Source organism: Pelomonas lactea, from assembly GCF_043555885.1.
In the GTDB taxonomy this organism is placed as follows: domain Bacteria; phylum Pseudomonadota; class Gammaproteobacteria; order Burkholderiales; family Burkholderiaceae_C; genus Pelomonas; species Pelomonas lactea.
In genome coordinates this window covers 562,981-619,612 of record NZ_JBIGHX010000003.1, presented here as the reverse complement: position 1 = coordinate 619,612, position 56,632 = coordinate 562,981, and the positions used below count along the sequence as shown (strand labels likewise).

The 56,632-nt window shown below is 69.9% G+C and carries 49 protein-coding genes and 1 tRNA gene (2 of these 50 running past the window's edge); 29 read left to right on the top strand and 21 right to left on the bottom strand.

Features of this window, described 5'->3' with window-relative positions:
• Positions 1-2,542 carry the 5' portion of a TonB-dependent receptor gene (locus ACG04Q_RS11305; RefSeq protein WP_394511024.1) on the bottom strand. It extends 434 nt beyond the left edge of the window, so only the first 2,542 of its 2,976 coding nucleotides appear in the window; the start codon lies at positions 2,540-2,542; its stop codon lies beyond the left edge, outside the window.
• Between the two features lie 498 nt (positions 2,543-3,040).
• Between ACG04Q_RS11305 and kduD the strand changes: the two genes are divergently transcribed.
• From kduD to ACG04Q_RS11255, 10 genes are all read left to right on the top strand, one after another.
• Positions 3,041-3,802: a 2-dehydro-3-deoxy-D-gluconate 5-dehydrogenase KduD gene (gene kduD, locus ACG04Q_RS11300; protein ID WP_394511023.1), complete on the top strand. Its 762-nt coding sequence runs from the start codon at positions 3,041-3,043 to the stop codon at positions 3,800-3,802.
• A gap of 169 nt (positions 3,803-3,971) precedes the next feature.
• Entirely contained in the window at positions 3,972-5,141 is a 1,170-nt protein-coding gene (locus ACG04Q_RS11295) for an oligogalacturonate lyase family protein (protein WP_394511022.1), read from the top strand.
• Positions 5,138-6,253 (top strand): pectinesterase family protein, encoded by a 1,116-nt coding sequence (locus ACG04Q_RS11290; protein ID WP_394511021.1) that lies wholly within the window; start codon positions 5,138-5,140, stop codon positions 6,251-6,253. Before ACG04Q_RS11295 ends, ACG04Q_RS11290 begins: the two co-directional genes overlap by 4 nt.
• A complete protein-coding gene (locus ACG04Q_RS11285) occupies positions 6,250-7,512 on the top strand; it encodes a pectate lyase family protein (protein ID WP_394511020.1) in 1,263 nt (420 codons plus the stop codon). Before ACG04Q_RS11290 ends, ACG04Q_RS11285 begins: the two co-directional genes overlap by 4 nt.
• Positions 7,513-7,563: 51 nt before the next feature.
• On the top strand, positions 7,564-8,373 hold the full coding sequence (gene kdgR, locus ACG04Q_RS11280; RefSeq protein WP_394511019.1) for a DNA-binding transcriptional regulator KdgR: 810 nt from the start codon (positions 7,564-7,566) through the stop codon (positions 8,371-8,373).
• 105 nt (positions 8,374-8,478) lie between these two features.
• On the top strand, positions 8,479-9,498 hold the full coding sequence (locus ACG04Q_RS11275; protein WP_394511018.1) for an NADP-dependent oxidoreductase: 1,020 nt from the start codon (positions 8,479-8,481) through the stop codon (positions 9,496-9,498).
• Positions 9,498-9,947 carry a GNAT family N-acetyltransferase gene (locus ACG04Q_RS11270; RefSeq protein WP_394511017.1) on the top strand — a complete coding sequence of 150 codons (450 nt, stop codon included), beginning with the start codon at positions 9,498-9,500 and terminating at the stop codon, positions 9,945-9,947. Before ACG04Q_RS11275 ends, ACG04Q_RS11270 begins: the two co-directional genes overlap by 1 nt.
• Positions 9,944-10,831 carry an SDR family oxidoreductase gene (locus ACG04Q_RS11265; protein ID WP_394511016.1) on the top strand — a complete coding sequence of 296 codons (888 nt, stop codon included), beginning with the start codon at positions 9,944-9,946 and terminating at the stop codon, positions 10,829-10,831. The genes ACG04Q_RS11270 and ACG04Q_RS11265 overlap by 4 nt, the downstream gene beginning before the upstream one ends.
• 19 nt (positions 10,832-10,850) lie before the next feature.
• Positions 10,851-12,104 carry a TIGR03862 family flavoprotein gene (locus ACG04Q_RS11260; RefSeq protein WP_394511015.1) on the top strand — a complete coding sequence of 418 codons (1,254 nt, stop codon included), beginning with the start codon at positions 10,851-10,853 and terminating at the stop codon, positions 12,102-12,104.
• A 123-nt stretch (positions 12,105-12,227) separates the two neighbouring features.
• Positions 12,228-13,241 (top strand): PEP-CTERM sorting domain-containing protein, encoded by a 1,014-nt coding sequence (locus ACG04Q_RS11255; RefSeq protein WP_394511014.1) that lies wholly within the window; start codon positions 12,228-12,230, stop codon positions 13,239-13,241.
• Between the two features lie 6 nt (positions 13,242-13,247).
• Here ACG04Q_RS11255 and ACG04Q_RS11250 read toward each other — a convergent pair whose 3' ends face one another.
• The gene (locus ACG04Q_RS11250) at positions 13,248-14,429 is read right to left on the bottom strand and encodes a hypothetical protein (RefSeq protein ID WP_394511013.1); all 1,182 of its coding nucleotides are present in this window, start codon (positions 14,427-14,429) and stop codon (positions 13,248-13,250) included.
• Positions 14,426-15,313, bottom strand: a complete 888-nt coding sequence (locus ACG04Q_RS11245) for a hypothetical protein (RefSeq protein WP_394511012.1) — start codon at positions 15,311-15,313, stop codon at positions 14,426-14,428. Before ACG04Q_RS11245 ends, ACG04Q_RS11250 begins: the two co-directional genes overlap by 4 nt.
• Positions 15,314-15,497: 184 nt before the next feature.
• On the opposite strand from ACG04Q_RS11245, the gene ACG04Q_RS11240 reads away from it, so the two are divergent.
• From ACG04Q_RS11240 to ACG04Q_RS11170, 15 genes are all read left to right on the top strand, one after another.
• Positions 15,498-16,262: a substrate-binding periplasmic protein gene (locus ACG04Q_RS11240; RefSeq protein WP_394511011.1), complete on the top strand. Its 765-nt coding sequence runs from the start codon at positions 15,498-15,500 to the stop codon at positions 16,260-16,262.
• A 33-nt stretch (positions 16,263-16,295) separates the two neighbouring features.
• Positions 16,296-18,674: a Tex family protein gene (locus tag ACG04Q_RS11235; RefSeq protein WP_394511010.1), complete on the top strand. Its 2,379-nt coding sequence runs from the start codon at positions 16,296-16,298 to the stop codon at positions 18,672-18,674.
• A 151-nt stretch (positions 18,675-18,825) separates the two neighbouring features.
• On the top strand, positions 18,826-21,072 hold the full coding sequence (locus tag ACG04Q_RS11230; protein WP_394511009.1) for a TonB-dependent receptor plug domain-containing protein: 2,247 nt from the start codon (positions 18,826-18,828) through the stop codon (positions 21,070-21,072).
• Positions 21,073-21,133: 61 nt separating this feature from the next.
• Complete coding sequence (locus tag ACG04Q_RS11225) at positions 21,134-22,231, top strand: patatin-like phospholipase family protein (RefSeq protein ID WP_394511008.1); 1,098 nt, start codon at positions 21,134-21,136, stop codon at positions 22,229-22,231.
• A gap of 188 nt (positions 22,232-22,419) precedes the next feature.
• Complete coding sequence (gene thrS / locus ACG04Q_RS11220; protein ID WP_394511007.1) at positions 22,420-24,327, top strand: threonine--tRNA ligase; 1,908 nt, start codon at positions 22,420-22,422, stop codon at positions 24,325-24,327.
• A 69-nt stretch (positions 24,328-24,396) separates the two neighbouring features.
• Complete coding sequence (gene infC, locus ACG04Q_RS11215; protein WP_394511346.1) at positions 24,397-24,942, top strand: translation initiation factor IF-3; 546 nt, start codon at positions 24,397-24,399, stop codon at positions 24,940-24,942.
• A gap of 231 nt (positions 24,943-25,173) precedes the next feature.
• Positions 25,174-25,377: a 50S ribosomal protein L35 gene (rpmI, locus tag ACG04Q_RS11210; RefSeq protein ID WP_028601240.1), complete on the top strand. Its 204-nt coding sequence runs from the start codon at positions 25,174-25,176 to the stop codon at positions 25,375-25,377.
• Positions 25,378-25,403: 26 nt separating this feature from the next.
• Positions 25,404-25,760, top strand: coding sequence for a 50S ribosomal protein L20 (gene rplT, locus ACG04Q_RS11205; RefSeq protein WP_025564000.1), 357 nt, complete (start codon positions 25,404-25,406; stop codon positions 25,758-25,760).
• Between the two features lie 84 nt (positions 25,761-25,844).
• Positions 25,845-26,888, top strand: a complete 1,044-nt coding sequence (gene pheS / locus ACG04Q_RS11200; protein ID WP_394511006.1) for a phenylalanine--tRNA ligase subunit alpha — start codon at positions 25,845-25,847, stop codon at positions 26,886-26,888.
• 30 nt (positions 26,889-26,918) lie between these two features.
• A complete protein-coding gene (gene pheT / locus ACG04Q_RS11195) occupies positions 26,919-29,360 on the top strand; it encodes a phenylalanine--tRNA ligase subunit beta (RefSeq protein WP_394511005.1) in 2,442 nt (813 codons plus the stop codon).
• Positions 29,361-29,384: 24 nt separating this feature from the next.
• Positions 29,385-29,753, top strand: coding sequence for an integration host factor subunit alpha (locus ACG04Q_RS11190; RefSeq protein WP_394511004.1), 369 nt, complete (start codon positions 29,385-29,387; stop codon positions 29,751-29,753).
• A gap of 35 nt (positions 29,754-29,788) precedes the next feature.
• Positions 29,789-30,307: a MerR family transcriptional regulator gene (locus ACG04Q_RS11185; protein WP_394511003.1), complete on the top strand. Its 519-nt coding sequence runs from the start codon at positions 29,789-29,791 to the stop codon at positions 30,305-30,307.
• A 68-nt stretch (positions 30,308-30,375) separates the two neighbouring features.
• Positions 30,376-30,452, top strand: a tRNA-Pro gene (locus ACG04Q_RS11180).
• A 234-nt stretch (positions 30,453-30,686) separates the two neighbouring features.
• A complete protein-coding gene (locus tag ACG04Q_RS11175) occupies positions 30,687-33,302 on the top strand; it encodes a glycoside hydrolase family 3 C-terminal domain-containing protein (protein ID WP_394511345.1) in 2,616 nt (871 codons plus the stop codon).
• A 31-nt stretch (positions 33,303-33,333) separates the two neighbouring features.
• A complete protein-coding gene (locus ACG04Q_RS11170) occupies positions 33,334-34,242 on the top strand; it encodes an alpha/beta hydrolase (RefSeq protein ID WP_394511002.1) in 909 nt (302 codons plus the stop codon).
• Between the two features lie 4 nt (positions 34,243-34,246).
• On the opposite strand, the gene ACG04Q_RS11165 is transcribed toward ACG04Q_RS11170, so the two are convergent.
• The 8 genes from ACG04Q_RS11165 to ACG04Q_RS11130 are packed head-to-tail and all read right to left on the bottom strand — an operon-like array spanning position 34,247 to position 41,198.
• Positions 34,247-34,693 (bottom strand): nuclear transport factor 2 family protein, encoded by a 447-nt coding sequence (locus tag ACG04Q_RS11165; protein WP_394511001.1) that lies wholly within the window; start codon positions 34,691-34,693, stop codon positions 34,247-34,249.
• A 4-nt stretch (positions 34,694-34,697) separates the two neighbouring features.
• Entirely contained in the window at positions 34,698-35,474 is a 777-nt protein-coding gene (locus ACG04Q_RS11160) for an SDR family NAD(P)-dependent oxidoreductase (protein ID WP_394511000.1), read from the bottom strand.
• A 2-nt stretch (positions 35,475-35,476) separates the two neighbouring features.
• Positions 35,477-36,016: a DUF3833 domain-containing protein gene (locus ACG04Q_RS11155; RefSeq protein ID WP_394510999.1), complete on the bottom strand. Its 540-nt coding sequence runs from the start codon at positions 36,014-36,016 to the stop codon at positions 35,477-35,479.
• Complete coding sequence (locus ACG04Q_RS11150; protein WP_394510998.1) at positions 36,013-37,290, bottom strand: MFS transporter; 1,278 nt, start codon at positions 37,288-37,290, stop codon at positions 36,013-36,015. The genes ACG04Q_RS11155 and ACG04Q_RS11150 overlap by 4 nt, the downstream gene beginning before the upstream one ends.
• A 27-nt stretch (positions 37,291-37,317) precedes the next feature.
• Positions 37,318-37,881, bottom strand: coding sequence for a chalcone isomerase family protein (locus ACG04Q_RS11145; RefSeq protein WP_394510997.1), 564 nt, complete (start codon positions 37,879-37,881; stop codon positions 37,318-37,320).
• A 5-nt stretch (positions 37,882-37,886) separates the two neighbouring features.
• Positions 37,887-39,134 (bottom strand): class I SAM-dependent methyltransferase, encoded by a 1,248-nt coding sequence (locus ACG04Q_RS11140; protein WP_394510996.1) that lies wholly within the window; start codon positions 39,132-39,134, stop codon positions 37,887-37,889.
• A gap of 1 nt (position 39,135) precedes the next feature.
• Positions 39,136-39,888: a DUF1365 domain-containing protein gene (locus ACG04Q_RS11135; protein ID WP_394510995.1), complete on the bottom strand. Its 753-nt coding sequence runs from the start codon at positions 39,886-39,888 to the stop codon at positions 39,136-39,138.
• Positions 39,885-41,198 (bottom strand): NAD(P)/FAD-dependent oxidoreductase, encoded by a 1,314-nt coding sequence (locus ACG04Q_RS11130; protein ID WP_394510994.1) that lies wholly within the window; start codon positions 41,196-41,198, stop codon positions 39,885-39,887. The genes ACG04Q_RS11135 and ACG04Q_RS11130 overlap by 4 nt, the downstream gene beginning before the upstream one ends.
• A 120-nt stretch (positions 41,199-41,318) precedes the next feature.
• Between ACG04Q_RS11130 and ACG04Q_RS11125 the strand changes: the two genes are divergently transcribed.
• Positions 41,319-41,936, top strand: coding sequence for a TetR/AcrR family transcriptional regulator (locus ACG04Q_RS11125; protein WP_394510993.1), 618 nt, complete (start codon positions 41,319-41,321; stop codon positions 41,934-41,936).
• Between the two features lie 6 nt (positions 41,937-41,942).
• Here ACG04Q_RS11125 and ACG04Q_RS11120 read toward each other — a convergent pair whose 3' ends face one another.
• The 10 genes from ACG04Q_RS11120 to ACG04Q_RS11075 form a co-directional block, all read right to left on the bottom strand.
• Entirely contained in the window at positions 41,943-44,210 is a 2,268-nt protein-coding gene (locus ACG04Q_RS11120; RefSeq protein ID WP_394510992.1) for a DEAD/DEAH box helicase, read from the bottom strand.
• Between the two features lie 45 nt (positions 44,211-44,255).
• Positions 44,256-44,894, bottom strand: a complete 639-nt coding sequence (locus ACG04Q_RS11115; RefSeq protein ID WP_394510991.1) for an RpiB/LacA/LacB family sugar-phosphate isomerase — start codon at positions 44,892-44,894, stop codon at positions 44,256-44,258.
• Positions 44,895-45,129: 235 nt separating this feature from the next.
• Entirely contained in the window at positions 45,130-45,615 is a 486-nt protein-coding gene (locus ACG04Q_RS11110) for a PaaI family thioesterase (RefSeq protein WP_394510990.1), read from the bottom strand.
• 3 nt (positions 45,616-45,618) lie between these two features.
• Entirely contained in the window at positions 45,619-46,410 is a 792-nt protein-coding gene (locus tag ACG04Q_RS11105) for an SDR family oxidoreductase (RefSeq protein ID WP_394510989.1), read from the bottom strand.
• 12 nt (positions 46,411-46,422) lie between these two features.
• Positions 46,423-48,219, bottom strand: a complete 1,797-nt coding sequence (locus ACG04Q_RS11100) for an acyl-CoA dehydrogenase (protein WP_394510988.1) — start codon at positions 48,217-48,219, stop codon at positions 46,423-46,425.
• Positions 48,220-48,222: 3 nt separating this feature from the next.
• On the bottom strand, positions 48,223-49,059 hold the full coding sequence (locus ACG04Q_RS11095) for a hypothetical protein (RefSeq protein ID WP_394510987.1): 837 nt from the start codon (positions 49,057-49,059) through the stop codon (positions 48,223-48,225).
• 112 nt (positions 49,060-49,171) lie between these two features.
• Positions 49,172-49,597, bottom strand: a complete 426-nt coding sequence (locus tag ACG04Q_RS11090) for a PaaI family thioesterase (protein WP_394510986.1) — start codon at positions 49,595-49,597, stop codon at positions 49,172-49,174.
• Positions 49,598-49,601: 4 nt separating this feature from the next.
• Complete coding sequence (locus tag ACG04Q_RS11085; RefSeq protein ID WP_394510985.1) at positions 49,602-50,777, bottom strand: acetyl-CoA C-acyltransferase; 1,176 nt, start codon at positions 50,775-50,777, stop codon at positions 49,602-49,604.
• Between the two features lie 31 nt (positions 50,778-50,808).
• Positions 50,809-52,902 (bottom strand): 3-hydroxyacyl-CoA dehydrogenase NAD-binding domain-containing protein, encoded by a 2,094-nt coding sequence (locus ACG04Q_RS11080; RefSeq protein WP_394510984.1) that lies wholly within the window; start codon positions 52,900-52,902, stop codon positions 50,809-50,811.
• Between the two features lie 125 nt (positions 52,903-53,027).
• Complete coding sequence (locus ACG04Q_RS11075) at positions 53,028-53,402, bottom strand: hypothetical protein (protein ID WP_394510983.1); 375 nt, start codon at positions 53,400-53,402, stop codon at positions 53,028-53,030.
• A 137-nt stretch (positions 53,403-53,539) separates the two neighbouring features.
• Here ACG04Q_RS11075 and ACG04Q_RS11070 point away from each other — a divergent pair, with 137 nt between their 5' ends.
• The 3 genes from ACG04Q_RS11070 to egtB all read left to right on the top strand — a co-directional run.
• A complete protein-coding gene (locus ACG04Q_RS11070) occupies positions 53,540-55,870 on the top strand; it encodes a hypothetical protein (RefSeq protein WP_394510982.1) in 2,331 nt (776 codons plus the stop codon).
• Between the two features lie 43 nt (positions 55,871-55,913).
• Positions 55,914-56,300, top strand: coding sequence for a VanZ family protein (locus ACG04Q_RS11065; RefSeq protein WP_394510981.1), 387 nt, complete (start codon positions 55,914-55,916; stop codon positions 56,298-56,300).
• Between the two features lie 74 nt (positions 56,301-56,374).
• A protein-coding gene (egtB, locus tag ACG04Q_RS11060) for an ergothioneine biosynthesis protein EgtB (RefSeq protein ID WP_394510980.1) crosses the window boundary here: on the top strand, positions 56,375-56,632 show its beginning. It continues 906 nt past the right edge of the window; only the first 258 of its 1,164 coding nucleotides appear in the window; it begins with the start codon at positions 56,375-56,377; its stop codon lies off the right edge, out of view.

The window sequence follows — 56,632 nt, the reverse complement described above, 5'->3', positions numbered from 1 at the left end:
CCGGCAGGAAGGTGAAGGGCTGCTGCACGTTGATCTCGAAGCCCGTCAGCTTGCCGCCCTGCGTGTTGACCGGCGCACTGAAGCGGAAGACCTCGTCACCCGTGAAGTTGCTGGGCAGCAGCGACAGCGGCAGGCCGCTGCTGCGGAACGGCGCGTCGAAGCCGCGGGTGAGCACATAGCTCTTGATGTCCTTCTGGAACACCCCCAGGCCGATGAACGCGTTCTTCGAGTGATACCACTCGGCGCTGGCGTCCAGCGTGGTGGCGCGGAACGGGTCCAGCTGCGGGTTGCCGCCGGTGTAGGTCAGGGTGCCGGTGGTGCTCAGCGTGCCACCGGGGTTCAGGCTCTGCAGCGGCGGGCGGGACATGACCTTGGCCGCCGCGGCGCGCACGATCAGGTCCTTGGCCAGGTTGACGGCCACGTTGGCGGACGGCAGCCAGTCGTTGTACTGGCGCGAGGCCGTGACGAGGCTGCCGCCGCCCGTGGCGAGGTAGCCGCTGGCGACGATGGACGTCTTCACGTGGCGCACGCCGGCGTTGCCGCGCACGGGCAGGCCGCCCAGCTTGGTCTCGTACTCGGCCATCAGCCAGGCACCGGTGTCGGTCTCGGTGATGGCGCGGTTGCCGCCGCGGGCGTTGCCGTTGGTGATGGAGGTCAGGCGGTAGTCGCCCGGGCCGCCGGCCGCGCCGCTCTTCAGGCAGTTGCAGTAGATGTCATAGGCCGCGGCGATGGCGTCCAAATTGGGGATGACCCAGGACGTGACGGAGCCGGCCGGCAGGTTCTGGCCCTTGCCGAAGCCGCTCAGCGTCGTCGTCAGGCCGTTCGGCAGCACGCCGGCGGGCAGCGTGTTCATCGTCTCCACCGTGCGGCGGAAGTCATAGCTGGTGAAGCTGAAGCGCTTGTAGCTGACGCCGCCGCGGACGGTCAGGCCGTCCATCGGGTCCCAGGACAGGTCGAAGGTGGCGACGTCCTGCTTGTTGGTCACACCGTTCGGGCGGATGCGCACCTCGCTGGGCGTGAAGTTGGCGATGCTGGTGGAGCCCACCGGCACGCCACGGATCTGCAGCGCGCCGTTCGGGTCGGCCGGGTTCAGCGTGCCATAGCCCAGCAGCGGTGCGCGGTCGTCGCCGCGGGCGTCGAACACGTAGCCGTCGACGTTGGGCGCGTCCAGCGTCGTGGTGGTCTGGATGGGGTTGTTGAAGCGCGACTTGGCCGTGCCGATGCGCACGGTGGCCTTCAGCGTCTCGCCGATGTCCTGCTCGATGGTCAGCGTGGGCTGCGTGAACTCGGTGGTCAGCTTGTCGAAGCGCGACTCGGAGCGGATGTCCACGCCGTTGAACTTGCCGTAGACCATCTGGCCGGCGGCGTTGTACTCGGCGGCCAGCACGCTGGTCTGCTGCTTGCCGCCCTGCGACAGGTTGCGGCTGAAGGAGATGGCTTCCAGGAAGTCTTCCTGGCGCGTCGCATCCAGCTTGCTGTACAGCATGTCGGCCGTGATCAGCGTGGTGTCGCTGGGGCGGACCTGGATGGAGCCCGTCAGGCCCAGGCGCGACTGGTCATGCGTCAGGCGGCCGTAGCGCGGCAGGCGCGGGTGGAAGTTGGTGGCCAGCGAGGCGGTGTTGAACGCGGCCAGGTTCTCCGGCGTGTTCGGCAGGCGCGCCACGCCCTGGGCGGCCGGGCCGCAGGTGGTGGCGGTGGAGCCCACCGGCAGCGCGGTGTTGGCCGGCAGCACATAGCCTTGCGGCGGGCACCAGCCGGTGGTCACCGTGGTGACGCCACCCGCCGTGGTGGAGGTGCTGGACGACGGGCCGTTGTCCCAGCGCACGGTGCTGAAGCCCTCTTCGTACACCTTGCGCTGCGAGTAGGCGCCCGACAGCAGCACGCCGATCTTCTTGTCGGCGAAGGTGTTGGAGATCAGGAAGGCCGCCTTGGGCGTGGCCTTGCCGGAGAGGTCGTTGTAGGTGCTCTTCACCGACACGGCGGCAGCGAAGGTCTTCAGGTCGAAGGGACGGGCCGTCTGCAGGTCGATGGTGGCGCCCAGCGAGCCTTCGTCCACGTCGGCCGAGCTGCTCTTGCGCACGGTCAGCGAGTTGAACAGGTCGGCCGCGAAGACGTTGAAGTCGAACGCGCGCGTGCGGTTGGCGCCGCCGGAGCTGTCGGTGCCGCCGGTGGTGGCCAGCGCCTCGATGCCGTTGATGCGGGTGCGCGTGAAGTCGCCGCCCAGGCCGCGCACGGTGATGTTGCGGCCTTCGCCGGCGTCGCGGTCGATGACGACGCCCGGGATGCGCTGCAGCGACTCGGCCAGGTTGGTGTCCGGGAACTTGCCCATGTCCTCGGCCTTGATGACATCGACGATGCCCTTGTCCTGGCGCTTGGCAGTCAGCGCGCTCTCCAGCGAGGCGCGGATGCCGGTGACGGTCACGGTCTCCAGCTGGTTGGCCGGTGCGGCGGCCTCCTGGGCCCAGGCGGGCGCGGCAACGAGGGTGGCGGCCAGGGCCACCGGGCGGAGGGCCAGGCGGCGATAGGAACGGAATGCGGGCATGAAGGTCTCCTGGTGCGAGGCCGCCTGGGCGCTCAGGCGCTGGCAGCTCTGGGGTTCTGGGTAGGGCGGTTACCCGGGCGCACGCAGGGCACCCGACGTTTTTCTGTAAGCCGACTCCGCTGCAGTGCGGGCGCCGGTCATTCGCAACGGCTGTCTTCAGCCGCCGCGGCGCGGAAAGAACGGGTCCGGCCGGTTCGCACCTTGCGGGAGGCTGTTGCTCACGCGGATGCTTTTTTGGCTGGCTTGTGGACGATGATAGGGGGAAGCGTGCAAAATCGGAACAGTGGTTCACTAAATAGAAACCATGATTCCGCAACACCTCGCGCACCACCTAAGCTTCGGGCAGCCGAAATTTGGAACCGCGTTTCAACTCTAACGATCTCTCGCGGCAAATCCGACGGACCGTCGGCAAATCCGCCACAAGTTCACGGCGGCGCTCCGTCGATCCCGCCAGCTTCATTCGACGCAACTGGTGCCCCCGCACCTCGGACAAAGACCATGGTTCTTCACAACTTCAATCTGGCCGGCAAGACGGCCATCGTCACCGGCTGCAACACGGGCCTGGGCCAGGGCATGGCCGTCGCGCTCGCGCAGGCGGGTGCCGATGTCGTGGGCGTCAACGTGTCCGAGCCTGACGAGACCAAGGCGGCCGTCGAGGCGCTGGGCCGCAAGTTCCTGGATCTGCGCGCCAATCTGGGCGACGTCAGCTGCATCCCCGACCTGGTGGCGCAAGCCAAGGCGCTCAACGGCGAGGTGCACATCCTCGTCAACAACGCCGGCATCATCCGCCGCGAGGACGCCATCAAGTTCTCCGAGGCCGACTGGGACGACGTGATGGACCTGAACCTGAAGTCGGTGTTCTTCCTGTCGCAGGCGGTTGCCAAGGTGTTCATCGCCCAGGGCAAGGGCGGCAAGATCGTCAACATCGCGTCGATGCTGAGCTTCCAGGGCGGCATCCGCGTGCCCTCCTACACCGCCAGCAAGAGCGGCGTCATGGGCATCACGCGGCTGATGGCCAACGAATGGGCGTCGCACGGCATCAATGTGAACGCCATCGCCCCGGGCTACATGGCCACCAACAACACCGCGCAGCTGCGCGCCGACGAGCAGCGCAACAGCGCCATCCTGGAGCGCATCCCCGCCGGCCGCTGGGGCAAGCCGGACGACCTGGCCGGCCCGGTCGTGTTCCTGGCCTCGCCCGCGTCGGACTATGTGAACGGCTACACCATCGCTGTCGACGGCGGTTGGCTCGCACGATAAAACGCCCCTCGTCCAGGCTCGCCGCGCTGAACGCGGGCGAGCCTGGCCGGTCCCCCGAAGGGACGGCGATGCTCGCGGCATTGAGCCGCGAGCACATCGCCACGGTGGGCCGGCTTGGGAGCGGCCCGGCGCTCGGCCCGCAAGTCAATGCACCCACGAGGATGCCGCCATGAAATCCACAGAACGCCAGTTCCAGTTCCTCACCCGCGAGGACCCCGACACCGGCAAGCGCGTCACGCGGCTGACGCCGCCGGACGTCACCTGCCATCGCAACTACTTCTATCAGAAGTGCTTCACGAACGATGGCCGCAAGCTGATCTTCGGCGGTGAGTTCGGCCCGCACCCCAGCCCCAACTGGAACTACCACCTGCTGGACCTGGACACGCAGCGCGCCGTCCAGCTCACCGACGGCGCCGGCGAGAACACCTTCGGCGGCTTCCTGAGCCCCGACGACAACTACCTGTTCTTCGTGCGTGACAAGCGCCAGTTCATCCGGCTGGAACTCGCCACGCTGCGCGAGGAGGTGCTGTACGTCGTGCCCGACGACTGGGTGGGCTACGGCACCTGGGTGCCCAACAGCGCCTGCACCAAGATCGTCGGCATCGAGATCGCAGCAAGCGACTGGTTCCCGCTGAACACCTGGCAGAAGTTCAACGAGATGTTCCACAAGCAGCCGCTGTGCCGGCTCTTCAGCGTGGACCTGGCCACCGGCCAGCGCAGCGTCATCCTGGAGCAGCGCGGCTGGCTGGGCCACCCGCAGTACCGCCCGTTCGACGACAACACCGTCGCGTACTGCCACGAAGGCCCGCACGACCTCATCGACGCGCGCATGTGGTTCATCGACGAGGACGGCACGAATCGCCGCTGCGGCAAGGAGCACGCCGACGACGAGAGCTGCACGCACGAGTTCTGGGTGCCCGACGGCAGCGCGATGATCTACGTCAGCTACAACGCGAACTCGCCCGAGCGCTGGATCTGCAGCCTCGACCCGGTCACGCTGCAGAACAAGGTGCTGACCACCATGCCACAGTGCTCGCACCTGATGAGCAACTTTGATGGCACGCTGATCGTCGGCGACGGCGTGGGCAAGGTCAGCCACGACAGCACGGCCAGCAATGCGATGCTGGTGGGCGACCCCTACCTGCACCTGTTCGACCTGAAGGCCGGCACGACACGCCGCATCGCTCGCCACGACAGTGGCTGGGACGTCTACAAGGATGACCGCCAGGTCACGCACCCCCACCCCAGCTTCACGCCGGACAACAAGCAGGTGCTGTTCAGCTGCGACAAGGAACGCGCCAGCGGCGTCGAGCCGGCGCTCTACCTGGCCGACCTGTGAAGCTCGCGCTGGCCGCCCTGCTGCTGGTCACCGGCGTCAGCCCGGCCGGAGCCCAGGCGCAGACCCGCCCCCAGCTCACACCCGAGCAGGCCGCCGCCCACACGACGGCCGCCTACCTCGGTGACTGGCAGCCGGCGCCGCTGGCCGACCTGTCGGCCGCCGCGCCGGACTTCATCGTCAAGGCCGGCGAGTCCGTGCAGGCCGCCATCGACAAGGTGCCCGCCGAGGGCCAGTCCGGTGCCAAGCGCTGGGTCATCCACGTCCAGCCGGGCACCTACCGCGGCCCCGTCTGCATCAAGGACAAGGCGCCCCTCGCCATCGTCGGCACGGCGCTGGATCCGGCGACCGTGGTGCTCGTCGACAACCGCTTCTCCGGCAAGCCCAAGGGCGAGCAGGAAGCCGCCCACCCCTGCTGGCCGGAGCTCGGCAAGACCACCATCGGCACCAGCGGCAGCACCAGCGTGCTGGTGCAAAGCCATGACGTGCAGCTCATCTCGCTGACCATCGCCAACGACGCGATGGACGGCGTTCGCCGCGGCGAGGCCTACCCGACCGGCGTCGGCGAAAGCGGCGGCGCGCAGGCCGTGGCGCTGACGCTGAACGGCGACCGCCTGCAGCTGGAGAACGTGCGCCTGCTGGGCCACCAGGACACGCTGTACGTGAAGCGGCCGAATCCGAGCCGGCCCGACGTCCCGTCCCGCCAGTTGATCCGCCACAGCCTCATCGCCGGCGACGTGGACTTCATCTTCGGCAACGCGACGCTGGTCATCGAGCACTCGACGATCCTCACCCGCGCCAACCGCCGCACGCCCGGCCACGGCGGCATCATCCTGGCGCCCAGCACGGCACCCGACGTTCAGCAGGGGTTTCTCGTCACGCACAGCCGCCTCATCGCCGAGCCCGGCATCGCGCCCGGCGCCACGGCGCTGGGCCGCGCCTGGGATGCCGGCGTGAAGGCCGGCACCTGGGCGGCCGGCAGCAGCCCCAACGGCCTGGCCGTCGTGCGCGACAGCGAGATCGGCGCACATGTGGGCCCCTGGCAGGCCAGCACCTCGCGCCGCCCGTTCGACGCCGCCACGAACCGCCTCAGCGAATTCAACAACCGACCATGACCGTCCCTCGCCGCCACGTCCTCGCCCTTGCCGGACTCTCCGCCCTGGGCGGCTGCGTTTCCACGCCACGCGCGGCGGCCGAATCACCGCTGGGCTGGGCCGGCGTCGGCAAGACCACCGGCGGCGCCGCGGCCATGCCGGAGCATGTCTTCGACGTGCATGACCGCGCGGGCCTGGATGCCGCGCTGCGGCTGGGCGACAAGCCCAAGATCATCCGGCTGCACACCTTCATCGACCTCTGCCCCGGCGGCGCCGAGGCTTTCCGCGACCCGGCGTTCAGCTTCGACGCCTTCGACCGCGCCTTCGACCCCGCCACCTGGGGCCGCGACGACCCCAAGGGCCCGCTGGAAGACGCGCGCAAGCGCTCCGAGCAGCGCCAGGCCGCCGTGTCCATCGTGCGGCTGCCGTCCAACACCACGCTGCTGGGCGCGGCCCCCGGCGCCGGCTTCCAGCACGGCATGGTGCTGCTGGACAAGGTCAGCAACATCGTCATCCGCGACCTGCGCTTCTCCGACGCCTACGACCACTTCCCCGCCTGGGAACCACGCGACAACGGCCATGGCGAGTGGAACTCCGAGTACGACGGCCTGTCGCTGCGCGGTGCCGAGCGGGTGTGGGTGGACCACTGCGAGTTCGACGACGGCGATCACCCCGACAAGGCCGAGCCCATCCGCCTGGGCCGGCGCGTGCAGCACCACGACGGTCTGCTGGACATCACGGGGGGCAGCGACCTCGTCACCGTGTCCTGGTGCCGCTTCCAGGCCCACGACAAGACCATGCTGATCGGCAGCAGCGACAGCCGGGCCGCGCTGGACACCGGCCGGTTGCGCGTGACGCTGCACCACAGCCACTTCCACGCCTGCAAGGAACGCACGCCGCGCGTGCGCTTCGGCCGCGTGCACGTCGTCAGCAACCTGTTCAGCGCCGACCAGGCCGAGGACGTCGGCTACACGCTGGGCGCGGGCATGCAGTCGCGCCTGTACGCCGAGCACAACCGCTGGGAGCTGCCGGCCGGCGTGGCGCCGGGGCAGCTGATCCGCCGGCTCAAGGGCAGCGCCATCGTCGTGCGCGACAGCCGCCTCAACGGCCAGCCGGTGGACCTGCTGCAGGCCTGGCAGGCCGCCCACCCGGCGGAGACGCTGGCCGCCGACGTCGGCTGGCGGCCCGACGAGGTCTACGACGCCGCCGCGCTGCGGCCCGCCAGCCCCGATCAACTGGCTGACCAAATCCGCGCCGGTGCCGGCCCGCGCCGGGCCTGAGTCAGAATCCGGACTTCCGCTCCTGGAACAAGCGCCCGAAAGAATCAAAACATGGACGAGGACATTGGCGATTCGAAGCAACCGGAATCGGTGGCCGCGGTACTCAAGGTGTTCGCGATCCTGAACGCCCTGGGCGAGCGCAGCGACATCGGCATCACCGACCTGTCCGTGCGCCTGGCCATGCCCAAGGCCACGGTCTACCGCTTCCTGCAGACGATGAAGAGCCTGGGCTATGTGCGCCAGGAGGCCGACAGCGAGCGCTATGGCCTGGCCATGCGCATGTTCGAGATCGGCGCCAAGGCCCTGCCCGCGCCCGAGCTCGTCGACCTCGCCAAGCACCACATGCAGATGCTGGCCGACGCCACCGGCGAGACGGTCCACCTGGGCAGCCTCATCGACAGCGAGATCATCTACATCCACAAGGTCGACTCGCGCCACATGCTGGGCATGTACTCGCGCATCGGCCGCCGCGCGCCGCTGCACTGCACGGCCATCGGCAAGGTGCTGATGGCCTGGGAGCACCCGGCCCGCCGCGACCGCATCCTGGACGGCGCGACGTTCACGCGCTTTCGCGACAAGACCATCACCGAGCGCCCGGCCTTCCTGGCCGAGCTCGAGCAGGTCAAGAAGCAGGGCTTCGGCGAGGACCGCGAGGAGTTCGACGACCACATCCGCTGCCTGGGCGTGCCCATCTTCGACCGGCTGGGCCAGCCCATCGCCGGCATGAGCGTGTCCTTCCCCACCTTCCGCTTCGACGTCGAGAAGGCGCCCGAGGTCGTCAAGATGCTGCAGGACGCCAGCCGCGACATCTCCGAAAAGCTCGGCTGCACGAACTTCCCGATCCAGCCGACGCAGACCTGAAAAGCACGACCGTGCTTTTCTGTCGCCCGCGGGACGTGACCCGCGGCGGCCCCCATGCTTCAATGCCCTCCGCTGGCCGGGACGCCCCCGGCCCTGGAGACCCGCATGAGCAACACCAACCGCCAGATCGTCCTCGCCTCCCGCCCCAAGGGTGAGGTCACGCCCGACAACTTCCGCCTCGTCGAGGCCGCCCTCGCCCCGCTGGCCGACGGCCAGGTGCGCGTGCGCAACCACTTCCTGAGCCTGGACCCGTACATGCGCGGCCGCATGAACGACAGCAAGAGCTACGCGGCGTCGCAGGCGATCGACGAGGTCATGATCGGCGGCACCGTCGGCGAAGTCGTCGAATCGAAGAACGCCCACTTCGCCGTGGGCGACAAGGTCGTCGGCATGGGCGGCTGGCAGGAGTTCCAGACCGTCGACGCCAGCCAGCGCGGCGTGCTGCAGAAGGTGGACACGACGCACATCCCGCTGTCCGCCTACCTCGGCGCCGTCGGCATGCCCGGCGTGACCGCCTGGTACGGCCTCGTGAAGATCATCAACCCCAAGGCCGGCGAGACCGTCGTGGTGAGCGCCGCCAGCGGTGCCGTCGGCTCGGCCGTCGGCCAGCTCGCCAAGGCGCGCGGCGCGCGTGCGGTGGGCATCGCCGGTGGCGCCGACAAGTGCCGCTATGTCGTCGAGGAACTGGGCTTCGACGCCTGCATCGACTACAAGCAGCATCGCGACGTGAAGTCTCTCTCCGCCGCGCTGAAGGCCGAGTGCCCGAACGGCATCGACGGCTACTTCGAGAACGTCGGCGGCTACATCCTGGACGCCGTGCTGCTGCGCGCCAACGCGTTCAGCCGCGTGGCCATGTGCGGCATGATTTCCGGCTACGACGGCCAGCCCATCCCGATGGCCGCGCCGCAGCTCATCCTCGTCAACCGCATGAAGGTCGAGGGCTTCATCGTGTCCGAGCACATGGAAGTCTGGCCGGAGGCGCTGAAGGAGCTGGGCGGCCTCGTCGCCACGGGCAAGCTCAAGTACCGCGAGTCCGTCGCGCAAGGCCTGGAGAACGCGCCCGAGGCCTTCATGGGCCTGCTCAAGGGCAAGAACTTCGGCAAGCAGCTCGTCAAGCTGGTCTGATGCACTGGACCTGCGTCCGGTTCGATGAGCTGACCGTCGAGCAGCTCTACGACCTGCTGCAGCTGCGCTCCCAGGTCTTCGTCGTCGAGCAGAACTGCGTGTTCCTCGACATCGACGGCCTGGACCGCCAGACGCTGCACCTGCTGGGCACCGGCGAGGACGGCGCGCTGCGGGCCTACACGCGGCTGATCCCGCCGGGCGTGAAGTCGCCCGACGCGCTCATCGGCCGCGTCGTCACGGCCCCCGCCGCGCGCGGTGGCGGCACCGGCCGCGCGCTGATGGCCGAGTCCGTCGCCCGCTGCGAGCAGCTGTGGCCCGGCCACGCGATCACGCTGCACGCGCAGGCCCACCTGGAACGCTTCTATGCCGGCTTCGGCTTCGCGCCCGTGGGCGAGCCCTACATGGAAGACGGCATTCCCCACATCGAAATGAGAAAGCCCCTGCAATGAGCAAGCAAACCGCCGTCATCACCGGCGCCGGCTCCGGCTTCGGCCTGGAAACCGCCCGCCTCGCCGCCGCGCGCGGCATGAACCTCGTGCTCGTCGACGTGCAGGCCGATGCGCTGCACAAGGCCGCGGCCGAGTTCACAGGCGTGGAGGTGCTGGCCCGCGTGGTCGACGTGGCCAAGGCCGATCAGATGCAAGCCCTGGCAGATGCCGTGCAGGAGCGCTTCGGCGCACCGCACTTCGTCTTCAACAACGCCGGCGTCGGCTCGGGCGGGCTGATCTGGGAGAACGCCCTCAGCGACTGGGAATGGGTGCTGGGCGTGAACCTGATGGGCGTCGTGCACGGCGTGCGGCTGTTCACGCCCATGATGCTGGCCGCGGCGAAGGCCGACCCCGCGTATCGCGGCCACATCGTCAACACCGCCTCCATGGCCGGCATGCTGAACCCGCCCAACATGGGCGTGTACAACGTGTCCAAGCACGCGGTGGTGTCGCTGTCCGAGACGCTGTATCAAGACCTGTCGCTGGTAACCGACCAGGTCCACGCGTCGGTGCTGTGCCCGTTCTTCGTTCCCACCGGCATCAGCCAGAGCCACCGCAACCGGCCGGCCGAGTTCGCCAGTACCAAGCCCACCAAGAGCCAGCTCATCTCCCAGGCGCAGACCGACAAGGCCGTGTCCTCGGGCAAGCTGACCGCGGCCGACGTGGCGGCCATGGTGTTCGACGCCATCGACCACGGCAAGTTCTACATCTTCAGCCACCCGCAGGCGCTGGCCGGCGTGCAGACGCGCCTGGAAGACGTGATGCAGCTGCGCAACCCCACCGACCCGTTCATCGACCGGCCCGAGATCGGCGCCGCGTTGCGGGCCAAGCTGCGCGCCGAGTGAGGCGGGGACAATCGGGGGCATGAGCTCCCCCGATTCCATCGCCGTCATCGGCGGCGGCCCCGCCGGCCTGATGGCCGCCGAGGTGCTGGCCGCCGCCGGCCACGCCGTCACCGTCTTTGACGCCAAGCCCAGCGTCGGCCGCAAGTTCCTGCTGGCCGGCAAGGGCGGCCTCAACCTCACGCACTCCGAGCCGTTCGAGCCCTTCGTCGGCCGTTTCGGCACACGCGCGGCGCAGATCGCGCCGCTGCTGCGCGGCTTCGACGCCGACGCGCTGCGCACCTGGGCCGCCGGCCTGGGCGTGCAGACCTTCGTCGGCACCTCCGGCCGCGTATTCCCCACCGACCTCAAGGCCGCGCCGCTGCTGCGCGCCTGGCTGCAGCGGCTGCGCGCGGCCGGCGTGAAGTTCGCGATGCGCCACCGCTGGACCGGCTGGGCCGACGATGGATCTCTGCGCTTTGCCACGCCGGACGGCGAACGCCTCGTCACGCCGCGCGCCACGCTGCTGGCGCTGGGCGGCGCCTCCTGGCCGCAGCTCGGCTCCGACGGCGCCTGGGCGCCCTGGCTGGCCGCCCGCGGCGTGGACGTCGCACCGCTGCAGCCGGCCAACTGCGGCTTCGACGTCGGCCCCACCGCGGCACACGCGGCCGGGCCGGGCTGGAGCGAGCGCTTCGCGACCGAGTTCGCCGGCCAGCCGGTCAAGCCTGTGGCGCTCGCAACCGACGGCGTTGCAAGCCGCCCCGGCGAGTTCGTCATCACCGCCACCGGCATCGAGGGCTCGCTGGTCTATGCCGCCAGCAGCGCGCTGCGCGAGCAGATCGCGCGCACGGGCACGGCCACGCTGGCGCTGGACCTGCTGCCGCAGCTGACGCCCGAGCGCGTGCTGGCCGAAGTGAAGCACCCGCGCGGCAGCCGCTCGCTGTCGTCGCACCTGAAGAGCCGGCTCAACCTCGGCGCGCTGAAGCTGGGCCTGCTGCACGAGCTGCTGACGCGCGAGCAGATGCTCGACGCCGCCACGCTGGCCGCGGCGCTGAAGTCGCTGCCGCTGACGCTGCACGCACCGCGCCCGGTGGCCGAGGCCATCTCCACCGCCGGCGGCGTGCGCTTCGAGGCGCTGACCGACGGGCTGATGCTGACCGCGCTGCCCGGCGTGTTCGTCGCCGGCGAGATGCTGGACTGGGAGGCGCCCACCGGCGGCTACCTGCTGACGGCCAGCCTGGCCAGCGGCCGCGCGGCGGCCCAGGGCCTCGTGGGCTGGCTGGCCGGGCCGCGCTGAGCGGCGCCGTTCACAGACGGTTGCAACTCGGCGGGCCGGCGCCCCCAGCCTTAGGGGCCGGCCGCGGCGCTGGCGCAGCGGCGCGCTTTCTAGACTCGCGCGTCTTTCACGCCCACCCCGCCCATGCGCCTGCCCCGCCCCACGCTGCTCGTCCTGAGCCTGATCGCCGCCAGCCTGCCGGCCGCCGCCCAGGCCACGCTGCCGCCCACCCCGCTGGGCACGCCGGACCCGGCCTCGTTCTACGGCCTGCTGCTCAACCAGTGGTACGTGTCGGTCAAGCAGGTCAGCGCCGGCACGCTCATCGACGGCACGCCGACGCAGGACGGCAGCTTCCTGACCTTCCCCACCTCGGCGGCCACGCCGAGCCGGGCCGAGTCGGGCCAGACGGTGGGCGGCAAGAGCGCCAGTGCGCTGGGCGTGGCCTCGGCCACGCAGCTGGGCGCCGCGGCCAGCGCACGCGCGCCGCTGACGCCGGACGCCACCGGCATGGCCGCGGTCGGCTACGCGGCGCTGTCGTACTGGGCCGTGCTGGACCAGGACGCCGCCGTGCGCTTCAACCTGGGCCTCAAGGGCTCGCTGTCCACCACCGGCAACGTGGCGCTGGGCGCCGACGCGACGACCGCCGGCGTGGCCGTGCTGGCCCACGGCTCCGAGGCCAACTTCTCGAACGCCAGCCAGGCGGCCCTGTTCGCCAACGCCGGCCTGGACGTGAACGCCGAGGGCGAGACGCTGCTGCGCCAGCTGAGCGTGCTGCGCCCCAGCACGCAGACGCACCTGGACGTCTTCGGCGCGCAGGCCGACGCGCTGCACACCGCCGTGGACGTGGACACCACGCTGGGCGTCACCGCCAGCGGCACGCAGATCCAGTGCAACGGCACCGAGCCCGCCCCCATCTCGGCCGTCTGCGGGCGCTACTTCTACTTCATGAACGTGTTCCTGTTCACCGGCGCGCAGAACGGTGCGGCGGCCGATTTCTCGCACACGCTGGGCGTGGACAGCATCAGCATCAACGGCGGCCCCGCGCAGGCGTTCAATGCCGTGTCGGCCGTGCCCGAGCCGGGCTCCGCGCTGCTGCTGGCCGCCGGCCTGGGCCTGCTGGGCATGGCGGCGCGCCGCCGCGGCAACGGGCGCCGCTGAGCCCCCTCAGCGCCCGGGCGGTGGCGGCGTGCCCGCCAGCTGCGCCTCCAGCTCGCTGACGTCGCGGTTGAACTCGGCCAGGTAGCGGCTGCGCTCCTCGCTGCTCCACTCCGCGTCGGAGAAGGCCGTGAGCGCGTGACGCGCGCCAGTGAAGACGACGCCCTCGCGCCGCGCCAGCATCGCGCGGTCGGGGAAGCGGTCCGGCAGCAGCAGAAAGCCCTGCAGGTCGCGCAGCCGCAGCGGCAGGGCCGGTGCCGCGTCGCGCAGCAGCTTGCCGAACACGCGCAGCCGCGCCGTCTGCTCGCCGCCGCCCAGTTCGTCGTTGAACGACACCAGCGCGAACGGCTGGCCGCGCGCATCGTCCACGCGGCCGGTGACGACGTAGCGGCCGGGCTGCTTCACGGTCAGCGCGACGTTGAAGTCCAGCGAGCCGTCCGCCACCCGCTCGGTGATGCCGCCCCACTCGGCCGGCACCAGCGGCTGGTAGACGACGTCGAAGTTGACGACGCCCTGCCGCCCGTCCTGGCTCAGCGTGACCTGCAGCCTCAGCGTGCCGGCGAAGTCGGCGAACGCGGTGCGCGACGGCTGGAAGCTTGCGCTGTAGATGCCGTCGCTGCCGGTGAAGTCCAGCGCCAGCTGCGGCCGGCCGGCGGCCTGGCGAGGGTCGGGCAGGTCGAAGGCCACGGCCCGCGTGACCAGCAGCGGCAGCGCGCGGCCCGCGTCGTCCTGCGCGGCCACGCTGACCCGCACGGTCTCGTCGCCGCTCATGAACACGCGGTCCTGCGTCGTCACGATGCGCACGCCCGGCACGGCCGCCTTGGTGCCGGGGAAGCGCAACGGCAGGCTTTCGCGCACGGGGTCGAAGGGATGGACCTGGTCCGGGTGCTCGGCCAGCGGGCGCGACTCGTGCGGGTAGCGCGTCTGCTGGCGGTAGGTGTCCAGCGTCACGCGGGCGCGCTCCAGCCGCTGCAGCAGCAGCTCGCGCTGCGCCCGCCGCTCGCGCAGCGCGGCGTCGGTGAACGGCGAGCCCGCCGGGCGCGATGCGGCTGCGGACGCGCCCGCCGGCAACGCCAGGTGTGGCCGGGCGGCCTCGGCGATGGACGACGGCGCGGCCGCCTGGCCCGGCCAGGCCCACCAGGCGACGACGACGGCCAGCGCCGCGCCGGCCGCCCACGCGGCGAACCTCACTTGGCGTTGTTCACCATGTCGGCCCGCACCAGGCCCACGGTGCCCTGCCAGTTGCCGTTGGTGTAGTGGTTGTAGGCCTCGGCCGTGTCACGGAAGACGACCGAGTGGTTGGTCCACTTGGCCTTGCCGCCCTCGGCCGGCGCGGTGCCCAGCGTCAGGTCGTTGCACAGCCAGTCGCTGGGGTTGCAGTAGCTGCCGCCGCCGCTGCCGGAGATGCCGCCGGCCGAGTGGTAGGCGATGGCCTCGTCGTCCTGGCCGGGCAGGACGAAGGAGTAGGCGGTGCCCTTGGCGCCGGCCCACAGGTAGAACATCTTGCCGCGGGTGTTGTTGTGGTCGTACATGGCGCGCGCCGTGGCCGTCTTCAGGTCGGACACCAGCGGCTCGGACAGCGCCCAGTCGCCCGCATTCGCCAGCTCGCTGCCGCCGGCCGCCCCGGCGGCCACGTTGACCCACTTGATGTTCCAGCCCGTCTGCGTCGTGCCGTCGCTGTTGGCGCAACTGCCGTCGCTGCCGGGCGTCGCGTTCTTCTTGTAGCGCGCCGTGCCGCCGTACAGCGACAGCGCGTAGCCGATCTGCAGGTTGCCGGCGCTGTGCGCGGCGACGTAGCACCAGTTGGGCCCGGTGCAGTAGCAGTCCAGCGCGTTGCGGATCAGATGATTCGTGTCCGACACATGGTTGTAGCCGTCCCAGTTGACGGCCTTCTTGTTGACGCCGGCGGCCGTGCCGGCCGGCCCCCAGTAGGTGAAGTCGGCATAGTTGCCGGCCACGCCGCCGCCGGTGCGGCCGTTGATCCACAGCGAGTAGTTGGCGGCGAACGCCGCGCCGGCGAGGGCCGCCGCCGCCAGCAGGGTCGTCAGAAACCGTGTCGAGCGCAGAACTTTCATCGTTGTCTCCGTGGTGGGGGGTGTCGGTCTGGTGCCGGTGTGTTGTGCGAGGCACTGTAGGAAGCCGCCCCACTGCGGCAAACCCGCAGTAACCCGCGGAAACCCCGGCAAGCCCGGCCCTGGCGACGCAGCACGCGGCCCTAGACTGCGCCGGCTTTCCCAAGGCTGCGCCCTGCCCCTCGCCATGCACCGACGTCGCGCCCTGCTGCTCCCTGGCCTGCTGCTGCCCGGACGCGCCGTCGTGGCGCAGCCGCAGCAGGTGGTCATCGGCGCCGAGGACGACTGGCCGCCCTACTCCGCGGAGGTGGACGGGCGCATCCAGGGCCTGACGGTGGACCTCGTCACGGCGGCCTTCGCCGCGGCCGGCGTGCAGGCCCGCTTCGAGCCCATGCCCTACGTGCGCTGCATGGCGCTCACGCGGGCCGGCACGCTGCTGGCCTGCTTCAACACCACCCGCACGGCGCTGATCGAGAACGACTACCTGTGGCCGGCGCGGCCGATGTTCGACGAGCGGTTCCTGATCTGGGCCCGCGCTGACGCGCCCACGCCGCGCACGCCGCTGCGGGCGCGGGACCTGGAAGGCCAGCAGGTCGCGGTGACGCGCGGCTATGAGTACGGTGCCGAGTTCGACGCCAACCCGCGCATCTCGCGCGTCGTGACGGCCCACGACGAGAACAACTTCCGGCTCATGCTGCGCGGCCGCGCCCGCTACACGCTGGCCCCCGACGCCAACACCCGCCTGCTTTTCAAGCGCCACCCCGACCTGGCAGGGCAGTTCAAGGTGGTCGGCCAGCTGGATGCCTTTGGCATCTACACCGCGTTCTCGCGGCTGCACCCGCAGTCGCCGGCCATGCTGGCGGCGTTCAACGACGGCATGAAGGCCATCCAGGCCAACGGCGTGGCCAAGGCCATCCAGGAGCGCTGGCGCCAGCGCACCGCCGCGCCCTGAAGCTGCGCCGGCCCGCGGCGCCGCTTTGGCAGAATGCAGGCCTCGCGTATTACCCAGGGCGCCAAGCAAGAGGCGCCCTTTGTGTTTGTGGACACCATCGTTATCCAGATTGCCGCCGAACTGAAGGTTCGGCCCGCCCAGGTTCAGGCTGCCGTGGAGCTGCTGGACGGCGGCGCCACCGTGCCCTTCATCGCCCGCTACCGCAAGGAGGCCACCGACGGCCTGGACGACATCCAGCTGCGCGAACTGGACGCCCGCCTGGCCTACCTGCGCGAACTGGCCGACCGGCGTGAAGCCGTGCTGAAGAGCATCGCCGAGCAGGGCAAGCTGACGCCCGAGCTGGAAGCCGCCATCCGGGCCGCGCCCACCAAGCAGGAGCTGGAAGACCTCTACCTGCCCTACAAGGTCAAGCGCCGCACCAAGGGCTTGATCGCCCGCGAGGCCGGCCTGGAGCCGCTGGCCGACGCGCTGTTCGCCGACCCCACGCTCGACCCGCAGGCCGAGGCCGCCAAGTTCCTGAACCCCGAGGCCGGCTTTGCCGACAGCTTCGCCGTGCTGGACGGCGTGCGCGACCTGCTCAGCGAGCGCTGGGCCGAGGACGCCGTGCTGGTGGGCAAGCTGCGCGAGTGGCTGTGGGAGGAAGGCCTGTTCCAGAGCAAGCTGATGGACGGCAAGAACGGCGAGCTGCCCGACAACGCCAAGTTCCGCGACTACTTCGACTACGCCGAGCCCATCAAGACCGTGCCGTCGCACCGCGCGCTGGCCGTGTTCCGCGGCCGCACGCAGGAGCTGCTGGACGCCAAGCTGGTGCTGGACGAAGAGCCCGTCGCCGGCCAGCCCGGCCTGGCCGAGGGCCGCATCGCGTCGCACCTGGGCTGGCGCCACGCCAACCGCGCGAGCGACGCACTGATCCGCAAGACCGTCGCGTGGACCTGGAAGGTCAAGCTCTCCTTGAGCCTGGAGCGCGACCTGTTCGCCCGGCTGCGTGAAGCGGCCGAGGCCACCGCCATCAAGGTCTTCGCCGAGAACCTGCGCGACCTGCTGCTGGCCGCCCCCGCCGGCAAGCGCGTCGTCATGGGGCTGGACCCGGGCATCCGCACCGGCGTGAAGGTGGCCGTCGTCTCCGACACCGGCCGCGTGCTGGACACCGCCACCGTCTACCCGCACGAGCCCCGCCGTGACTGGGACGGCAGCCTGCACACGCTGGCCAAGCTGTGCGCCACGCACGGCGTCAACCTCATCGCCATCGGCAACGGTACGGCCAGCCGCGAAACCGACAAGCTGGCCGGCGAGCTGATCAAGAAGCTGCAGGCGCTGGATGCCAGCGTCAAGATCGAGCGGGTCGTCGTCAGTGAGGCCGGCGCCTCGGTCTACTCGGCCTCGGAGTTCGCGTCCAAGGAGCTGCCCGACCTGGACGTCAGCCTGCGCGGCGCGGTGTCCATCGCCCGCCGGCTGCAGGACCCGCTGGCCGAGCTGGTCAAGATCGACCCCAAGAGCATCGGCGTCGGCCAGTACCAGCACGACGTCAACCAGAGCGAGATGGCGCGCGCGCTGGACGCCGTCGTCGAGGACTGCGTGAACAAGGTGGGCGTGGACCTGAACACCGCGTCGCAGGCGCTGCTGGCCCGCGTGTCGGGCCTGTCGGCGTCGGTCGCCAGCAGCATCGTGCGCTGGCGCGATGCGAACGGCGCCTTCCGCAACCGCCAGCAGCTGCTGGACGTGACCGGCCTGGGCCCCAAGACCTTCGAGCAGGCGGCCGGCTTCCTGCGCATCCGCGGCGGCGACAACCCGCTGGACTTCAGCGGCGTGCACCCCGAGACCTACCCGCTGGTCGAGAAGGCGCTGGGCCTGCTGAAGCGCCCGGCCGAGGAGGTGATCGGCCGCAGCGAGGTGCTGCGCACGCTCAAGCCCGAACTGCTGGCCGACGACAGGTTCGGCGCCATCACGGTCAAGGACGTGCTGGCCGAGCTGGAGAAGCCCGGCCGCGACCCGCGCCCGGACTTCAAGGTCGCCCGTTTCAACGACGGCGTCGAAGACGTGAAGGACCTGCAGCCCGGCATGCTGCTCGAAGGCACGGTCAGCAACGTCGCCCAGTTCGGCGCCTTCGTCGACCTGGGCGTGCACCAGGACGGGCTCATCCACGTCAGCCAGCTGAGCAACAAGTTCGTCAACGACGCGCGCGAGGTCGTCAAGACCGGCGACATCGTCAAGGTCAAGGTGCTGGAGGTGGACCTGGCGCGCCAGCGCATTTCGCTGACGATGAAACTGGACGCGCAGGCGCCGCGGGGCCCGAAGCAGGACAACAGCTTCCGCCCCGCAGCCCGCAACGAGCGGTCGGGCGCAGGCTCGCGTGATGCGCAGCCGGCCGGCGGCAACGCCATGGCGGCGGCCTTCGCCAAGCTCAAACGCTGACCTTCGACACCGGCAAGCGCGGCTGTCAACATGCGGCCCGCGCCGCGCGTTGGCGCGCCACCCCCCTCAAACTGCAACTGGTCGCAGACCACCTGCGGCCCGTCGCCCCCGCGGCTATGGTGCGCGCCGCCCTGCATCCTCGGAGTCCTTCTTGAAAACCCCTGCCCTCGCCCTGCTGCTCCTGCTCAGTCCCGCCCTGGTCCTGGCCCAGCAGGAGGTCGACCGCGCCTCCAACAACTCGCCCACGCCCAGCAACAACCAGCTCGAGCGTGTGTCCGTGACGCGCACGCAGACCGACACGGACCTGCGCCGCCGCGAGCCCGTGGCCAAGCAGCTGTACGGCCGCGACGAGCTGGACAAGTACGGCGACACACAGCTGTCCGACGTGCTCAAGCGCCTGCCCGGCATCAACGTCTCCGGCGGCCAGCTGCGCATGCGCGGCCTGGGCGGTGCGTACACGCAGATCCTCGTCAACGGCGAGCCGGCGCCCCCGGGCTTCAGCCTGGACAACCTGAACCCGGCGCAGGTCGAGCGCCTGGAAGTCACCAAGGCCCCGACGGCCGACCAGAGCGCTCAGGCTATCGCCGGCACGCTGAACATCATCCTGAAGGATGCGCCGCGCGTCGTGCAGAAGGATCTGCGCGTGGGCCTGGCGTACGCCAGCGAGAAGCCGGTCGTCAACGGCGGCTTCACCTACGGCGATCGCGTCGTCGGTGGCGTGGGCTTCGTGCTGCCGATCTCGGTCTACCAGTGGAACTTCAAGAACGAGCTGGCAGGCGAGCGGCTGACCAACGCGACACCCGCCGCGCCGCAGCAACTGCGCCAGCACGTCACCAACGAAGGCTGGGACCGCGCCCACGGCCGCGGCTTCAACGTATCGCCGCGCCTGAACTGGAAGCTGGGCGACGACGAGACGCTGTCCGTGCAGGGCTTCTTCGTGCAGAACCGCTTCCGCAACGAGGGCGCCAACACCGTCACCCGGCTGGCCGACAGCGACGCGGCCTACACCCCGCGCACCATCGACGAGACGACGAACAACCGCGGCACGTTCTCGGCCAACCGCATCAACCTGCAATACAACAACCGCTTCAGCGAGGATCGCCGCATCGAGCTGCGCGCGGGTACCGGCTCGGGCGGGGCGGACTTCCGCTTCGCCTTCAACGGCCGCAACGGCTCCGCGCCGCAGCCCATCGAGCGCATCACGTCGGGGGACAACAGGAACCGCACCAGCACCCTGGGCGGCAAGTACAGCCAGTACGCCGGCGAGGCGCACACCGTGACGGTGGGCAGCGAGATCGAGCGCCGCGTGCGCGACGAAAAGCGCACCACCACCGAGAACGGCGCGCTGCTGCTGCCCGGCGTGGAGGGCCAGCCCTTCAACGCCACCATCACGCGCACGGCCTTCTACGCGCAGGACGAGTGGGAGATCAACAAGCAGTGGTCCGCCTACTTCGGCGTGCGCCACGAGCAGATCAAGATGGACAGCGAAGGCAACCGCGACGTGGCCGGCAGCAGCGATTTCCGCAGCACCAGCAAGGTCACGACGCCACTGCTGCACCTGAACTTCAAACCCGACCCCAAGGGCCGCGACCTGGTGCGCGCCAGCCTCACGCGCAGCTACAAGGCGCCGGACATCCAGCAGCTGATCAACCGCCCGTCCATCAACCTGAACGACCCGATCGAGAAGGGCAACACCGACACGACGCCGGACCGCAGCGGCAACCCCGCGCTCAAGCCCGAGTTGGCCACCGGCCTGGACATCGCCTACGAGAGCTACCTGCCGGCCGGAGGCCTGGTGTCGGTGGGCGTATTCCACCGTCGCATCACCAACCTGATCCGCACGGACAAGCCGCGCCTGATGACGGTGCCGTGGGCGCCAACGGACCGCTGGGTCATCACGCAGGTCAACCTCAGCAAGGCCACCACGCAAGGCCTGGAGCTGGAGGTCAAGGGCCGGGCGGGCGAGCTTTTCCCGAGCCTGTTCGAGCCGACCACGGCGCTGTCGCTGCGCGCGTCGCTGAACCTGTACCGCTCCTCGGTCGGCGACATTGCCGGCCCGCACAACCGGCTGGAAGGCCAGCAGCCGTGGCAGTTCAACTTCGGTGCCGACTACCGCATGAAGAGCCTGCCCATCAGCATGGGCTTCAGCGCACAGATCGCGCCGGACTACGAGGTGCGCCAGAGCGATGTGCAGAGCCAGGAAAGCTTCGCGTCCCGCTCGGTGGACGCGTTCGCGATGATGCAGGTCAGCAAGCAGGACAGCGTGCGCGTCAGCGTCAACGGGCTGTTCCAGCCCAAGCAGGGCTCACGCGTGTTCTATGCCAGCAAGGCCGACTTCAGCCTCAACGAGCGCGAGCCGGCGCCCTGGTGGTCGGTGAACTGGGAACACAAGTTCTGACCCCGCGCGCCGTCCCCGCCGCGTCACGCCGCGCGGCCGGCGTCGGCTATCTTGTCGGGCGATGACCGCTCCCGCCCTCCAAATACTTGCCGGACCGGCCGCCCGCGCGCGGCTGGCCCAACGCGGCTTGCGCGCCGATGACGTCGGCCTGATCCCCGCCGCCGCCGGTGGCCCCAAGGGGTTGATCCTCAACGGCCTGGATCGCCACATCTTCGGCGACTGGCTGCCTCAAAGCCGACAGCCCGTGCATCTCGTCGGCGCCAGCATCGGCGCCTGGCGCATGGCCACGGCAGCTCTCGCCCACCGCGATGTGGCCGACGCGTTCAACACGATGGCCGAGGCCTACGTGACCCAGGAGTACGACGTGCTGCCCGGCGAGAAGCGCCCGCGGCCCGAGGGCGTCAGCCGGCGCTTCGGCGAGATCCTGGCCGAGATCTTCGAAGGCCGCGAGGCCGACGTGCTGGCCCACCCGCGGTATCGGTTGCACGTCGTCACGTCGCGCGGCCAGAACAAGGGTCTGGGCCTGCTGGCGCGCGAAGGCCGGCTGCGCACGCCGCTGGGCTACCTTGGCGCCTTCGCGGCCAACGCCATGTCGCGCCCGCTGCTGGGTCGGTTTCTCGAACGCGTCGTCTTCTCCGACCCGCGCGACCGCCTGCCGCTGCGGCTCAACGACTTCACGACGCGCGAGGTGCATCTGTCGCGCGCCAACCTGCGCGGCGCGCTGCTGGCCAGCTGCTCCATCCCGTTCTGGCTGCGCGCCCAGCACGACCTGCCCGGCGCGCCACGCGGCGCCTACTGGGACGGCGGCATCACCGACTACCACCTGCACCTGGACTACCGTGAGCTGCAGGCCAGCGGTGCGCCGCTGGTGCTGTACCCGCACTTCCAGCGCCAGGTCGTTCCCGGCTGGCTGGACAAGGCACTGAAGCACCGTCACCGCTCGACAGCCTTCCTCGACAACGTCGTCCTGCTGTGCCCGTCGCCCGGGTGGATCGCCACGCTGCCCGGCGCCAAGCTGCCCGACCGCAACGACTTCATGGCCCTGGACGCCGACGAACGCCGCCGCCGCTGGCGCGTCGCCGTCGGCGAAAGCCAGCGGCTGGCGGATGAATTTGCCGCGTTGGCCCAGCGCGACTCGATTCCGGCGTTGCCGCTTTAGAATCCGGGCTCCCTCCCCTCACAAGAGCGAGAAAGGCACCCTGGTTATGACACCGCGAACTACGACCACCACCTTCACCGGTAACTAGTCGGCCGCGGCACGTCACGTCTTCTCGCCCTTCCCGGGCACGAACCAAGCGCGGCACCTGGCCGCGCTTTTTGTTTTCTGCCCCTGATCGGAGCAACCCCATGATCTCGATTCAACTCCCCGACGGCTCGCGCCGTGAATTCCCCGCCCCGCTGACGGTCGGCGACGTCGCCGCCAGCATCGGCGCCGGCCTGGCCAAGGCAGCGCTGGGCGGCAAGGTCGATGGCAAGGTCGTCGACCTCTCCCACGTCATCGACAAGGACGTGCAGCTCGCCATCGTCACCGACAAGGACGCCGATGGCCTGGACATGATCCGCCACTCGACGGCCCACCTGTTGGCCTACGCCGTCAAGGAGCTCTACCCCGAGGCCCAGGTCACCATCGGCCCGGTCATCGACAACGGCTTCTACTACGACTTCTCCTACAAGCGCCCCTTCACGCCTGAAGACCTGGCCGCGATCGAGTCCAAGATGACCGAGCTGGCCAGGAAGGACGAGAAGGTCGTGCGCCGCGTGCTGCCGCGTGACGAGGCCGTGGCGCATTTCAAGGCCCTGGGCGAGCACTACAAGGCCGAGATCATCGGCAGCATCCCGGCGGGCGAGGACGTCTCCCTCTACGCCGAGGGCAAATTCGAGGACCTGTGCCGCGGCCCGCACGTGCCGTCCACCGGCAAGCTCAAGCACTTCAAGCTGATGAAGGTGGCCGGCGCCTACTGGCGCGGCGACCATCGCAACGAGATGCTGCAGCGCGTCTACGGCACGGCCTGGGCCAGCAAGGACGACCTGCAGAAGTACCTGACGCTGCTGGAAGAAGCCGAGAAGCGCGACCACCGCAAGCTGGGCAAGGAACTCGACCTCTTCCACATCGACGAGCACGCGCCGGGCGTCGTGTTCTGGCACCCCAAGGGCTGGACGGTGTGGCAGGAGGTGGAGCAGTACATGCGCCGCGTCTACCGCGACAACGGCTACCTGGAGGTCAAGGGCCCGCAGATCCTGGACAAGGGCCTGTGGGAGAAGACCGGTCACTGGGACAAGTACCGCGAGAACATGTTCGTGACCGAGTCGGAGAAGCGCGACTACGCGCTCAAGCCGATGAACTGCCCCGGCCACATCCTGATCTTCAAGCAGGGCGTGAAGAGCTACCGCGACCTGCCGCTGCGCTACGGCGAGTTCGGCCAGTGCCACCGCAACGAGCCCTCGGGCGGCCTGCACGGCATCATGCGCGTGCGCGGCTTCACGCAGGACGACGGCCACATCTTCTGCACCGAGGACCAGATCCAGGGCGAAGTCACGGCGTTCACGACGCTGCTGCAGAAGGTCTACAAGGACTTCGGCTTCACCGACATCATCTACAAGCTGTCGACCCGCCCCGAAAAGCGCATCGGCACGGAGGAAAGCTGGGACAAGGCCGAGGCCGCGCTGGCTTCAGGCCTGAAGGCCTCCGGCTGCGACTTCACCTACCTGCCGGGCGAAGGCGCCTTCTACGGCCCCAAGATCGAGTACACGCTCAAGGACGCCCTCGGCCGCGAGTGGCAATGCGGCACGATCCAGGTCGACCCCAACCTACCTGAGCGTCTGGACGCCGACTTCGTCGACGAGAACGGCGAGCACAAGCGCCCGCTGATGCTGCACCGCGCCATCGTCGGCAGCCTGGAGCGTTTCATCGGCATCCTGATCGAACAGCACGCCGGCGCGCTGCCCACCTGGCTGGCTCCGACGCAGGTTGTCGTCGCCAACATTACGGATGCGCAGGCCGATTACGTGGCTGAAATTGTGAAATCGCTGCAAAAACAAGGGCTTAGGGCCTCAGCCGATTTGCGCAACGAGAAGATCACCTATAAAATCCGCCAGCATTCCATGCAAAAGCTGCCGTACATCCTCGTCGTAGGCGACAAGGAAAAGGCGAATGGCAGCGTTGCGGTGCGCGCCCGTGGCAACCAGGATCTCGGCGTGATGCCCCTGCAGGACTTCCTTGACCGGATCTCCGCAGACATCACCAACAAGGTCTGACAGCCTCCCGGGCGCGCTTTGTTTTGTTTGGGGCCCCTCGCCTTGGGGCCTTGTTGAAAGGTCCACACCATCGCTACGTTTGCCGACCGTCGTGCGATTCCGGAGCGCAAGCACCGGTTGAACCGCGAAATCATGGCTCCCGAAGTCCGCCTGAACGGCCCCGAGAATGAACCCATCGGGATCGTCAGCATCCAGGAAGCCCTGCGCATGGCGGGCGATCTGGACGTGGACCTGGTCGAGATCTCCGCCACCGCCAATCCGCCGGTCTGCCGGCTGATGGACTACGGCAAGTTCAAGTACCAGGAGCAAAAGCGCGCCGCCGAAGCCAAGTCCAAGCAGAAGATCATCGAAATCAAGGAAGTCAAGTTCCGCCCGGGCACGGACGAAGGCGACTACCAGATCAAGATGCGCAATCTGCGCCGCTTCATCGCCGAAGACGGCGACAAGGGCAAGGTCACGCTGCGCTACCGGGGCCGCGAAATCACGCACCAGGACATCGGCATGCGCCTGCTGGAGCGGATCCGCGACGAGCTCGCCGACGTGGCGGTGGTCGAAAACATGCCGAAGCTCGAAGGTCGGCAGATGATCATGGTCCTGGCGCCCAAAAAGCGCTGAGGTTTTTGAGCCGCTCACAAAAGCCAGCGAAGCGGTTCTGGCTAGGCGGCTCGGCGAAGACAGTACGCAAGTACGGCGAGCCGAGCCAACGACGCCAGAAGGTTTTTGTGAGCGGCTCATGAGTTCAACCGGCAGGTTTGGTCGCCTGCCGGTTCACAAGTCTCCTGAGGCCAACAAGCGTGACGGGCTCACCGTCACCGCCCCAGGGACACACTTAAAAGGAGCATTCACATGCCCAAGATGAAGACCAAGAGCAGCGCGAAGAAGCGTTTTCGCGTTCGTCCGGGTGGCACCGTCAAGCGCGGTCAGGCGTTCAAGCGCCACATCCTGACCAAGAAGACCACGAAGAACAAGCGTCAGCTGCGCGGCGCTGTGAACGTGCACGAAACCAACATGGGCCACATGGCTCAGATGTTGCCTTTCGCCGGCCTGTAATCCACCAAGACTAGAAGGAGAAACATATGCCTCGCGTCAAACGTGGTGTTACCGCTCGCGCCCGTCACAAGAAGGTCCTGGCCCTGGCCAAGGGCTTCCGCGGTCGTCGTAAGAACGTTTTCCGCATCGCCAAGCAGGCGGTGATGAAGGCGGGTCAATACGCCTACCGTGACCGCCGCACCAAGAAGCGCGTGTTCCGTCAGCTGTGGATCGCCCGTATCAACGCCGCCTCGCGTGGCCTGGGCCTGTCCTACAGCAAGTTCGTGGCGGGTCTGAAGAAGGCCCAGATCGAGATCGACCGCAAGGTCCTCGCCGATCTGGCCGTCAACGACCCGGCTGGTTTCGCCAGCATCTTCGCCAAGGTGAAGGCCGCGCTCGCCTGATTGCGAACCATCCCGACTCGTCGGGATACGCAAACTTTCGGGGCCGGCCCACCAGGGTCGGCCCCTTTTCATTTTCAATTCCGAATGTCTGATCTCGACGCATTGCTGGAGTCCGCCAAGGCTGACTTCGCCGCCGCTCCCACGCCCGCCGAGCTGGAAAACGCCAAGGCCCGCTTCCTCGGCAAATCCGGCCGCGTGACCGAGCTGATGAAGGGCCTGGGCGCCCTCAGCATCGAGGAGAAGAAGACCCGCGGCGCCGAGATCAACCAGACCAAGGTCGCCATCGAGGCCGCCCTGACCGCCCGCCGCGACGCGCTGGCCGCCGCCGAGCTCGAGAAGCAGCTCAAGGCCGAAGCGCTGGACGTCACGCTGCCCGGCCGCCAGCGCGGCACTGGCGGCCTGCATCCCATCACGCGCGCCATGGAGCGCATCGAGGCCATCTTCGCGTCGATGGGCTTCGACGTCGCCGACGGCCCCGAGATCGAGACCGACTGGTACAGCTTCTCGGCGCTGAACAACCCCGAGAACCACCCCGCCCGCTCGATGCAGGACACGTTCTACGTCGACATGAAGGACGAGAACGGCAGCTGGCTGAACCTGCGCCCGCACACCAGCCCGATGCAGATCCGCTACGCGCAGGCCCACGCCAAGCGCTATGCCGGTCAGGAGACCATGCCCGAGATCCGCGTCATCGCGCCGGGCCGCACCTACCGCGTTGACAGCGACGCCACCCACTCGCCGATGTTCCACCAGGTCGAAGGGCTGTGGGTGGGCGAGAACATCTCGTTCAAGGACCTGAAGGCGGTCTACCTGAACTTCATCACGGCCTTCTTCGAGACCGACCAACTGCAGCTGCGCTTCCGCCCCAGCTACTTCCCGTTCACCGAGCCCAGCGCCGAGATCGACATCATGTTCGAGAGCGGCCCGCTGAAGGGCCGTTGGCTGGAAGTGTCCGGCTCCGGCCAGGTGCATCCGCAGGTCATCCGCAACATGGGGCTGGACCCCGAGCGCTACATCGGCTTCGCCTTCGGCTCCGGCATCGACCGCCTGGCCATGCTGCGCTACGGCGTCAACGACCTGCGCGCCTTCTTCGACGGCGACCTGCGCTTCCTGTCGCAGTTCAAGTAAATCGCCCAGCCACCGAGTTCACGAGTCACCATGCAATTCCCCGAGTCCTGGCTGCGCGAGTTCTGCAATCCGCCGCTCAACACCACACAGCTCGCCGAGCTGCTGACCATGTCCGGCATGGAAGTCGAAGAGCTGCGCCCCGTCGCACCGCCCTTCCACGGCATCGTCGTTGCCGAAATCCTCGAAGCCGAGCAGCACCCCAACGCCGACAAACTGCGCGTCTGCAAGGTCAACGCCGGCCCCGCCTTCAACAATGGCGAAGCGCTGCAAATCGTCTGCGGTGCGCCCAACGCCCGCGCCGGCATCAGGGTGCCGCTGGCCACGGTCGGCGCCGAACTGCCCCCGGGGGAAGACGGCAAGGCATTCAAGATTGGCGTCGGCAAGCTGCGCGGCGTCGAGAGCTTCGGCATGCTGTGCTCGGCCCGCGAGCTCAAGCTCAGCGAAGACCACGGCGGCCTGCTGGAGCTGGCTGCGGACGCCGTCATCGGCGAAGACATCCGCAAGCACCTGAACCTCGACGACACGCTGTTCACGCTGAAACTGACACCCAACCTGGGCCACGGCCTGAGCGTGTTCGGTGTCGCGCGTGAAGTGGCTGCGCTGACCGGCGCACCGCTGCTCAAGGCCGAGTTCCCGGCCATCAAGCCGACGCTGGATGACAAGCTGCCGGTGCGCGTCGAAGCCACCGACCTGTGCGGCCGTTTCTCCGGCCGCATCGTCAAGGGCATCAACACGAAAGCGCAGACGCCCGCCTGGATGGTCCAGCGCCTGGAGCGCTGCGGCCAGCGCTCGGTCACGGCGCTGGTCGACATCTCGAACTACGTGATGTTCGAGTACGGCCGCCCGTCGCACATCTTCGACCTCGACAAGATCAGCGGTGAGCTCATCGTGCGCTGGGGCAAGCCCGGCGAGCAGCTCAAGCTGCTGAACGGCAACACCATCACCGTTGACGACAAGGTCGGCGTCATCGCCGATGCGCGCGAGGTCGAGTCCCTCGCCGGCATCATGGGCGGCGACCACACCGCCGTGTCCGACGACACGAAGAACGTCTACGTCGAAGCCGCCTTCTGGTGGCCCGAGGCCGTCATGGGCCGTGGCCGGCGCTACAACTTCTCGACCGACGCCGGCCACCGCTTCGAGCGCGGCGTCGACCCGTCGCAGACCGTCGAGCACATCGAGCGCATCACGCAGCTCATCCTCGACATCTGCGGCACGCCGGACACCAAGGTCGGCCCGATGGACGACCAGTCGCCCAACGTACCGGTCGCCAAGCCCGTTCTGCTCCGTGTCGCCCGCGCCGCCAAGGTCATCGGCATGCCGGTGACGCAGGCCGACTGCGAACAGGTGTTCACGCGCCTGGGCCTGCCGTTCACCGCGGCTGACGGCGTGATCACCGTGACCCCGCCGAGCTGGCGCTTCGACATCCTGATCGAGGAAGACCTCATCGAGGAAGTCATTCGCGTGATGGGCTACCCCACGCTGCCGTCCACCGCGCCGCTGGCCCCCATCGTCGGCCGCACCGGCTCGGAGTCGCGCCAGGCCAAGCACGCGCTGCGCCGTGCCGTGGCCGCGCGCGACTACTTCGAGACGATCAACTTCAGCTTCGTGGAAGAGCGCTGGGAGCGCGAGCTGGCCGGCGTCACCGATCCGATCAAGCTGCTGAACCCCATCGCCGCGCCGCTGTCGGTGATGCGCACCAGCCTCATCGGCAGCCTCGTGCAGGTGCTGCGCCACAACCAGGCCCGCCGCGCGACGCGCGTGCGCGTATTCGAACTGGGCCGCGTGTTCAAGCGCGACGCGTCGGTGGCCAGTGGGCCGCTGGCCGTGGCTGGGATCGCCCAGCCGCTGCGCCTGGGTGGCCTCGCCTGGGGGCCGGCCGAGCAGCAGCAATGGAGCCAGCGTGACCGCGCCGTCGACTTCTTCGACGTGAAGGGTGACCTGGAAGCCCTGTTCGCCCCACAAACGCTGACCTTCGACGCCGCCGAGCACCCGGCGCTGCACCCGGGCCGCAGCGCCCGCGTGAGCCTGAACGGCAGCGTCATCGGCGTCGTCGGCGAACTGCACCCGCGCTGGCGCCAGGCCTACGAGATCAGCGGCGGCGCGCCCGTCGTCTTTGAGCTGGACCTGGACGCCGCGCTGACCCGCACGCTGCCGCAGGGCCAGCCGCTGCCGCGCCAGCAGGCCGTCCAGCGCGACCTGGCGCTGGTCGTGAAGGACAGCGTCAGCCACGACGCGCTGATGGGCAGCATCAAGACCGCCGGCGGCGCACTGCTGCGCTCGGCGCGGCTGTTCGACGTCTTCAAGCCGGCCGCTGGCGCCGCAGCCGACCTGCAGGCCGACGAGCGCAGCCTGGCCGTGCGCCTGGAACTGCTCGACGACGACGCGACGCTGACCGACGAACGCATCGAAGCAGCCGTGGCCGCCATCGTTGCCGCGGCGGGCCAGCAGGTCGGCGCGCGCCTGCGCGGCTGACCCCGTCGGAGGAGGAATCAAGCAATGGACGCGAACGACGTCAAGAAACAAGCCGCGGCGGTGATGATCGGCAGCCTGGAGACGCCCACGCTGACCAAGGCGGAACTCGCCGAGCTGTTGTTCGACAAGCTGGGCCTGAACAAGCGCGAGTCCAAGGACATGGTCGAGGCCTTCTTCGACATCCTGCATGACAGCCTCGTCAAGGGGCAGGACGTGAAGCTCTCGGGGTTCGGGAACTTCAACATCCGCCGCAAGGCGCCACGCCCGGGTCGCAACCCGCGCACCGGCGAGTCCATCCCCATCAAGGCCCGCAACGTCGTGACTTTTCACGCCTCCCACAAACTCAAGGGGCAGGTGCAAGGCGATGCGCCCGCCGAGGAAGACTTCGAGTAGAGTCTGTCCTCCCCTCGCGAACTTGTTGATTTGCAATGGAAAAGGCGCTTCCCGCCATCCCCGCCAAACGTTACTTCACCATCGGTGAGGTCAGCGAGCTGTGCGGCGTGAAGCCCTATGTGCTGCGCTACTGGGAACAGGAGTTCACCCAGCTCAAGCCCATGAAGCGCCGTGGCAACCGGCGCTACTACCAGCACCATGAAGTGCTGCTGATCCGCCGCATCCGCGACCTGCTCTACGACCAGGGCTTCACGATCAGCGGCGCGCGCAACCAGTTGAGCGAAGGCCTGCCTCCCGCTGCAGCGCAGAACTTCCGTGACGAAGCCGAGGCCGCTCACGCGCTGGACGGGGACGTCGACGGCGACGACGACCTCGAGGTGCCGGACGAACTGCTCGCGCAGGCTCCGGTGGCGCGTCTGCCCGCCGCTCACGCAAAACCCCTCAAGGCTGCGGAGGCGTCGTTGACGCTGCCGGTGTTGGCCGTCGAGAACATCACATCGCTGGAGCAGGTGCGCGCGGAGCTGCTCGCCATCCGCGCCACCCTTCTCACCTGAGACAGCAACGAAATCTGGCCTAAATTGGATTAAGGCCCGAATTCCTGGGTTATACTGCTTGGCTCAGTCGGGGCGTAGCGCAGCCTGGTAGCGCACTTGCATGGGGTGCAAGGGGTCGCGAGTTCGAATCCCGCCGTCCCGACCATTTTATTGAAGTAGATCAACGGGCCACGTCGCAAGACGTGGCCCGTTTTTCCTTTCCGGGTCGTCATCGTCGGACGATGCCACGAGCAGCCCCGCCGGCCTGGGTCGCCGCACGCCTCACAACCCCTCATCGATGAAATTTGCGCCCGCCGGGCGCTTCAGCTACGTCGCCGCCACCCAACCTGGTTGCGCTACCACACAATGCGCGCCAAAACCAAGGAGACGCGCTTTGAAGATGCAAGCACTCATCGGCCTGGGCTGCAGCGTGGCGCTGGCGGGCCTGGCGGCGGCGGCCCCGGCGGCCGATGTCGACGCGCAGGCCCGCGACATCGTCGCCCGGCTCACGCCGGACGAGAAGGTGGAACAGCTGCTCAACGGCGCGCCGGCCATCCCGCGGCTGGGCATCCCGGCCTACAACTGGTGGACGGAGTCGCTGCACGGCGCGTTCGGCCCCGGGCCGACGACCAATTTCCCGCAGCCCATCGGCCTGGCCGCCGCCTTCGACGCGGCGCTGATGCAGGACGTGGCGGCCGGCATCTCGGCCGAGGTGCAGGCCGTGCATGCGCTGGGCCGCGGCAAGGACAACCCGAACCGCATCGGCGGCGCGCTGAACACCTGGTCGCCCAACATCAACATCTTTCGTGACCCGCGCTGGGGCCGTGGCCAGGAGACCTATGGCGAAGACCCCTTCCTGACCGGCGAGCTGGGCAAGGCCTTCGTGCGCGGCATGCAGGGCCCGGAGCCCGCGCGGCCGCGCGTCATCGCCAGCCCCAAGCATTTCGCCGTGCACAGCGGCCCGGAGTCCACGCGCCATTCGGCGGACGTGTGGGTGTCGCTGCAGGACCTGGAGGACACCTACCTGCCCGCCTTCCGCGCGGCCATGGTGGACGCCCATGCGGGCTCCCTGATGTGCGCGTACAACCGCGTCAACGGCGAGCCTGCCTGCGCCAGCCACAGCCTGCTGGTGAAGACGCTGCGCGAGGACTGGCAGTTCAAGGGCTACGTCGTCTCGGACTGCGATGCGGTGGTGGACATCCACGCCCACCACAAGGTCGCGCCCGATGCCGTGGCCGGCGCCGCCGCTGCGCTGAAGGCCGGCGTGGACAACGAGTGCAACGTCGCCACGCTGTCACACACGCCAGGCCTGGGCGACCGCTACCGTCAAGCGCTGCAGCGCGGCTACCTGCGCGCGGCCGACATCGACCAGGCGCTGGTGCGGCTGTTCTCGGCGCGGCTGCGCACCGGCGACCTGCCGGGCCTGGCCGAGCGCCCGGCGCCACCGGCCAGCGTCATCAACGCGGCCGAACACCGCGCGCTGGCGCTGAAGGCCGCCGTGCAGAGCCTGGTGCTGCTGAAGAACGACGGCACGCTGCCGTTGCCGGCCGCCAAGCGCATCGCCGTCGTCGGGCCGCTGGCCGACGCGCGGCGCGTGATGCGGGGCAACTACTCGTCGGCGCAGACCGGGCCGACGCTGACCGTCCACGAGGCGCTGCGCCAGCAGTTCCCGGCCGCGCAGGTAGCGCTGCTGCCCTTCGGCCCGTCCATCACCGACGGCGACCCCGTGCCTGCCAGCGCCTTCATCGGCCCCGACGGCCAGCCTGGCCTGCGCGCCAGCTACTTCAATCTCGCCGCCGGCTCGCCCCGGGCGCCCGGCCAGCGCCGCTTCGAGGCGCGCCCCTTCGCCAGCCACGACGTGCCGGCGCTGGACTCGCGCCCGCGCGACTTCCCGCTGGCCGACGACGTGACGCGCACCGTCTGGACCGGCCAGTTCATCGCGCCCGAGACCGGCAGCTACCGCCTCGGCCTGGCGGGCATGCGCGGGCATCTGCGCATCGGCGCGCGCGACGTCGTGCTGGCCCGCCGCGCCACGCAGTGGGCCGAGCCCGTGGCCCTGACCCGGGTCGATCTCAAGCAGGGCCAGCGCGTCGCGCTGCGCTTCGAGACCGAGTCGGGCGTGTCCGCGCCGCCCGGCATGGTGTGGAAGCGCGTGTCGCGCCAGCCGCTGGCGGAGCTGGCCGCCGCCGCGCGCGAGGCCGACGTCATCGTCGCCACCGTGGGTCTGACGTCGGACCTGGAGGGCGAGGAGATGCCCGTCAAGATCGACGGCTTCTCGGGCGGGGACCGCACCCATCTGCAGCTGCCGGCCGACCAGCGCGCCTACCTGCAGGCGGCCGCGAAGCTGGGCAAGCCGCTGGTGGTCGTGAACCTCAGCGGCAGCGCGGTGGACCTGTCCTGGGCGCATGCCCACGCGGCGGCCGTGCTGCAGGCCTGGTACCCGGGCGAAGGCGGCGGCCAGGCCATCGCGCAGGTGCTGTCGGGCGCCGCCAACCCGGCGGGGCGGCTGCCGGTCACGTTCTACCGCAGCGCGGACGACCTGCCGCCCTTCGACGACTACCGCATGGCCGGCCGCACCTACCGCTTCTTCGACAAGCCGGTGGTCTACCCCTTCGGCCACGGCCTGAGCTACTCGAGCTTCCGCTACGAGCCGGCGCGCATCGAGGTGCTCGACGACGGCCGGGACATCGCGCTGCAGGTGCACACCGCCATCACCAACACCAGCAGCCGGGACGGCGACGAGGTGGCCCAGCTCTACCTGACCCCGCCCGCCTTCGACGGCAGCCCGCGGCTGGCGCTGCGCGGCTTCCAGCGCCTGCACCTGAAGGCCGGCGAGCGGCGCGAGCTGAGCTATCGGCTGTCGGCGCGTGACCTCAGCTTCGTGGACCGCGACGGCGTTCGCCAGGTCATGCCCGGCAGCTACCGCCTCAGCGTGGGTGGCGGCCAGCCCGGCACCGGCGCGCCCGTCCAGGCCGCCACGTTCACGCTGCCCCGCCAGCAACTGTTGCCGCGCTGAGCGCGGCCCCATCTCCGAAAGGCCCTGCCCCATGCGCCCTCTCCGCTCCGCGCTGTTCGCCCTGCTGATCGCCTGCACGGGCGCCTTCGCCCAGGACGGCACCATCCGCCCCATCCCCGCCCCGCCGCAGCCGCCCGCCATCCCGCTGGGCACCGGCGGCGTGGACGGCCAGCCCGCCGCCGAGAGCTGGTTCCACCAGTGGGGCCAGCCCATGGTGCGCAACGTCAGCGCGGCCACGCTGACGCCCTTCCTGCCGGCGCCTGGCAAGGGCAACGGGGCCGCTGTGCTGGTGGCGCCGGGCGGGGGCTTCCGCTGGCTGGCGATCAACCACGAGGGCTGGCAGGTCGCCCAGGCGCTGGCCGACCAGGGCATCGCCGCCTTCGTGCTCAAGTACCGGCTGCAACCCACGCCCGAGTCGGTGGCGGGCTTCAAGGACTCGATGGACCGCATGTTCTCGGCCGCCGGCAGCAGCGACACCAACCCGCGCGCGCTGCTGCCCGACCTGGCCAACCAGCTCGCCGACGCCGAGGCCGCCCATGCGCTCATCCTGTCGCGCGCCAAGGAATGGGGCGTGGACCCGCAGCGTCTGGGCATGGTCGGCTTCTCGGCCGGCGCGGGGCTGACGATGCACGCCACGCTGAACTCCAAAACCATGAAGCTGGCCTTCATCGGCCCCATCTACGGCGGCATGGGCCCGGTCACGGTGCCCAAGGACGCGCCGCCGATGTTCAACGTCATCGCGAGCGACGACTTCCTGTTCAAGGGCCAGTTCGGCGTCGTCAAGGCCTGGTTCGACGCCGGCCGGCCGGTGGAGTTCCACCTGTACCAGAACGGCGGCCACGGCTTCGGCCTGGGCTACCCCGGCAACACGGCCAACGGCTGGTTCCCGGTGTTCCTGCGCTGGCTGGACGTCAACGGCTTCCTCGCGCCGCGGCGCTGAGCGCTCAGGGCTGCGGCGCGCGCAGCCGCCGCTGCGCCCAACGGGCCAGCACGCCCAGCACGGGCAGCTTGGCGTAGAGCTCCTCCGCGGCGTCCCAGTAGTCGCGGTGCAGCGTAACGAGGCCGGCCTCGTCGAACACCAGGTGGCTGGCGCCGCGGATGAGCAGGGCCGGCGCGCTCGCCTGCCCGCGGCAGTGGAACTCCCAGGTCAGGAAGGCGTCATCGCCCTGGCACACGGTCGTCGCGACGACGAAGCGCGCCTCGTGCAACGTGTCGAACATGTGCGTGAACACGCGCTCGATGGCGGCGCGGCCGGTGACCTCGTTGAACGGGTCCTTGAAGTGCGCCGCGGGCGCGTACAGCGCCAGCAGCGCGGGCACGCTGGCGCGCGTCAACTCCGTGTAGGCAGTGGCCAGCGCGGCGACGCGCGGATCGGTGGTGACGGGGGCCATCCGGTCAGGCCCCCGTGGTGCGCCGCACGGCGGCGAAGTACCAGGCGTCGGGCAGGCAGCGCAGCAGCCGCATCCAGGCCGTGAAGCGACGCGGGAAGTTCATCTCGAAGCGGCCGCGCGCCCAGCCGGCCAGCATCGCGCGCGCCGCTTCCTCCGGCGTGATCAGCGCGGGCATCTTGAAGCCGTTCTGCGCCGTCAGCGGCGTGTCCACGAAACCCGGGTTCACGATGGACACGCCCAGCCCCTGCGGGTGCAGGTCCAGGTACAGGCTCTCGGCCAGGTTGTTCAGCGCCGCCTTCGTGGGCCCGTAGGCCAGCGACAACGGCAGGCCGCGGTAGCCCGCCACGCTGCCCACCAGGCTGAGGTGACCCTGGCGCGCCGCCAGCATGCGCGGCAGCAGGCCCTGCAGCAGGTACAGCGCGCCGCTGTAGTTCACCGCCAGGTGGCGCTGCATCTCGGCGAGGTCGAAGTCCCTGGCTCCGACGGGCCGGTAGTGGCCGGCGCAGTACACCACCAGCGCCGGCACCTGCCCCGCCAGCGCGTGCACCGACTGCACGGCCTGCGCCACCGCGTCGGCGTCGGTCACGTCCAGCGGCAGCGCGTGGCAGCCTGGGTGGGTGCCGACGAAAGCGCCCAGCGCGTTGGCGTCGCGCGCCGACACGATGACGCGCGCACCGCGCTCGTGCAGCGCCGCCGCGGTGGCGCGGCCGATGCCGGTGGAGGCGCCGATGATCCAGGCCCAGCGGCCCTGCCAATCGGTCAGCGGGGGATTGAGCGGCACGGTCAGTCCTTCGTGAAGGACAGCGTCACGTCGCCCAGGTGGACGCCGAACTTGCTCATGGCGGTGCGGTTGAGCACCGTGCGCGCATCCATGCGGTACATCCAGTCGTCCATCGTGACGTTCCAGACGCGGCCGTCCACCGGCAGCGCCAGCGTGTAGGTCCAGCGGAAGGCGTTGCCCGAGCTCTCGCCCAGCGCCTCGCCGACGACATCGTCGGCCCGGCCGCTGAAGCGCCCGTTGCCCAGGTCCTTCAGGTGCCAGACGCGGCGCTGCTTGCTGCCGTCGCTGTACGTGAAGTGCTCGTCCAGCGTGCCGCTGTCGCCCTGCCAGGTGCCGGTCATCGTGACGGTGAAGCGCTTGACGACGCGGCCCGAGCGGTCGGTGAACATGCCGTGCGCCGTCAGCGGGCCGCTGAGGTACTCGCGCAGGTTGATGGGCGGCGTCTCGCGGGCGTAGTCCTGCACCTGCGGGCCGGCACAGCCGGCCAGCGCCAGCGCGGCGCCCGCGGCCAGCAGCGTGGGGGTGAATTGACGGCGCTTCATTCGCGTTCCTTCCAGTCGATGTGGCGGCGTTCGGCACGCCACAGCCAGCCGGCTGCGGCGATCTTGAGCAGGCAGGGCAGCCCGCCGTAGGCCCAGGTCAGCGCCTGCAGGCCCGTGCTGTCGCGCTGGCCCGGCGTGTAGCCGGCCAGCGCCAGCAGCGGCAGCGCCAGGCCGGCGGCCAGCGCGAGGTTGAGCTTGGTCATGCAGGCCCACCAGCCGAGGTAGCGGCCCTCGCCGCGCTGGCCGTCGCCGGCCGCCTGGATGACGCCCGTGAGCAGCGCACCAGGCAGGGCCAGGTCGGCGCCCAGCATCAGGCCGCTGGCGGCGCAGACGATGCCGAAGGCCCAGGTGTCGCCGGCACCCAGCAGCGGCGTCACGGCAAAGGCCGCCACCGCCGCGGCCATGCCCGCGCGCCAGGCCGGCGCCAGGCCCCAGCGCGCGCCGGCCTTGACCCACAGCGGCAGGCCCAGCACGGCCGCGCCGAAGTAGGCCAGCAGCAGCACGGGCTGCAGGTCGGGCGCCTGCAGACGGTCGGCGATGAAGAAGGGCAGCAGCGTGGCCGGGATGGCGGTCGCGATGCCGTTGAGCATGAAGACGACGGCCAGCCGCCGGAAGGCCGGCTGGCGCCAGGGCGTGGCGGTGGCCGCACCGTCCTCGGCGGCCGGCTGCGGCGCCGGCACGCGGCGCAGGCCCAGCAGGCCCAGCAGCAGCAGCCCGGCCAGCACGGCGCTGGTGACGCCCCAGCCGGCCAGGGCCGGCAAGGCGCTCGCGAACAGCACGCCGGCCAGCGTGCCGGCCTCGCGCCAGCCGGCCACGCGGGCGCGCAGCTCGGGCCCGCCGCCCCAGCGCGTGCCCCAGCTCTGGTGCAGGATGCTGACGCCGCTGTAGGCCAGCGTGCACAGCAGCAGCGCGCCGGCCAGCCAGGGCAGCACGACGGCCGGCCCGCCCTGCGGTGGCCACCACAGCGCGGCAAAGGCCAGTGCCATCAGCAGCGCACCGAGCGCCGCCGCCGCCCAGGCCCGGCCCCGGTTGAACAGGCCGTCAGCGAGACGGCCCAGTGCGGGGTCGATGACGGCGTCCAGCGCGCGCACGGCCAGCACCACGCCGCCCAGCGCCGCCAGCGGCATGCCGAACGCCGTGGCGTAGTGGTAGGGCAGGTTCACGTACAGCGGCAGCGACACGAAGGCCAGCGGCACGGCCAGGCCCGCATAGGCGAGGCCGCGCGGCCAGGGCAGGCCGGGCAGTGCAGCGGGCGCGGTCGCAACGGCTGGCATGGTGTTCTGCCCTGCTCTGCCCGCGCCTCAGCGCGCCAGCCCCAGCAGCGACTCGCGCAGCGCGGGTGCCGAGGTCTGCGGCGCCAGCCAGATGCCGAAGAACAGCCGCGCGTACTCGGCGTCGCTCACGGCGGCGGTCTGGCGGCCATTGTGGAAGAAGCGCACGCTGCCCCCGCCGTCGTGCAGGCCCAGCAGCCGGTCGCCGGGCACGACGTCGGGGAAGGCCTGCTTCATCAGCGCCAGCCAGCGCGCGGCCTGGGCGTCCTCGAACTTGCCGACGCGGCGCATCTCGGCCACCGAGCGCTCGGCGATGGCGGCGCCTTCGAGCTTGCGGTCGTAGCTGAGCTCCAGCCCCAGCGGCTGGCGCGCGTAGTCGGCCGGCTCAAAGCCGGGCTTGACCCACAGCCGCGCCTCGTACACGCGCAGCCCGAAGAAGCGCAGCACGCCGCTACCGCGCAGCTGGGGCTGCGGCACCACGGGCTGGAGTTCGGCGGGTGCGGCAGGCGCGCTGGGTTGGGCGTGGGTGGTGGTCATGGCAGGCAGGGCAAATGCGGCAAGGGTGACAAGGGCCGCGCGGCGCGGGGTGGTCATGGTGCTCAGGCCGCCGGCTTGCGCAGCGTGAACTGGACGACGTCGGTGCTGCCGGCATCGAACGCGGCCTCGCAGTAGGCGAGATAGAAGGTCCAGATGCGCTGGAAGCGCAGGTCGAAACCCTGGCGCTGCACGGCGTCGATGTCCTTCAGGAAGGCGTCGCGCCAGCGGCGCAGCGTCTCGGCGTAGTCGCGGCCGAAGGCCAGCTTGTGCTCAACGACGAAGCCGGCGCGGCGCGCCTCGGCCTCGAACGCGCTGGGGCTGGGCAGCAGGCCGCCGGGGAAGATGTATTGCTGGATGAAGTCGGTGGAGCGCAGGTAGCGCTCGAACAGGTCGTCACGGATGGTGATGCTCTGGATGCAGGCACGACCGCCGGGCTTGAGGCAGGCGTTCAGCGTCTCGAAGTAGCCGCGCCAGTACTCGCGGCCCACGGCCTCGAACATCTCGATGGAGACGATGGCATCGAAGGGCTGGTCGGCGTGCTGCTTGGGCAGGTCGCGGTAGTCCTGGTACAGCAGCTCGACCGCCTGCTGCAGCCCGGCGTTGCGCATGCGCGCCTGGCCCCACTGCAGCTGCTCGCGGGACAGCGTCACGCCGGTCACGCGGGCGCCGAACTCGCGCGCCGCCATCTCGGCCAGGCCCCCCCAGCCGCAGCCGATCTCCAGCACGCGGTCGCCCGGCTTGACGCCGGCCTCGCGCAGCGCGCGGCGCACCTTGGCGTCCTGCGCCTCGACCAGGCCCACGTCGCGCGGGTCGCGGCCCTCGAACCAGGCCGAGCTGTAGCTCATGCCGGGGTCCAGCCACAGGCGGTAGAAGTCGTTGCCCAGGTCGTAGTGGGCATGGATGTTCTTGGCGCTGCCGCTGCGCGAGTTGCGGCGCAGCAGGTGGCGCAGCCGGTAGGCCAGGCGCCCCCACCAGCGGCCGTAGATCAGGCCCTCGATGTGCTCACGGTTGGCCAGCGCCAGGCGCAGCAGGCCGGCGAGGTCGGGCGTGTCCCAGTCGCCGTCGATGAAGCTCTCTGCCAGGCCGATGTCGCCGGACTTGAGCACGCGCTCGAACAGCGACCAGCGCTGCACGCGCAGCGCGGCGCGCTCGCCGTCGCCGCTGCCGAGGCTCAGCTGGCGGCCGTCCGGCAGCTGCAGGTCCAGCCGGCCGTGCGGCAGGCGCTCCAGCATGCGCAGCAGCCGGTGCGCGGCGGCCGGTGCGGTGGCGGGCAGGGCCTGGGGATTGGCGAGAGTGGTGGCTTGGGTCATGTCAACGACTCACGAGGTGATCGGGGGCCTGGGGCTTGCTGAAGAACGGCACGCGCCGGGCCCACAGCCGCAGCGCCTGCCAGTGAATGCGGGCGACGACGCCCATCGTCATGAAGGGCATGCGCCACACGGCGAGCCGGGCGCTGGCCGGCGTCAGCGGCTGCAGCACGCCGCCCACGCTGGTCTGCAGCAGCGGGCCCTGCGCGTCGTGCAGGTCCACGCGCACCAGCGTGCGCTCGGCCGTGCGCTCGAAGCGGAAGCGGTACTGGCCCTGCGTGCTGCAGAACGGCGACACGTGGAAGACCTTGGCCGCCCGCTGCTCGACGCCGAAGGCCAGGTCCGGGCCGGCCAGCAGATAGACGTGCCGCTCGCCGAAGGTGTTGTTGACCTCGGCCAGCGCCGCAGCCAGCGAGCCGTCGGCGCGGTGGGCGTACCAGAAGCTCACCGGCTTGAACGCATAGCCCAGCATGCGCGGGAAGGTGTGCAGCCAGACCTCGCCATCGGCATCGGTGATGCCTTCGCGGGCCAGCAGCTCGTCGAACCAGCCCAGCGCGTCATCGCCGCCGTCGCCATGGTCGCGGTCCTGGAAGCTCAGCCAGCCGCGGCCGTTGCGGTTCAGCGCGGCGCAGCCCTGCTCGCGCAGCCGGCGCATGGGCAGCAGCAGGAAGCAGCCGCCGTAGCGGAACTCATGCGCGACCGGGCGCAGGCGCCGGTGCCAGACCGGGCCGAAACCGATCAGCGGCTGCGCACTCACGCGGCACCCCGTTCCGCCGCCGGCGCGGCCGCCAGCTGCGCCAACACGCCGTCGGCCGCCTCGAAGCCCGCGCGCAGGCCGTCCTCGTGGAAGCCATAGCCGCACCACGCGCCGCAGAACCAGGTGCGCTGCTGCCCCTGCAGCCCGCCCACGCGCTGCTGGGCCTGCAGCGCGGCCAGGTCGAACACGGGGTGGGCGTACTCGATGCGGCGGTGCACGTGGCGCTCGTCGATGTCGCGCACCGGGTTCAGCGACACGATGACCGGCTGCTGCCACGGCAGCGGCTGCAGCCGGTTGATCAGGTAGTGCAGGCAGACCTGCGCCTGCTCGCGGCCGGCGTCGGTGGCGCGCTCGTAGTTCCACGCCGCCCAGGCGGCCTGGCGCCTGGGCAGCACGCCGGTGTCGGTGTGCAGCACGGCCACGTTGGGCTGGTAGCGGATGGCACCCAGCACCGCGCGCTCGTCGGCGCTGGCGCCGTCGCCCAGCAGCGCCAGCGCCTGGTCGCTGTGGCAGGCCAGCACGACGCCGTCGAAGGCCTCGCTGCCCGCCGCGGTGCGCAGCAGCACGTGCGAGCCGGCGCGCTGCAGGCCCAGTACCGGCGTGTCCAGCCGCGCGTCGGGCAGCTGCGCCACCAGCCGGCGCACGTACTGGCGCGAGCCGCCGCGCACCGTGCGCCACTGCGGCCGGTCGCTGACCTGAATCAGCCCGTGGTTGTGGCAGAAGCGGATCAGCGTCTCGATGGGGAAGTCCAGCATCTGCTCCGTGGGACAGGACCAGATGCAGCCGATCATCGGCAGCAGGTAGCCGTCGCGAAAGCCCGCGCCGAAGCGGTGGCCGTCCAGGAACTCGCGCACGCTGCCCTGCGCCATCGCGCCGCCCTGCCCGGTCGCCAGCGCCGTGGTCAGCCGGTTGAAGCGCAGGATCTCGGCCAGCATGTGCAGGAAGCGCGGGTTCAGCAGGTTGCGCTTCTGCGCGAACACGGTGGCCAGCGAGCTGCCGCTCCACTCCAGCCCGCCGCCGCCAGCGCGCGGCGCCTGCACGGAGAACGACATGTCCGAGTCGGCCACCTCCACGCCCTGCTCGGCGAACAGCCGGGTCAGCAGCGGGTAGGTGCGCTCGTTGTAGACGAGGAAGCCGGTGTCCACGCCATGGCTGACGCCGTCCAGGCACAGGTCCACCGTGTGCGCATGGCCGCCGAAATGGCTGCCCGCCTCGAACACCGTGACGCGCGGCCCGCCGGGCGACGTGGTCAGCCGCCAGGCGGCGGCGAGGCCGGCGATTCCCGATCCGATGACGGCGATGCGCTGCATGGGCTTACCTCCTGAACTATTGAGATCAAAACTTGAACTCATCAGTTCACACAATAACTCATGAGTTCAAAAATTGCACCAAATAGTTTTTTTCGACTCGCCGCCACCTAGAATCGCGGCATGGGAGTACGTCAGTCGATCCGTGAGCAGATGCAGCGCGTGCGCGAGGACGCCATCGTCACCGCCGTGAACCGCCTGCTGGCCCGCAAGGGCTACGACGCGATGACGGTGGACGAGGTGGCCGCCGAAGCCGGCATGGCCAAGGCCAGCCTGTACAAGCTGTTCACGTCCAAGGAAGAGCTGGCCGGCGCAGCCATGGTGGGTGTGCTGGACCGGGCGCTGGCCTTCGTCGACGAGCTGCGCGCCCGCGGCGACGCCGGTGGCGTGACGCCGCTGGACCAGCTCAAGGCCGTGACCGGCTGGGCCATGCAGACGCAGCTGGAAGGCGAGATGCCGTCGCTGCCGGCGCAGAACTCCAGCCTCAGCGCGGCACTGCAGGCCAACGACGCCTACATGGACCGGCTGATCTCGCTGAGCAACCGCCTGAGCATCTGGATCGCCGAGGCCCAGACCGGCGGCCAGCTCAAGGCCGATGTGCCGGCGGAGCTGGTGCTCTACACGCTGTTCGCACGCGCCTGCGACCCGGTCGTCGCGCTGCTGAAGGACTCGGGGCAGTACACCCACGCGCAGATCATCGAGTGGGTGAACGGCACGACCTTCGACGGGCTGGCGGGCTGAAGCCCATCAATCCTCTTCCAGCGGCGCCAGCAGCAGGCTCAACTCGGGCGCGCTGAACTTGGTCAGCAGCGCGCCGTCGTCGCTGCCCAGCAAGCCGTCGGCCAGCGCCTTCTTGCGCGCCTGCAGCTCCAGCATGCGCTCCTCGATGCTGCCCTGGGCCACCAGCTGGTAGGCAAACACCGGCTGGTCCTGCCCGATGCGGTGCGCCCGCGCGCTGGCCTGGGCCTGCACGGCGGGGTTCCACCAGGGGTCGACGTGGATGACGGTGTCGGCCGCCGTCAGGTTCAGCCCCACGCCGCCGGCCTTCAGGCTGGCCAGCAGCACCGGCACCTCGCGCGCCTGGAAGCGCCGCACGATGTCACCGCGCTGTGCGGCCGGCGTGGCGCCGGTCAGCCGCAGGTGCGGCACGGGCACCTCGGCGGCGATCAGGTCCAGCATCTCGGTGAACTGCGAGAACACCAGCACACGCCGGCCCTGCGCCACCAGGTCCGGCAGGTGCTCGCGCAGCCAGTCGAGCTTGGCGCGCTCGGTGTGCGGCGCCATCTCTACGCCCTTCACCAAACGCGGGTCGCAGCAGACCTGGCGCAGCTTCAGCATCGCGTCCAGCACGCTGATGAGGCTGGTGGGCGTGAAGCCGTCGCGCTGCAGGATGCGGCGCACCATGTGGTCGGCGGCGACGCGCACGCTCTCGTACAGCTGCTTCTGCTGGCCCACCAGCGGCACACGCTTCACCAGCTCGGTCAGCGGCGGCAGTTCGGTGGCCACCTCGGTCTTGAGCCGGCGCAGGATGAAGGGCCGCACGCGCGCCGCCAGCAGCCGCGCGCGCGGGCCGTCGCGGTTGACCTCGATGGGCTTGCGCCAGTGGCGCGCGAACGTGCGCGAGTCGCCCAGGAAGCCGGGCATCAGCAGGTCGAACAGCGACCACAGCTCGCCCAGGTGGTTCTCCAGCGGCGTGCCGGTCAGCGCCAGCAGGTGCCGCGCGTCCAGGCGGCGCAGCGCGCGCGCCGCACGAGCCTGCGCGTTCTTCACCGACTGGGCTTCGTCCAGGATGAGCAGATGCCAGGGCCGGGCCGACAGCGCGCGCAGGTCGCGCCAGACGAGGTTGTAGGTCGTCAGCACGACATCGGCGCCGGTGAGGTTCAGCGCCGCACGGTCCGCGCCGTGCCAGGTCTTGACCGCCAGTCCCGGCGCAACGCGCGCAGCCTCCTGCTGCCAGTTGAACAGCAGCGATGTGGGCACGACGACCAGCGCGGGCCGGTCCAGCCGCCCGGCCTGCTTCTCGGCCCAGACGTGGGCCAGCGCCTGTGCCGTCTTGCCCAGACCCATGTCATCGGCCAGGATGCCGGCGAGGTTCTGGGCACGCAGGTATTGCAGCCAGGCCAGGCCGTGGAGCTGGTAAGGCCGCAGTTGCAGGCCCAGGCCGGGTGGCTGCTCGAACGCAGTCGGTGCGCCCGCCGCCAGCAGCCGCCGGCCCAGCGCCTTCAGGCCCGCGTCACCATGGATCTGCCAGCGGCCGCGCGCTTCGTCCTCGATGACACGGAGGCGATCCGCGTCCCATTCGTTCAGCTTGAGCGGCTTGCCCTTCTCCAGCTCGGCGGGTTTGAGCAGGTCCAGCAGCGCCAGCATCATGGCCTTCAGCGGCGCAGCAGCGGCGTGATAGCGCCGCCCGCCCGGTGCGCGCAGCGACACGATGGCGTCGTCCTCGATGGCGGCGATGGCCACGGCGTCCAGCCAGCGCTTGTCGCGGCGCAGCAGGTTGGCGATCAAGGGTGCCAGGTCCAGCGTCCTGCCGTCGACCTCCATGCCCAGGCTCACCAGCCAGGCGCCTGTGCGGCGCTCCAGCGCCAGACCTTCGACGCGGCGGCTGGGCTTGGGCGCCTCTTGTTCGGTGTCTTCCGTCAGCCCCAGTTGCCAGCCGCTGACGAACTGGCTGTGGTGGGCAAAGCCGGGCTCGGTCGTGACCTGCCAGCCCTGGGCCTGCAGCTCGGGCACGGCCTCGGCATGGAAGTCACCGAAGAACTCTTCCTGCGGCGTGGTCCAGAGTGACTCGCCGCCCAGTGGCTGCGGCGTGCCGCGCCACTGCAGCAGCGCGGGGTCGAGGGCGATGAGGCCCAGCTTGATGAGGATTTGCTCGGCGTCGGCATCCCGCCGCGCCAGCGTCGCCACCGTCACCTGCTCGCCGCGCGGGCCTAAAGCGCCGCGCGGACGCAGGCCCAGCAGGCCATCGCCGCGCGTCAGCGTGCGCAGCGTCAGGTGGGGTGGAGCAACAGACATCGCGACAGTCTCGCAGGCCGCGAGACCGTCGCGAGGGTCGGGCACTTAGGCCAGCACGCCCTTGATGTGGGCGGCAATGGCGTCATCCTGGCAGTTCGTGAAGAACAGTTCCTGGAACTTCTCGCCCGACACGGCGGCCTTCAGCAGGTCCTGGTCGACGCTCTTCAGCACGGTCAGCATGTCCTTGCAGGAGGCGGCCTTCAGGTCCTTCAGGATGCCGCGGTTCTTGGCCATGATGGCCGCGCGCTCCTTGGGGTAGCCGGCGCCGCGCTCGTTCTCCAGCAGCTTGCGGTAGCAGTCCTGCAGGTTCAGCTCGGCGGCCCAGCCGAAGCCCTTGGCATAGGGCATGGACATGGCGTTGCCGTCGTTGATCTGGCCGAACAGGAAGGCGTCGGTCGGGTCGATGACCAGGCCGCAGAACACGCCGGGCATGCTGTTACAGGCCAGCATGGAACCCATGCCCGTGCCGCAGCCGGTGATGACGAAGTCGGCGGCCTTGCTGTTCAGCAGGATGCCGGCCAGCAGGCCGTTCATGACGTAGGTCAGCGAGGCCTTGTCTTCCGGCGTGTACATGCCGTAGTGGTGGACTTGGTGGCCCAGCGGCTCAGCGACGGTCTTGAGCGCGTTGTGGACGATCTCGGACTTGGCGGCCTGGCTGTTCTCGATGATGAGGGCGATCTTCATGGCGGGGGCTTTCTGAGGCGAATCGGGTGGGGGCAAAGCCGGTTCGGCTCGGGCCAGAGGGGCCGCAAGCGCAGACCGTCGGGCCAGGGGTTGGTCCCCCGCAGGGGCGGACGGCATGGTCCGGGTGCCCACCTGGCCCGCCGCGCACCTCATCGTCGAGGTGCTGGCGCAGCGCTATTGTGCCCGTTATTGGAACGTCGTTTCAGAAAACCGCCAATCCCGGGGCGGCGCAGGGTCAGGCGGGCCCGGGCGTGCCGCCCGCCTCGGCCGGCGTGAGCTTGTTGAGGCGCCGCCCCTGCGTGGGCAAGGCCTTCAGGTACTTGAAGGTGCCGGTGGCGTGCGCGCAGAGCTTGCCGTCGCCGCCGAACACCGAGCCCTCGCAGAAGGCCATGGTGGCGGTGCGGTGCAGCAGCCTGGCGTGGCAGCGCAGCTCGCCCTCGCCGGGACGCATGAAGCTGGTCTTCATCTCCACCGTCACCACACCCGGCCCCATGCCTGGCTGGTGGCGGTGGATGCTGCGCGCGGCGTGGGCCATGGCCACGTCTAGCAGCGTCATCAGCACACCGCCGTGGGCCACCTCCCAGGAGTTCAGGTGGCCTTCCTGCAGGTCGACGCGGATCTCCGCCTCGCCATCGCCCAGGCTGTGCAACTCCAGCCCCAGTTGCTGGACGAAGGGGATGCGAACCGGGAAGTTCAGCGGCGGGGGCGGGCGGTGGCTCATGGGTCAGTTCCCGTGCACGGCGCTGACGCCGCCGTCCACCGCCAGGATCTGGCCGGTGATGTGCTTGCCGGCCTTGGAGGCGAACAGCAGGGCCGCGCCCTTCAGGTCTTCGTCGTCACCCAGGCGGTTCAGCGGCGCGTGCGAGGCCATCTTCTCGGCGCCCACGGCGGCCAGCAGGCCCTGCGTCATCTTGCTGGGGAAGAAGCCCGGCGCCAGCGCGTTGACAGTGATGCCGTACTGGCCCCACTCGCCCGCCAGCGCGCGCGTGAAGTTCACGGCCGCGCCCTTGCTGGTGTTGTAGGCGATGGTCTTCATCGCGCCCGAGTTGCCGGACAGGCCGGCGATGGACGCGACGTTGATGATGCGGCCCGACTTGCGCGGAATCATGCTGGCCTTGGCCACGGCCTGGGCGAACACGAACAGGCTGCGGATGTTCAGGTCCATCACCTTGTCCCACGCGGCAATCGGGTGCTCCTCGGCCGGCGCGCCCCAGGTGGCGCCGGCGTTGTTCACGAGGATGTCGATCTGACCCAGCCGCTCCATGGTCTCGGTGACGACGCGCTGGGCCTCGTCTTCCTTGGCCGCGTCCGCCGCAATCCAGCGGGCGTCGATGCCGCGCGCCTGCAGGTGGGCCGCGGCCTCTTCCAGGTCGGCCGCCTTGCGCGAGGTCAGCATGATCTTGGCGCCGGCATCCCCCAGCGCCTCGGCGATCTGCAGGCCGAGGCCGCGCGAGCCGCCGGTGACGAGGGCCACTTGGCCAGTCAGGTCGAAAAGGTCTTGGACTTTGGTGCTCATTGACGTGTCTCCTCAGAGGTATTCAGCTTTGATGTCCCGGCACAGCGGCTCGCGACGAGCCACGACGTCCAGCCACGCGGCTATCTTGGGCAGCTCGTACGCGAAGAAGTAGCGGGCCGCGGCGCGCTTGCCGTGGGCGAAGTGGCTGTCGCCGCTCACCGCCAGCACCACGTCCAGCCACAGCCAGGCCAGCACCGTGTGGCCGAAGGCCTGCAGGTAGGGCACGGCGTTGGCCAGCGCTTCTTCCGGCTCGCCGGTGCTCCAGGCCTTCTTCGTGGCGCCACCCACCTGGGCCAGGGCCGCGGCGAGTTGGTTGGCCTGCGGTGCCCAGTCGGTCTGGATGGCGCGCTCGATCGTCTGCTGCACGCGCGCGGCCAGCGCGGCCAGCGACGCCCCGCCCTGCTGCACCACCTTGCGGCCCAGCAGGTCCAGCGCCTGGATGCCGTGCGTGCCCTCGTGGATCATGTTCAGGCGCTGGTCGCGCCAGTACTGCTCGACCGGGAAGTCGCGCGTGTAGCCGTAGCCACCCAGCACCTGGATGGCCAGCGAGTTGGACTCCAGGCACCACTCGCTGGGCCAGCTCTTGGCGATGGGGATCAGCACGTCCAGCAGCGCCTGCGCACCGGCCCGGTCTTCGCCCGTGGCGAGCTCGTCGACCAGGCGCGCGCAGAACAGCTCCAACGCCAGGCCGCCTTCCACATAACTCTTCTGTGCGAGCAGCATGCGGCGCACGTCGGCGTGTTCGATGATGGGCCGCTGGGGGCTAGCGGCGTCTTTGCCCGCGGCCGTCATGGGCCGGCCCTGCGGGCGCTGCTTGGCGTAGTCCAGGCTGGCCTCGTAGCCGGCGTAACCGAGCATCACCGCGCCCAGGCCGACGCCGATGCGGGCCTCGTTCATCATGTGGAACATGGCGCGCAGGCCCTCGCCGGGCTTGCCGACGAGGTAACCGATGGCGCCCTTGCGCCCGCCCGGCGTGAAGCGACCTTCGCCGAAATTCAGCAGGCAATTGGTGGTGCCGCGGTAGCCCAGCTTGTGGTTCAGGCCAGCGAGGCTCACGTCGTTGCGCTCGCCGGTCAGCTCGGCGCGCTCGTTCACCAGCTTCTTGGGCACGATGAACAGCGAGATGCCCTTGGTGCCCGGGATCAGCCTGCCATCCGGCCCCGGCACCTTGGCCAGCACCAGGTGAACGATGTTCTCGGTGATCTCGTGCTCGCCGCCCGAGATCCACATCTTGTTGCCCGTGAGCCGGTAGCGCGGGCCGAGTGCGTCAGCCTCGTCCTCCAGCTCGGCGCGGGTGGCGATGTCGGACAGCGACGAGCCGGCCTGCGGCTCAGACAGGCACATGGTGCCGAACCAGCGGCCGGCGAACTCGTTCTTCGCAAAGACTTCGCGCTGCAGCGGCGTGCCGTGGGCCATCAGCAGGCTGGCATTACCCGAGGTCAGCATCGCGTAGCCGCCCATGGCCACGCTGGCCTTGCTGAAGAAGGCGTTGCCCGCCATCTCGATGACGCAGGGCAGCTGCATGCCGCCCACGTCGTAGTCCTGCGCCGCGGCCAGCATGCCGGACTCGGCATAGGCCCGCGTCGCGTCGTGCGTGGCCTGCGGCAGGTGCACGCGTTCGCCGTCGAAGTGAGGCTCCTGCGTGTCGGCCAGCCGGTTGAACGGCGCGAACTTCTCGCGGGCGATCTTTTCGCAGGTGTCCAGCACCGCGGAGAAGGTTTCCGCCGAGTGCTCGGCGAAGCGCTCACGCGCGGTCAGGTCGCCGGCCTTCAGCCAGTCGAACAACAGAAAGTCCAGCGTCTCGCGCATGCCTCAGCTTCTTTGCGATGTGATGATGAAATTCAGCCGCCAGGCGGGGTCCAGTCCGTCGGGGCGCGGGTAGCGCTTCAGCGCGTCGGCGGCCAGACGGTCGACGCGCGGCGCCAATGCCTTCAGTTCCTCGCGGGCGCGCGCCTTGCCGGTGTCCGGCTGCGACCACGACTCCGCGCGTTGGAAGCCCGGCGCCGAGCCGCGGATGGCGCCGGCACCGACGCCCGCGTCCATGGCCTCCTGCGTCAACTGGTCGGTTGCCAGCGTCAGCTGGCCGCTGGCCGGCAGGAACAGCGCCGGCAGGCCCTCCCCGGTGCGGGTGGTGACGAACTCGGCACCCACCGAGGCCAGCACGCCCACGACGTACACGCAGCCGTCCAGCCGGGCCGCGCTCCAGCCACCCAGCGCGGTACTGAAACGCTCCACGTCCTGTCGGGCCTCCGGCGCGACCTCGCAGTCGCGCGGCAGCGGCAGTTCGGCCCGCTGGCCCCACCACAGCGCCAGGCCCTTGTCCGGTCCGGCCGCGGGCGAGGCGTACAGCGCCGCCAGCCGCGCCGGCACGCCGGGCTGCTCCTGCGCACGCAGGTAGAAGCGCGCCGCGCGTTCGGCGCTGGGCTTGAGGCACAGCCCCTGTTCGAACATCGAGCCGGCCAGCACCAGCACGGCCGGCGACGGCTTCTCAAGAGCGCTGTTGAGCGCGCGCGCGGCCGACGCGCAGTCCTTGGCCTCGATGGCCTTCACGATGGGCGTGGTGTCGGCAGCAGGCACCGTTTGCGCAGTGACGGTGCCACAGACGGCCAGCAGCACCGAGGCGGCCAGGGGAAGGGCAAGCAGTTTCATCAGCAGACTCCGTGCAACGGTGGGATGGGGATCGCTGCACTGTGCCAGCATCTCCCGCGCCAGGACGGGAGTCACACCCCCCATGACGCGAACCCGGCCATCGCGCTGCTCGTCAGTCCTGGGCCAGGCGGACGATGGTGCCTTGCGCCAGCGCGCACAGCTTCTCGCTGCCATCCTTGACCGCGAACACCTCGCAGCGGCAGACGGCCTGCGTCTTGCTCACTGCCTGGGCCTCGGCCCGAGCAATCAGCCGCTCGCCCACCGCGGGACGCACGTAGTTGATCTTGAACTCGGACGTCACGACGGGCACCTGCATCGCGGTGCCACCGGCATAGGTCAGCGCGTTGTCGGCCAGGTAGCTGACGACGCCGCCATGCGCGAAGCCGTTCTGTTGCAGCAGGTCCTCCCGCAGCGGCAGCTGCAGTTCGACCTGCCCCGGCGCCAGCGCAGCGAGCTCCGTGCCCAGCAGGCGGCTGAAGGACTGCTGGGCGAGGATGTCTCGCCCCATCGCCAGGAAGACTTCGGGCGAGACACTCATGGCGTCACAGCACTTCGAACACGCCGGCCGCGCCCATGCCGCCGCCGATGCACATCGTCACGCACACGCGCTTGGCGCCGCGGCGCTTGCCTTCGATCAGGGCGTGGCCCGTCAGGCGCTGGCCCGACACGCCGTACGGGTGGCCCACCGCGATGGCGCCGCCGTTGACGTTGAGCTTGTCCATCGGGATGCCCAGCGTGTCAGCGCAGTACAGCACCTGCACGGCGAAGGCTTCGTTCAGCTCCCACAGGTCGATGTCGGCGACGGTGAGGCCCAGCTTCTTCAGCACCTTGGGCACAGCGAAGACGGGGCCGATGCCCATTTCGTCCGGCTCGCAACCCGCCACGGCGAAGCCGAGGAAGCGGCCCAGCGGCTTGAGGTTGTGCGCCGAGGCGTACTGCTCGCTGACCAGCGCGCAGGCGCCCGCGCCGTCGCTGAACTGGCTGGCGTTGCCGGCCGTCACCAGGCCGCCGGGCACGGCGGAGCGCAGGTCCTTGATGCCTTCGTAGGTGGTGCCTTCGCGCAGGCCTTCGTCGGCACTCACGGTCACTTCCTTGCTCATCAGGCCCATGACCTTGTCGGCCACGCCCATGGTGGTGGTCACAGTGATGAGTTCGTCAGCGAACTTGCCGGCCGCCTGAGCGGCGCAGGCCTTTTGCTGGCTGCCGGCGCCGTACTGGTCCATGCGCTCGCGCGAGATATTGTAGCGCTTGGCCACGTTCTCGGCGGTCTGCAGCATGTTCCAGTAGATCTCGGGCTTGATCTTGGCCAGCGACGGGTCGGCCAGCATGTGCTTGTTCATTTCCTGCTGCACGCAGGAGATGCTTTCCACGCCGCCGGCAATGTAGACATCGCCCTCGCCCGCGATGATGCGCTGCGCGGCCATGGCGATGGTCTGCAGGCCGCTGGAGCAGAAGCGGTTGATGGTGACGCCGCTCACCGTGATGGGCAGGCCGGCCTTCAGCGCGATCTGGCGGGCGACGTTGGCGCCCGTGGCGCCTTCGGGGTTGGCACAACCCATCAGCACGTCTTCGATGGCGCCGGCGTCGATGCCGGCACGCTCGACGGCGGCCGCCACCGCCCAGCCGCCCAGCGTGGCGCCGTGGGTCATGTTGAACGCGCCCTTCCAGCTCTTGGTCAGCGGGGTGCGGGCGGTAGAGACGATCAGTGCGTTGCTCATGTCTTGTTCCTAGTTCGTGTGCGGGCAGCGATCAGGTGAAGGACTTGCCTTCGGCCACGAGGCGGGCCAGCAGCGGCGCCGGCTTCCAGAATTCGCCGTCGTCCATCGGGTTCTGCGCAAAGCGCTTCATCGCCTGCACGACGTTGAACAGGCCCAGGGTGTCGGCGTAGCACATCGGGCCGCCGCGCCAGATCGGGAAGCCGTAGCCGGTCAGGTAGACCATGTCCACGTCGGAGGCGCGCTGGGCGATGCCCTCTTCAAGCAGGTGCGCGGCTTCGTTGACGAGCGCGAACACCAGGCGGTGCACGATCTCCTCGTCGCTGATGTCGCGCTTCTTGGCGCCGATGGCTTCGCGGTGCTTGGCCAGCATTTCGTCCACCACCGGCGACGGGATCGCATCGCGCTTGCCCGGCAGATAGTCGTACCAGCCGGCGCCGGTCTTCTGGCCAAAGCGGCCCAGCTCGCACAGGCGGTCGGCGCTGGCCGAGTACTTCATCGTGGCGCGCTCGACGGCGCGGCGCTTGCGGATGGCCCAGCCGATGTCGTTGCCGGCCAGGTCGCCCATGCGGAACGGGCCCATCGCGAAGCCGAACTTCTCGACGGCCTTGTCCACCTGCTGCGGCGTGCAACCTTCATCCAGCAGGAAGCCGGCCTGGCGGCTGTACTGCTCGATCATGCGGTTGCCGATGAAGCCGTCGCAAACGCCGGACACCACCGCCGTCTTCTTGATCTTCTTGCCAATGGCCATGACCGTGGCCAGCACGTCCTTGGCGGTTTCCTTGCCGCGCACCACTTCCAGCAGCTTCATCACGTTGGCCGGGCTGAAGAAGTGCATGCCCACCACGTCCTGCGGACGCTTGGTGAACGAGGCGATCTTGTCGACGTCCAGCGTGGAGGTGTTGGAGGCCAGGATGGCGCCGGGCTTGGCGACCGCGTCCAGCTGCTTGAACACGGCTTCCTTGACGCCGATCTCCTCGAAGACCGCCTCGATGATGAGGTCGCAGTCCTTCAGGTCGTCATAGCTCAGCGTCGTGGACAGCAGCGCCAAGCGGGCGGCGTACTTGTCTTCCTTGAGCTTGCCCTTCTTGACCTGGGCTTCGTAGTTCTTCTTGATCGTGGCCACGCCACGGTCCAGGGCTTCCTGCTTGGTCTCCAGGATGGTGACCGGCAGGCCGGCGTTCAGGAAGTTCATCGAGATGCCGCCGCCCATGGTGCCGGCGCCGATGACGCCCACCTTGGCGATGGTGCGCAGCGGCGTGTCTTCGGGCACGTCGGCGATCTTGCTGGCCACGCGCTCGGCGAAGAACAGGTGGCGCAGGGCCTTCGATTCCGGCGTCAGCATCAGCGCGGCAAAGCCTTCGCGCTCGGCGCGCATGCCGTCGTCGAACTTCAGCTTGACCGCACCGGCCACCGCCTCCAGGCAGCGCAGCGGCGCGGGGTAGTTCTTGCTCATGCCGCCCACCATGTTGCGGGCGAACTGGAAGTAGGCGTCGGGGTTCGGGTGACGGGCCTTCAGGTCACGCACCTTGGGCAGCGGGCGCTTCTCGGCCACTTCCTGCGCGAACTGGATGGCCGCACCCAGCACGTCGGCGTCCACGACCTTGTCAAACAGCTTCTGGCCGGGAACCATGGCCAGCATCTGCGCCTCCACCGGCTCGCCGCTGACGATCATGTTCAGCGCGGGCTCCACGCCCAGCGCGCGCGGCAGGCGCTGCGTGCCACCGGCACCGGGCAGCAGGCCCAGCTTGACTTCCGGCAGGGCCACCTTGGTGCCGGCTTGCGCCACGCGGTAGTGGCAGCCCAGGCTCAGCTCCAGGCCACCGCCCATGCACACGCTGTGGATGGCGGCCACCACCGGCTTGCTGCAGTTCTCCACCACGGCAATCAGGCTCAGCAGGTTGGGCTCGGCCAGCGCCTTGGGGCTGCCGAATTCCTTGATGTCCGCACCGCCCGAGAAGGCCTTGCCGGCCCCGGTGATGACGACGGCGGTCACGGCCGGATCGGCCTCCGCGCGTTCCACGCCCGCGGCACAGGCCGAACGGGTGGCGAAACCCAGACCGTTCACCGGCGGGTTGTCGAGCGTGATCACGGCGACGCTGCCGCGAACTTCGTAATGGGCTGTCATGGGCACGACCTCGGTTGAAGGGCCGTGCCGCGTCTCCTGCAGCCGGCCCAGAAATAGAACGACCGTTCGATTCTAGGCAGCGGCTTTGACGCCGTCTTGTCCCGGCAGTGACAAGGGCGGGCGCGCTACTCGGCGCGCTTGAGCACCACGGTGTCCTTGAACGCCTTCGGGACTTCCTTGGGCGCCGGCGGCTGCATCTTGGCTTCGGCATACCGGCGGGTGGCTTCCGCGGCGTCCACCACGGGCTCGGGCGGTGGCGCCGGGCGCGGCGCCGGGCGCACGGCCAGGCGCAGCTCGTGGTTCTCGCGCTGCAGCTGCTCGATCTGCTTGCGCGCCTGCGTGAGCTGCTGGCCCGCGAGGTGGTAGGCCTGCTCGAGCTGCAGCCGGCGTTGCGCGTCGCGCTTCGCATGGCCCGACAGCCAGGCGTACACGCCGCCCGCCGCCAGCAGGCCACCCAGCACCAAGCTCCCCATCAGCATCAGCCATTGGCCTTGATCCATGCACCTCTCCCCTTGCGTTGTGTCAGCAAATGTAGTGGCGCCGCTGCGCTGACGGCAGCCGGCCAGGGTTTCCCACGAGGCGCGCCCTGGTCAGGCGCGCACTGGACCGATGCCATGGCGCGACTAGAGTGCAGCCCATGCTGATCCCGGTCGTCTACCCGCCCCACGACAATTCGCCGCCGCCGCAGTTCTCGCCGCTGCCGCAGCCGCCGGGCCCGCCCACGCCGGAGCCGCCCCCGCCGCCGCCCCGTCCGGACGAGCCCGCGCCGCCCGCCGAAGGCGACGTGCCCCGCGTGCTGTACCTGCTGCGCGTGCTGTGGCTGTGCCTGTTCCCGGTCGGCATCGTCGCCGCCGGCGTGGGCACGCTGCTGGGGCTGGAGCAGGCGCGCGAGACGCTGCTGGCGCTGGAGGTGGGCAGCGCGCAGACGGCTGTGCTGGTGTCCGCGTTCGGGCTGTGGCTGCTGCTGGCCTGGTACACCAGCCGGCTGCTGCTGGACCGGCGCTTCGAGCCCGACACGCTGGGCGAGTGCACGCACGCGGGCTTCGCTGCGGGCCTGCGCCGCTGGCTGCCGCGCTTGCTCATTCCGGGCGGCGGGCTGCCCATCGCGCTGTTCTTCCTGCTGCAGACGCGCGAGCGCCTGATCGGCGCCGGCCTGCTGGCCGTCACGGCGGCGCTGTACGTCTTCGTCGTCAAGCGCCGCGCCTGGCTGCTGCGGCTGAGTGATGGCTCCTGGCTGGCACGCTGGCTGGCGCTGGACGTGCGCCGCGACGCCATCGCCGCCATGGTGCGCGAGGACCGCATGGCCACGCCGTCGCGCGTGCTGGTGGCGCTGGTGATGCTGCTGCAATGGGCGCTGCTGGCCGCGCTGCTGGCCTGGCCCGAGGCCACGGCGCGCGCCATCGGGTCGCCGGCGCTGGTGCTGCTGGCGCTGGGCAGCTGGATTGTTTTCGGCGGCATCCTGCTGACCTACGTGCCCAAGGCGTTGATCCGCGTGCCACTGACGGCGTTGCCGGCACTGCTGTTCGTCGCCTTCGCGCCGCTGAACGACAACCACCGCGTGGCCCCGCCCGAGCGCAGCGCGGCCCGCGCCGTGGCCAACCGCCAGCCGGCCGATGCCTGGCTGCAGGCCTGGCTGAGCACCGCAGGCGCCGATGGCAAGCGGCCGCTGGTGCTCGTCGCCTCGGCCGGCGGCGCATCGCGCGCCGCTTACTGGAGCAGCGCGGCGCTCGCGCGCCTGCAGGACCTGGGCGAGCAGGAAGGCGTCAACTTCACCGATTCGGTGTTCGCGATCAGCGGCACTTCGGGTGGCGCGCTGGGCGCGGCCAGCTTCGTCGCCGCCGTGGACGCACGCCGCCAGGCGCAGGATGCCGCCGCCTGCACGCCGTGGCAGCTGGTGCGCGATTTCGCCGGCCAGGACCACCTCGCCGCGCCCGTGGGCGGCCTGCTGTATGGCGACCTCGTGCAGCGCCTGCTGCCCGTGCCCGTCGCCGAGCTGGACCGCTCGCTGACGCTGGAGCAGGTCTGGGCACGTGACTGGCCGCGCAGCCTGGCCCGCCGCTGCGCGCCCGGCCCCGGCGCCCGCCCCAACCCGTGGAGCGAACCGTTGACCGCGCTGCACGCGCGCACCACGCCCACCGAATGGCTGCCGCTGCTGGCGCTGAACACCGCCGCACTGGCGCGCGGGCAGCGCGTCTACCAGGCCGACTTCCTGCTGCCCAGCGGCGATGGGCTGGACCTGCTGGACCCGTCGCTCGGGCTGGACGTGGACCGGCTGACGCTCGCGCAGGCCGTGCACAACAGCGCCCGCTTCCCCTACATCAGCCCGGCCGCGGCCGTCGTCTTCAAGGAGGCACACAAGGACGAGGAGACCGGCGACGTGGGCCGGGTATGGGACCGGCTGGGCGATGGCGGCTACGTGGAGAGCAGCGCGACGCTGATGCTGTCGGACCTGCTGCGCGACCTGGAAGCCAGCGGCAAGCTCAAGGCCTGCAAACCCGAGGACGACTGCGCCGCGCAAGGCATCCTGGACCGCTCGCGTCTGCGCCTGCTGCTGCTGTTCAACGGCCCCTCGCGGGTGGATGACTGGCTGTGCCGCGACGCGCCGCAGGCGGCAGACGCCATGCCTCAGGATGGCCAACGCTACCGCGCACGCAACGTCACGCTGCACGAGGTTGGCGCGCCGCCGCGCGGCATCCTGCACAGCAACGGCGCGCGCGGGCAGGACTCGACGGTGGAACTCATCAAGCGCGTGGGCGGCTGCGGCCAGGTGGCCGAGCTGCGCCTGCCCGCCACGCAAGGCCAGCGCCCGCCGTCGATGAACTGGATGCTGAACCGCGCCTCGCGCGACTTCATTGACGCAGCGCTGCTGCAGAAGCTGCCGGTGGCGGACGCCGACGTCGGCCCGGCACAGGCCCAGTTGAACGCCCATCTGCGCCAGGCCAGGGGCTGGCTGCTGCAGATGAAGTGATGCCGACCGGCTGGCGGGCCGGCAGGCCACAATGCCGCCCGCCATGAACTACCTGCTGCCCCTCTTCACCGCCCCCGCGCGCCGCCCGCTGTGGCGTGCGCTGCTCGCGCTGCTGGTGGCCGTCATCACCTGGCTGGCGCTGTCGCCGGCGCCGCCCAAGACAATGAACACCGGCTGGGACAAGGCCAACCACGCGCTGGCCTTCGGCGCGTTGGCCTTCAGCGCCGTCTGGGCGCTGTGGCCGAGCCCCCGCCAATGGGTGTGGCTGGTGCTGGCGCTGCTGGCCTACGGCGTGGGCATCGAGATCGCCCAGGGCTTTCTGCCACCGCGCGAGGCCGACTGGCATGACGTGATGGCCGACGGCGTCGGCATCGCACTGGGGCTGCTGGCGGCCTGGCCCATCGCTGTCCTCGTTGCCAGGGACAGGTAGGGCGGTCCAGTCCTACAGCCAGTGCCTCTGCACTGACATACCGTTGGCAGCAGACTGCGATACGGTACCAACCCATGTCGACCCGCCTGCTGCCGGACCTGCTCCGCGCCACCCGCGCCCATTCGCTGGCCCTGGCCGCGCCGTTGTCGGACGAGGATGCGCAGCTGCAGTCCATGCCCGATGCCAGCCCGGCCAAATGGCATCTGGCGCACACCACGTGGTTTTTCGAGACCCTGGTGCTGCAGCCCCACCTGCCGGGCTACCGCGTCTTCGACGAGCGCTGGCCGCGCCTGTTCAACAGCTACTACGAAAGCCTGGGCCCGCGCCACGCA

Bases quoted from the DNA above. Each gene is read 5' to 3' on its own strand.
- kduD (WP_394511023.1), top strand. From the start codon at position 3,041: ATGGTTCTTCACAACTTCAATCTGGCCGGCAAGACGGCCATCGTCACC.
- ACG04Q_RS11295 (WP_394511022.1), top strand. From the start codon at position 3,972: ATGAAATCCACAGAACGCCAGTTCCAGTTCCTCACCCGCGAGGACCCC.
- ACG04Q_RS11285 (WP_394511020.1), top strand. From the start codon at position 6,250: ATGACCGTCCCTCGCCGCCACGTCCTCGCCCTTGCCGGACTCTCCGCC.
- kdgR (WP_394511019.1), top strand. From the start codon at position 7,564: ATGGACGAGGACATTGGCGATTCGAAGCAACCGGAATCGGTGGCCGCG.
- ACG04Q_RS11275 (WP_394511018.1), top strand. From the start codon at position 8,479: ATGAGCAACACCAACCGCCAGATCGTCCTCGCCTCCCGCCCCAAGGGT.
- ACG04Q_RS11270 (WP_394511017.1), top strand. From the start codon at position 9,498: ATGCACTGGACCTGCGTCCGGTTCGATGAGCTGACCGTCGAGCAGCTC.
- ACG04Q_RS11265 (WP_394511016.1), top strand. From the start codon at position 9,944: ATGAGCAAGCAAACCGCCGTCATCACCGGCGCCGGCTCCGGCTTCGGC.
- ACG04Q_RS11260 (WP_394511015.1), top strand. From the start codon at position 10,851: ATGAGCTCCCCCGATTCCATCGCCGTCATCGGCGGCGGCCCCGCCGGC.
- ACG04Q_RS11255 (WP_394511014.1), top strand. From the start codon at position 12,228: ATGCGCCTGCCCCGCCCCACGCTGCTCGTCCTGAGCCTGATCGCCGCC.
- ACG04Q_RS11245 (WP_394511012.1), bottom strand. From the start codon at position 15,313: ATGAAAGTTCTGCGCTCGACACGGTTTCTGACGACCCTGCTGGCGGCG.
- ACG04Q_RS11240 (WP_394511011.1), top strand. From the start codon at position 15,498: ATGCACCGACGTCGCGCCCTGCTGCTCCCTGGCCTGCTGCTGCCCGGA.
- ACG04Q_RS11235 (WP_394511010.1), top strand. From the start codon at position 16,296: ATGCAGGCCTCGCGTATTACCCAGGGCGCCAAGCAAGAGGCGCCCTTT.
- ACG04Q_RS11225 (WP_394511008.1), top strand. From the start codon at position 21,134: ATGACCGCTCCCGCCCTCCAAATACTTGCCGGACCGGCCGCCCGCGCG.
- thrS (WP_394511007.1), top strand. From the start codon at position 22,420: ATGATCTCGATTCAACTCCCCGACGGCTCGCGCCGTGAATTCCCCGCC.
- rpmI (WP_028601240.1), top strand. From the start codon at position 25,174: ATGCCCAAGATGAAGACCAAGAGCAGCGCGAAGAAGCGTTTTCGCGTT.
- rplT (WP_025564000.1), top strand. From the start codon at position 25,404: ATGCCTCGCGTCAAACGTGGTGTTACCGCTCGCGCCCGTCACAAGAAG.
- pheS (WP_394511006.1), top strand. From the start codon at position 25,845: ATGTCTGATCTCGACGCATTGCTGGAGTCCGCCAAGGCTGACTTCGCC.
- pheT (WP_394511005.1), top strand. From the start codon at position 26,919: ATGCAATTCCCCGAGTCCTGGCTGCGCGAGTTCTGCAATCCGCCGCTC.
- ACG04Q_RS11190 (WP_394511004.1), top strand. From the start codon at position 29,385: ATGGACGCGAACGACGTCAAGAAACAAGCCGCGGCGGTGATGATCGGC.
- ACG04Q_RS11185 (WP_394511003.1), top strand. From the start codon at position 29,789: ATGGAAAAGGCGCTTCCCGCCATCCCCGCCAAACGTTACTTCACCATC.
- ACG04Q_RS11175 (WP_394511345.1), top strand. From the start codon at position 30,687: ATGCAAGCACTCATCGGCCTGGGCTGCAGCGTGGCGCTGGCGGGCCTG.
- ACG04Q_RS11170 (WP_394511002.1), top strand. From the start codon at position 33,334: ATGCGCCCTCTCCGCTCCGCGCTGTTCGCCCTGCTGATCGCCTGCACG.
- ACG04Q_RS11165 (WP_394511001.1), bottom strand. From the start codon at position 34,693: ATGGCCCCCGTCACCACCGATCCGCGCGTCGCCGCGCTGGCCACTGCC.
- ACG04Q_RS11155 (WP_394510999.1), bottom strand. From the start codon at position 36,016: ATGAAGCGCCGTCAATTCACCCCCACGCTGCTGGCCGCGGGCGCCGCG.
- ACG04Q_RS11150 (WP_394510998.1), bottom strand. From the start codon at position 37,290: ATGCCAGCCGTTGCGACCGCGCCCGCTGCACTGCCCGGCCTGCCCTGG.
- ACG04Q_RS11145 (WP_394510997.1), bottom strand. From the start codon at position 37,881: ATGACCACCCCGCGCCGCGCGGCCCTTGTCACCCTTGCCGCATTTGCC.
- ACG04Q_RS11140 (WP_394510996.1), bottom strand. From the start codon at position 39,134: ATGACCCAAGCCACCACTCTCGCCAATCCCCAGGCCCTGCCCGCCACC.
- ACG04Q_RS11130 (WP_394510994.1), bottom strand. From the start codon at position 41,198: ATGCAGCGCATCGCCGTCATCGGATCGGGAATCGCCGGCCTCGCCGCC.
- ACG04Q_RS11125 (WP_394510993.1), top strand. From the start codon at position 41,319: ATGGGAGTACGTCAGTCGATCCGTGAGCAGATGCAGCGCGTGCGCGAG.
- ACG04Q_RS11120 (WP_394510992.1), bottom strand. From the start codon at position 44,210: ATGTCTGTTGCTCCACCCCACCTGACGCTGCGCACGCTGACGCGCGGC.
- ACG04Q_RS11115 (WP_394510991.1), bottom strand. From the start codon at position 44,894: ATGAAGATCGCCCTCATCATCGAGAACAGCCAGGCCGCCAAGTCCGAG.
- ACG04Q_RS11110 (WP_394510990.1), bottom strand. From the start codon at position 45,615: ATGAGCCACCGCCCGCCCCCGCCGCTGAACTTCCCGGTTCGCATCCCC.
- ACG04Q_RS11105 (WP_394510989.1), bottom strand. From the start codon at position 46,410: ATGAGCACCAAAGTCCAAGACCTTTTCGACCTGACTGGCCAAGTGGCC.
- ACG04Q_RS11100 (WP_394510988.1), bottom strand. From the start codon at position 48,219: ATGCGCGAGACGCTGGACTTTCTGTTGTTCGACTGGCTGAAGGCCGGC.
- ACG04Q_RS11095 (WP_394510987.1), bottom strand. From the start codon at position 49,059: ATGAAACTGCTTGCCCTTCCCCTGGCCGCCTCGGTGCTGCTGGCCGTC.
- ACG04Q_RS11090 (WP_394510986.1), bottom strand. From the start codon at position 49,597: ATGAGTGTCTCGCCCGAAGTCTTCCTGGCGATGGGGCGAGACATCCTC.
- ACG04Q_RS11085 (WP_394510985.1), bottom strand. From the start codon at position 50,777: ATGAGCAACGCACTGATCGTCTCTACCGCCCGCACCCCGCTGACCAAG.
- ACG04Q_RS11080 (WP_394510984.1), bottom strand. From the start codon at position 52,902: ATGACAGCCCATTACGAAGTTCGCGGCAGCGTCGCCGTGATCACGCTC.
- ACG04Q_RS11075 (WP_394510983.1), bottom strand. From the start codon at position 53,402: ATGGATCAAGGCCAATGGCTGATGCTGATGGGGAGCTTGGTGCTGGGT.
- ACG04Q_RS11070 (WP_394510982.1), top strand. From the start codon at position 53,540: ATGCTGATCCCGGTCGTCTACCCGCCCCACGACAATTCGCCGCCGCCG.
- ACG04Q_RS11065 (WP_394510981.1), top strand. From the start codon at position 55,914: ATGAACTACCTGCTGCCCCTCTTCACCGCCCCCGCGCGCCGCCCGCTG.